Origin of the sequence: Campylobacter showae CSUNSWCD (assembly GCF_000313615.1) — a bacterium.
GTDB lineage: Bacteria > Campylobacterota > Campylobacteria > Campylobacterales > Campylobacteraceae > Campylobacter_A > Campylobacter_A showae_A.
In genome coordinates this window covers 1-57,671 of the sequence record NZ_AMZQ01000016.1, presented here as the reverse complement: position 1 = coordinate 57,671, position 57,671 = coordinate 1, and the positions used below count along the sequence as shown (strand labels likewise).

Genomic DNA, 57,671 nt, shown 5'->3' with positions numbered 1-57,671 from the left:
GCTGCTATAGTTGAAGTTACCGATACTAGGTCTGTTCCGGCTCCGCCGTCGATAGTTTGTTTGTTTGCGGTTGCCGTTAGCTCTACTGCGTCGTTTCCGCTACCTAGTTTTACGGTTGAGTTGGCTACGTTGCCGACTTTTAGATTTGCAAAATTTCCGGTAAATGCGCTTGCGTCTAGGTTTGCAAGTTTTGTTTGTGCGCTAAAATCAGCGGTTAAATTTTTAGCGTCGCCGTCGATGACTGCTTTTACTAGCTTATCATTCGCGCCGCTGTAGGTAAAGAATGCTTTTCTATCGGCTTTTGCGTGTAGAGTTAGATTTGTTGCGTTAGCTGCCGCTAGAGCTGCTGTTAATTGAGCATCGGTACTACCTTCTTTAAATTTATAGTTCATACTAAAATCAACGTTTTCTACATCGGTAGAGATATTAAACGTGGCAAAATCAACATCGGTTACGCTTATTTTCGTAGCTTTTGCTAGTGCTGTAGCGCTTGCTAGCTTTAGGCTAGATAGGGTTACGTCGGTAGCTTCTGCCAATGGATGCGATGCCGTAATGGTAAGTGTATTGGCTTTATCGTTTAGATTTATATTTACTTTCGTAGCTTTATCTGCGGTTATGTCTGCGTTACCTTTAGCTTTTATGACGACTTCTTGCGCTTTTGCTGCCGTTAGGTTTGCGCCTGCGCCTGCGTCGATAGATACCTTGCCCTCTAGTTTAGCCGCATTTACGGTTACTGAGTCAGCAGATGATTTTGCTACTACCTCTTTTGTAGCTTCGGCAGCCGTTAAAGTAACTACTCCGGTGGTATTTACAGCTACTACCTCTTTGGTGTCGGTAGTTAAAGTTATAGTATCGATAGTTTGAACGCTTAGGTTATCTAAGCCTTTGTTTATGGTTACTGTTGCTGGATTAAATTTGACTTCTGATTTTATGTTTAAATTTTCGATGTTGCTAATGCCGTTCATCGCCGTATCTAAGTCAGTCATTTTAACTTCATCTGCTCCGTTTTTTAGTACGGTTAGATTTAGCGTATCTTTACCGCCTCTAGCATCAAGGGTGTCTAGAGATGATAGAGTAGACGTCTTCGCGCCGCCGCCTGCGTAGTAGATACCGTTAAACGTATCGTCGCCGTCCGTGCCTAGGAAATTATCAAGACCGGTGGTGAAAGTCTTGCTTCCTGCTGCTGCTTCTGCGGCTAGTTGATCGATTTTAGCTTTTTGCTCTTCTAGGTTTGTGCTGTTTGTAGTAGCGATAATATCTTGGAACGGAGCATAGTTAAAGTTGCCCGATCCGTCGCTTTCTATGTCAGTGATTTTTTCAGCCATATATGCCGCGATTGCCGTTTTGTTTGCAAATACCGCCGCTGCCGTAGGGTCTGCCGCGATAGCCTCAGGCGATCTTGCTACTTGGAAAAGAGTAACTAGGGTTTCGCCTCTTGAGTGTCCTAGCTCTAGATGGCGCACCCAAGCGTTGATGCCGTCTGGATCTTGAGAGTAGTCTTTGCCTAGGATATTTTTGTAGATGTTTTCTATATATCCTAGATTTGAGTCTATTCTACCGTTAAAATACGCCGCGATAGCTGGGCTTTGTAGCATAGCGTCTGCCGTTTGAGCTTGATCTCTAAAAACGCCTGCCGAAACCCATGCGTTTAAACCTGCACCTTCGGGTGCTCTGTTAAATAATGCCACATATAGTTGGGCGACTTGTGCTTTTGTTACTGCCATAAAAGGCCTCCTTGTTGGGTAATTTGAGTTTGGTTGTAAACCGCCACGATTATAGCATTAAATTCCTGATTGACGATAAATCATGGAGAAAAAACGGTAATTTAAAGCGGTAAAACTAAGTGCAAAATGCCTTTTTCGCGCTGTTTTTGCACACGTTAAAATTTCATGTAAAATATTTTGTCAAATGACTTTTTAGTGTGTTTTTTGGATTAAATTTATATATTTCCCTCTTTATTTTTATATAAAACGATGATATAAAAGTAGTTTAAAATCGCGAATATGTTTTATAAATTTAAATTTCAAAATTAAGACTTAATTACTCTGGCACTTTTTAATATTTTTTTAAGTATAAAAGGATTACAATCACATTCTTGATGTTTTAGTTACTGGTTAAGGTAAATTTTGGGTAGAGCGGTTAGAGAAATAAAATCAGAAATGGTTTTGATAAAACAAAAGGGCAGCTTTTTTGCCGATCAAAGCGAAAAAGATCTTTATGTTGAAATTTTACATTCTTTAACCCAAAAATACGATATGGAAATTTTAGGCTACGTTTTGGAGCCTAATTCCGTATCGTTGTTTTTAAAATCACTAAATATCCCCAAAATTATGCAAGAATTAAACAGCACCTTTATGAGAAGTAGAAACAGGGCGCGAGGCTATATCCAAGAAAGCGACATCAAAAGATATGAGATTAGAGATGTTTTTATAAATGAATTTGAAGATGTCCTGGCGTTTTTGCAGCAAAACGGCGGATATACTTTCAAGAACATAGATAAAAATTTAAGTTTAGCGAAAAAGATAGAAATTCAAAATTTTAAAAAAAGGACTGAAATGAAAATAGTTGCTTTAAATTCAGAAGTACACAAGGGAGTGTCTTATCACCAGGATGCGTTGCCGAACTTTCCGTTTGCGGAGATAGTAGCGAGCGAGGCATTTTTCTGCGAGAAAGATTTACCGATAGTTTTCACGAACGACGTAGTGCCTAAACTGCTAGTACTACTAGGCAGAAATGAAAATCTAATAATAGATAAAAACTACAAAGGTTACGTACCTGCGATCTTGCAAAACTATCCTTTTACTCTTGCTAAGGTTGAGGATCAAAATATCCTTTGCATAGACGAGGATGCGCCTCAGCTAAAAGGTAAAGGCGAAAAATTATTCAAGAAAAACGAAGAGCCGAGCGAATTTTTGCAAAATACTATAAGCGCTATGCAAAACTACAATGCTCAGCTAGAAGCTACGCAAAAAGCGTTAGAAGAGATCAAAAAGGCTGGAATTTTAATAAACAAAGAGCTAACCGTTTCTGATAATGACAAAAAAATTACTTTAATCAAGGGCTTTTCTGTCGTTAGCAGAAAAAAACTAAACGAACTTGACGACGCTACTTTGGCCGATTTCGTTAGAAAAGGCTATGTGAGCCTTATAGACGCTCACATTAGAAGCTTAACGAATTTGGAAAATTTAGCAGGTAGAATTTTAGACAACGAAAGCAAAAAGCAAAATGAAAGTAAATGAACTAAAGGAGAGTATTAAAAAATCCAAACATGCTATGATATATGCTGGAATTTTCAGCATGTTCATAAACGTTTTGATGCTCACCTCTCCTCTATATATGTTACAACTTTACGGTAGGGTCGTAACATCAAGAAGCCTTGATACGTTATTTTTCCTTACATTGATAGTTATATTTTTATATCTATGTATGATGTTTTTCGAAATTTTACGTTCGAGGATTTTAGTGGTTTTTTCAAACCAGATAGACTTACGGCTGTCCGAAAGGGTGTATGACGCAATCTTTAAGCTCTCGGCTAGACAACCAGGCAGGGTATCTTCTCAGCCGATGAGAGATCTAAATACCATAAAACAATATCTCAGCACCAACGGCGTATTTGCATTTCTTGACGCGCCGTGGCTACCTTTTTATATACTGATACTGTTTTTCTTTCACCCGTATTTTGGATATTTTAGTATCGCGGCCGCGATCGTTTTGTTTGTTTTGGCTCTTTTAAACGAAGGCGCGACTAAAGACGGACTAAAAAGATCAAATGACGCTTTTGGCGCTGAAACCCGCTTCGTCGATCTAAATTTGAGAAATTCCGAAGTCATCCAAGCCATGGGCATGAACGGAAATTTAAAGAAAATTTGGCATAAAAAACATAATGAGTTTCTAGAAGCTCACTCTGAGTCTAGCGTAAAGGCGGGAATGTACGCAAATATCAGTAAGGTATTTCGCGTCGTTTCCCAGTCGCTAATGCTTGGTCTTGGCGCGTATTTGGTCGTCTTGCAAGAGGTAAATCCGGGCATGATGATCGCGGGCTCTATTATCATGGGTCGCGCGCTAGCTCCGCTTGATATATTAATCTCAAGCTGGAAAAGCTATAAAAACACCAAAGAGAGCTATGCTAGACTTTCGCAGTTTTTGGAGGATTTCCCTGCTGACAACGAAAAGCTTAAGCTGCCGGATCCAAAAGGCGATATTTTCCTAGAAACCATAAGCCTAGTACCGCCTCACGGCAAAACCCCTACTTTGATGGGCGTAAATTTTGAGCTTAAAAGCGGAGATATGTGCGCGATTATCGGTCCGAGCGCCGCTGGTAAAAGCTCGCTAGCTAGAGCGATGCTGGGGGTATGGCCGGTATTTCACGGCATAGTTCGCGTGGACGGAGCCGACATCACTCAGTATAATAGCGACCACTTGGGGCAGTTTGTGGGATATTTACCGCAAGACGTCGAGCTTTTTGAAGGAAATATCGCAGAAAACATCGCGAGATTCGGCGAACTGGATAGCGAGGCGATCGTACGGGCCGCAAAGCTAGCTAACGTTCATGATATGATATTAAATTTACCGGACGGCTATGAAACCAAAATAGGCATAGGCGGAGCCAGCCTAAGCGGCGGACAACGTCAAAGAGTGGCTCTTGCCAGAGCGCTTTATAAGGAGCCTAAAATAATCGTACTAGACGAGCCGAACGCTAGCTTGGACGAAGATGGCGAAAGAGCGCTATTTGCTGCGCTTGCGTCCATGAAGGGTAAGGCGACTATAGTGCTAATAACGCACAAGCTAAATATCTTAAATTTAGTTGATAAAATAGCCGTTTTAAATGCGGGAAGATTGATGTACTTTGGCGCAAGAGATGCGGTATTGGCTGAGCTGGGCAAGGCAAATGCGCAACAACCGCAGGTCGCAGAACAACAAAAAAGGCGTAGCATAAGCCTAGAAGATGCGGAGGGCTAAGATGATACTTAAAAGTGAAAAAGGCACCGTAAGTTTTGGGCTGTTTATTATATTTTTACTAGTTGGAGTTTTTGGAATTTGGCTCGGTATGGCGCCACTTAATAGCGCTGCCGTAGCCGTAGGTAAGATAAACGTCGTAAGTAACAAAAAGATCATCCAGCACTTAGAAGGCGGCGTCGTAGATAAAATTTTCGTTAAAGACGGAGACGTAGTCAAAGCAGGCGATCCGCTAGTGGAGATAAAAAATGCCGCTTTGCAAAGCGAGATGAGTATAGTGAGGGCCGATTTTTTAAGAACCAGCGTCATAGTCTCCAGACTAGAAGCCCAAAAGGACGATGCGACGGAGGTCAAATTTAGCGACGAAATAAAGCAAATCGAAGGTTATAAAGAGGCCATAGACGGGCAGTTAAGTATATTTAACGCGCAAAAAAAGCTTTTAGATGAGGAAAAATCCATCCTCAAGCAACGTATAAAACAGCTTGAAAATCAAATCAAGGGCGCAAATGCGATTGTGAGCGCCAAACAAGACCGCATAAAGTCTTTAAACGAAGAGATTAGGGAGTGGGAAAGGCTCTTTAAAGAGCAGTTGGCCGACAAAGTCAGGCTACGTGACTTAAATAGAGAAAAAACGGCGGTCGAGGGTGAAATAGCTGCGGGCAAGGCCGAGATAGCAAGACTAAACGTCCAAGTTACCGAAACGCAAGCCCAAATTATATTAAGAGACAGAACCTTTAAAGAGGATGTATTAAAAAAGCTTGAAGATGCTAAAACTCGTCTTGTGGATCTGCAACAGCGTTATAATGCTTTAAAGGATCAATCCGAGCGTACTATCGTAAAATCTCCTGTAGAAGGTAGCGTTGTAGAGTTGGCCTTTCACACTATAGGAGGCGTAATAAGGCCGGGCGAGAGAATAATGAGTATAGTGCCGGACGAGACCGACTATGTCGTAGAGGCTAGACTAAACGTAGTAGATATCGATACGGTGCATGTGGGACAGCTTGCCGATATTAGATTTAGCGCATTTCAGCACAAGCAAAGCTTTGTTATGGAAGGTAAGGTAACGTACGTATCGGCCGATAGCATTCAGGATAATGCAGGTCACTCGTTTTACGATATTAAAGCCGAGCTTACCGAAGACGGTATGAAAAATTTTAAGCGAAACGGCTTTTTTATAGTTCCGGGAATGCCGGTTGAGGTAATGATTAAAACCGGCGATAGAACGATGCTTGAGTATGTCTTAAAACCGTTTATAGATATGTTTAAAAGGGCATTTAATGAAGACTAAAATTTTACTTTCGGCCTTACTGGCCTCAAATTTAGCTTTTGCTCAAAGCGTTAGCCTCTCGCAGGCATACGAAATGGCGCTCGAAAATAATAATGAGCTTAAAATGACCATGTATAATAGTATAGCCTCTCAAGAGAGGCTAACTCAGGCTACGGCCATGTTTTTGCCGACCATTAACGCTGAGGCCGCATATGTCGGCGAAAAATACGACAGAATGGACAGGCGAAGAGTATCAAAAATAAACGAAAGCTATAAAAAAGTAGGCGTTAGTCTTAGCCAAAGCATATTTAGACCGGCAATCTGGTATCAAAGAAATCAAGAAGAGATCAGGGTGCGCGGCAACGAGCTGATGTATGAAAATACCAAACAAGAACTGGCAAAAAGGGTCGTAGAAGCGTATTTTAACTACACCTTCGCATCCGAGACGCTAGCTCTTGCTCAAAGCTACGAAGAAGCTAACCGCGCCAAATATAACCAAATGCAGAAATCTTTGGAATTTGGGTTAGTAAATAAAATGGATATGCTCGAATCTAAAGTTAGATTAGACGAGGCATTGCTGGGCGTAAACAAAGCTAAGCTAAATATCGAAGTAGCAAAGCTAGAGCTAGTAAAGCTAGTCGGGCAAGAGATCGAGGTGAAGGATAGCTTTTCAAACATCGATACCGAATTTTTCAAAAAAGTAAATTTGTCAAATTTTAGCGATGTAGCTAGAAATTTTAAATTTCAAGATAGCGTTTTAGCGGTTGAAATTTCGGAACAAGAATACAAAAAGAGAAAAAGCGAGCATCTCCCTACGCTTGATTTTAGTATCAGCTATGCAAATTTATACTACATAGACAACGACTATTCCGGTGACAGAAGAAGAAAGCTAGACACTATGCTTAGATTTACTCTCCCTTTATATACGGGCGGCGCTACTAGCTCAAGAGTAGAGGAGGGCAAGCTGTTGAGACTAGCTAGCATCGAACAACAAAAAGATATTCAAAAAGAGATAGAGATTAGCCAAAAAAGAGCGATAAATAACTATCTTAACTACATTGACGAGTGCGAGTTAATGAAGCGCTCCTTGGAAAATGCGGAGCTTTACGTAAAATCAATAGAAAGAGGCTACGAAGAGGGCTTGAAGGATGCGGTAAATTTATTTGACGCTCGCGCTAGAGTGTTTAAAACTAGAAACGAAGCGCTAACGGCATCTTATAATTTAGTTCTCTCGTACTTGGAACTTCAATGGCTAAATTCTAATATATCGGTTGATATGATGCGGGACTTGCAAAGAGCGTTTAAGTAAAATTTATTTTTTAAATTTTTACGTTTTAAGTGATTTTTTATGCTATAATTAGCAACAGTATTCTGTAAAGATACCCAAAAACTCAAGAAACACACTAAAAAGGAGTCCTTAATGGCAGTAACACAAGCACAGCTTTACGTAGCGTTATTTAATCGTGCCCCTGAAGGCGCGGGCTTTAACGCATGGGTAAGCGCAGGAGCAACTAAAACTCAAGCGCAGATAGCTAATGATATGCTAAAATCGGATGCGGCTATAGCGTATTACGGCGGTAGCATAGATCAAGATAGAGACTTTGTAGAGATGGTCTACAAGAACATCTTGGGCAAAGATTATTCTCAAGACCCTGACGGCATTAATGCCTGGGTAAAACACCTTCAACTTGGAAACTCAAGAGGCGATATGCTTGTAAAACTTTTTGACGTTGCTACTTCTGCAATAGCCAAAGCAGCAGATCCTGTAGCGGCAAAAGTATTTGAGAATAAGACCGAAATTTCTAAATATATGGCGGAGAAAATTTCAAATATTAGTCAAAACGGTACAGGCGATTACAACTATACGCCATTCCAAGAGATAATTAGAACTACAAATTCTACAAATTTGGCTGAGCAAAAAGTCAAGGTAGACGAGATGGCAAATGCTGATTTCCATACGCTTACTACTTCAGCGGATACTGTTAATGGTACGGCTAAAACTGATGTCATAAAAGCTGTCGCAAGCTCTGTATTTTCCGAAAATACTCTTAATCCTGAGGACAAAATTGACGGTGGCGCAGGAAACGACACTCTAAGCGTTACTATGAATACAAATTTTAATGGGTTTACTACTGGCGAGCTAAAAAATGTAGAAAATTTAAACCTAATAAACAATGGCGGAGCGCTTAAGGAGTTTAACGCTAACGGTGTTACTGGCCTTAAGAGTGCCAAACTTGACGGAAATAATGCAGTTAGAGTTATTAACTTGGCTAATATTATTGACTTTAGCGTAGCTGACCTTAAAAATGACTACATAACGCTAACATATCAGTCTGGTACCGTATCTGGCAACACTGATGAGCAAAATTTAACTCTTGATAACGTAGGCGCAAGTACTCCTATCGGTATGCTGTCAAATTCTATTTCCACTACATTTAGCGGCATAGAGACTTTAAATATCAAGACTCAAGGTAGAGCAAGTTATATTAAAAATGTAAATACTGAAAACGTTAAGGTTTCTGGTGACGCAAGTCTGGATGTCGCCGTTGCCGCAAACACTAGGAGCTTTGATGCTTCTGGCTTGAAGGCCAAATTGGTTGCCAACTTAGTTAATTCAAAATCAGTGCTAGAAAACATAAAAGGCGGTAGCGCTGACGACAGAATAAAAGCAGACATTGATGCAAGCACTATTGGTGTTTTACGCGTTGATGGCGGAAATGGCTATGATACTTTAGAATTCGATAACTTAACTGGAGGCCTTGATACCGCAAGAAAACTTGTTACGGCTTCTGTTGAGCATTTAATATTTAAAAATGCTACAGTTGCCAATACAGCTGTCCCTGCCGTCATTGACTTAGAAAGATCGCCTGACGTAACCAAACTAACTATAGGTTTAAAAGATACTCAGGCTTCAGATACAAAAGTAAATATTATAAATTCTAAGGTGGATACTTTAGACTATATAACAAATACTAAAAGCGGCAATCTTGTTACTATAGACTCTGTTGCCCTAAAAACTATCAATTATGTTAATGACAACCCGTATGATACGCAATTGGGAAGCATTAGTGCCGCAGAAGCCACAAGCCTTAATGTTAACTTAAAAGGCATTATGTCAGGAAACGCAAAAGTTACTGCCAATAAAGCTACGTATATAAATCTTAATATAGACTCTTTGGATGTCGTTTCTAAAGGCCTTAGCTTTGAGGCTGAAAAGGCAACTACTATGAAAATTGTAAGTGTTCAAAAAGATAGTGTATTTAAAGCTAACGATAATAACATGAAAGCGTTGCAAAATCTTGATATTGCTACGGCTGGTAGATTTGATTTCACAGGCGACCCCGAAAAACTTGAGTCTCTATCTACTATTAATCTAAAAGGAACGTCTGAAAAGTCATCAGCTACCGTAGTTGCTGGCACTGCTTTATCTATCCAGGATATAAACTTGACGGCAGATCATTTGCAGGCTACTATGGAAAAACAAGGATACCAATCTCTAAACGCTACTTTAAATACGCAAGGTACAATTAATGCGTTTTTAAACAACAACACTCAAGGCGAAGTAAAATTTGATATCGAGCATGCGGGATCTGTAAATATTGTTAACAATAGCGTTAATATTCAAAAATTTATATTAGTCGGCGGTGGAAATACTGAAACTTTCGTAAAAAATAGTTTTGTTATAAAGGGCGGCACTGCGCATCAAACGGTGCTTGGCAATATCTATGCAGATAAAATGAATGTAGATTTTGGTCAAACTCTTGGACTAACTGATTTGCAGGGGATTTTAGTTGCAAACGATATAACACTTAAAATTTCACAAATAACAGGAGCAAATGGCAATATACAAGTTGCAATGGCTGGGGCTAGAAATTTTAAAGCGGATATAGAAGGTTCCGTAAAAGGCGATAAACTTGACATCTCCTACAGCAACCACGCCACTCTTAATACCGTTGAAAACATTAAAGTTTCGGGTGATTTGGGTGCAGGCTATGATATTTATAGTCTAAATACTGCAAATACTACCAATACGGTAAGAACTATCGACTTAAGCGGACTTAAAAATGTTGAAAAAGGTACTATAACCTTAGATAACTCTAATACAAATTTGTTATCGCTAAAGGCCACTGGCGGGGACGATAAGGTTACGCTTATTGACAATATGCTTACCAACAACGTTGCAAACAATGTTGATATTGACCTTGGCGCAGGCGACGACGAGATTATCACAAAAGATCTAGTTGCCAACAAAACCGTTACTATAAACGGCGGTGCAGGAAATGATTTATTTGACGTTAGAGGCTCTAAGACTGATGTCGATGCTAGCAAATACGTAGTAATAGGCGATGTTTCTGGTGGCGATAAGATCAAATTTGACGATTTAGTACAAGCTTCAGGATTTGAGAGAGTACAAGACAACGTAGTAAAAGATGCTACGACGCTTAAAGAGGCGATTAATCTTGCAATAGCAAGCAACCAATCCGCTTCTCCAATTTTGAATAAAGTATTCTATTTTACATATGCTGGAGATACGTATGTCGTTCATAATGCAACATCAAATGCTGTAGGTACGCCAGACACTCTAACCGCTAACGATACGGTTGTTAAACTAGCTGGTGTACGATCAGATGACCTTATTCTTACTGCAGACTACACAGAAAACACATTGAATATCAACTAGTCTTGCTTTTTCCCCGATCATTAAATCGGGGAAAATCTTATATTTTTTCACTTTTTTTCTATTCAAAGTTATTTATTTTTAAATTCTATTTAAAATAGAATTTTATGATTTTAGCGATAAAAAGCATCCTAATTTTTTGACGTTATGCACTTTATTTTTTTATTGGTCGAGCGTAATTTTAGACTTCGGCTATTCGATACACAAATCTTCTTAAACAAATTTTATTTTTTTGTGCTATAATTAGCGACAGTATTCTGTAAAGATACCCAAAAACTCAAGAAACATACTAAAAAGGAGTCCTCAATGGCAGTAACACAAGCACAAGTTGCACAGCTTTACGTAGCGTTATTTAACCGTGCCCCAGAAGGCGCAGGCTTTAACGCATGGGTAAACGCGGGAGCAAATACCACGATAGCACGGATGGCTAACGATATGCTATCTTCCCCTGCAGCCGTAGCTTATTTTAACGGCAGCATAGATCACGATAGAGATTTCGTAGAAATGCTTTATAAAAATATCTTGGGCAAAGACTATTCTCAAGATCCAGACGGTATTAATGCCTGGGTAAAACACCTTCAATTAGGCAACTCAAGAGGCGACACCGTAGCCAAGCTATTTGAAGTAGCTACTTCTGCAATAGCAAAGGCGGCAGATCCGGTAGCGGCGAAAGTATTTGAAAATAAAACAGCCATTTCTCAGTATATGGCTGAAAAAATAGCCGACATTCCAGCCGATCAAAGCGGAGCGTACGACTACTCTTTATTCCAAGATATAATAGCGACTACAAACAATACCAACCTAGACGAACAAAAGGCAAAAATAGACGCCCTTATAGCTCCTACTATTCACAACCTTTCAGCAGGCGCTAACGATGTAAGCGGAACCGGCAAATCAGACGTATTTAACGGAGCCGTATCTGCTACTGTCGGACAAACTACCTTTAAAGCTACCGATAAACTAGACGGTAAAGGCGGAAACGATACTTTAAATTTAGACCTATACACTAACTTCTACGGAATGACTAACGGAACCGGAGAGGTTAAGAATATAGAGAATCTAAATTTAACCAACAAGACTAACGGCGATTTAAGATTTGATACTAAATATATCCACAACCTAGAAACCATCACCTTAAACGGCGAGAATAAGATAGACATTATCAACCCGGAGAATAAAGTAAAACTTCTTATTAACGATCTAAAACTAAGCGGAAATACTGACTCTGGAAGACTTAATCTAATATACAACACGGACGTATTAGCCGGAAGCAACGATAACCAGGAAATCGTTGTAAATAATGTAAACATGGATAAAGATGCTAGAATAAACATAACTACCGTTAACGGAGACCATATAGAAGCTCTAACCATTAACGCCGTAGGAGGAGCTAGCAAGTTAACTAAATTTACTTCAAACACGATTAGACAACCAGACCAAGTTGCAAGCATAAAGACTATGCACATAAAAGGAACGGCTGATCTAACGGTAGATACTACGGACGGACTATATAGCTTTGACGCTAGCGAATATAAAGGCAATAAACTAATCGCAAACGTAAAAGCCAACGGATACGTTCAAAGCATAAAAGGCAGCGGACAAGACGACGTATTTAACGTAACCGGAGCCAGCGGCAGAATCATACCTATCGACGGAGGAGCCGGCAAGGATACGGTAAACTTCATAGACGCTATATATGGAAACCAACACGTAGAAATGACCGGCGTTGAAGTACTAAATATCAACACTAGCGCTTCCGTACTAGACTTTACTAGAGCGCAAGAGATAACCGAGCTAGGTATCAACGGAAGTTATGCTAATGTAAATATACTTAACTCTAAGATAGCAAAAGTAAACGCAAAAGCCACCTACTCTACAAACGTAACTATAAACAATAGTACCGATATAAGAGATTTCGTTATAGAAAAAGGCAACAGCGGCAGCATAACCGCAAACGGAACAGAAAAGCTAAACGTAAAAGTAGCCAACGCTAGCGACGTACCCGCAAACCAAGGCACTACTATGGCAACCGTAGCCTCAAATACCGTAAAAGAGCTAGACTTTACTCTAGAGAACTCCACTAGTACGGGCAGTTATTTTTATAGCACCATAAACAATGCGTTTGCTCTTGAAACGCTAAACGTAGTAAATAAGACCGACAAAGATATTACGGCTGGCATTACGGCGGCAAACGCTTCAGGAAGCAATAATACTAACGCCTACAACCTAAAGACTCTAAACGTAGAGACAAAGGGAGATTATACTATAAGCGATAAGCTAAGCGGTATCAGTAAAATCAACCTAAAAGGCACAGGCGACGATACTAGCGTAACTCTTAGCACATTAGGCGACAAGACATACCTTCCGATCCCTCTTCAAGGCGTTCAGGATATTACTTTAAATGCTGAAGGATTGAAGGATTTAACAGTAGCCCAAGGCGATTATATCTACACCACTAGAGACGTAAATTTGACATATACTACAGACAAGAAAGACGGCAACGTGGTATATGGCAATATCGGTTCGAAAGATGGCCCGAACGCATATACAGTTAACAACGTAAATATAAACGCGAATGGACAAAAAACATTAAATGTAGCTGCTATAAATGCTGCAGGTGATGTAAATTTGACTACGCATTTTACGCAAAAAGGCTCTACGGCAGATTACGGCTATGTTATCGGTAGAAACGTAACCCTAAATCACACTTCAAAAGCCAACTTAACTGACGGCGAAGTGAAAATCAACGGCGTTGTAAAAGCGACCGGCAATCTAGACGTAACGGCTAGCGGATATAAGGTTTTACAGCTAGGCTCCGGCAGTAGCGACATAGCAGTCGGCGGTTCTGCTAATATCAAAACCGTAGCTACCGTTGCGCAAAGCACTACAAATATCAAAGGTATAGTCGGAGCGACTAAAGGGTTGGCTGTAAGCGCAAGTGCCGCTTCCGGCGTAACAGACGCAGTTTTAACATACGGAGATCTGTCTGCAAGCGCTAAAGACGTAAGCGTAAACGTATCAAATCAAAAATCCGTAACTATAGGCAATGTAAGCGCCACAGGGCTTTTAGACACCGTAAATAATAAGGATCACAGAGGCGACGTAAATATCACGACTACTACAAGCATACAAGATGCTTTGGTCAAAGTAGGCAATGTTAATTCGTCCGCTAAAGACGTAACTCTCAAGTTTAGCGGTCAAGAAACATTAGTGGTTGGCACCATATCTGCCGACGATCCATCTACTGGCGTTAAAAATTTCGGTAAAGTAAATGTCGACGTTAGAACTAACGACAATGATGCTACAGCAACATTTGGGTTTATAACCGGCACTAGCGTAAATTTGAACGTAAATAATCTAAAATCATTGACCGTAGGCGGTGTGGCGGCAACGGATGGCGACGTGATGATAAGTACCGGAACAAATACCTATCTAGAGACCGCATCATTTACGAGCGTAAGCGGTAAAAACGTAACCATGGACGTGGCTAACGTTACAGCGCCTATAATCGGCACTACAAGCGTAAGAGCTCATAGTAGCGTAACAATCAAGGGTTATGCGGGAGATGCCGTAAGTAAGTACAATATAGATATAATCAGCTGGGCGACCAATACGGATGACGTAAATTTCGTTGCAAATTTAACCAACGTCAAGGGAAGTATCACATCGACCAATTACAGCGAGCAAGTCAAAACTTTAACTATAAAAGGCGGTGTAACAAATCCTTCTAGCTTGAAGAGCGCCGGTCAAAATTCTGACTTGTCGATAGATACAGATGCCTTAATGGGACTAAAAACCATCGATCTAAGCGGCTATACAAATGCTAGCGGCAAGACCGAATTAACCGTGGGTTCTAACAATGTCTCACTGACTACTATCAAGGGCGCTACTACAGCCACTGAAATAGAGATAAATTCTGAATCCTTAAAGAGCGTAGAAACCGCTGCCGGAAACGACAAGGTAACTATTGGCACGGCTCAAGCAAACGATATCAATATAAGCCTAGGCGCCGGCGACGACTATATAGAATTTGCTAGCGGAGCGGAGCTAACTAGCGATAAAAAATTCGTTATAAGCGGCGGAGCGGGTAAAGATACGTTTAAGTTAGCTGAAGCAAAAACAGATGCCACTGCTAGCAAATACGTAACCATTTCCGATATCGGTAGAGGCGATAAGATAGACCTGGGCACCGCTACTGCTTTTGCAAAATATACTGCAACTGATTTGGATAGCGAAGCTAGCTTATTGGCGGCTGCAAATAAGGTATTAACTAGCGCCGCTGCTAACACTGCTAATAAAGTTTGGGCGTTCTCATACGGCAACGAAACTTATCTAGTACGTGATAACGACGGTTCAAGCACTGAATTAAGTGCCGACGATAATCTAGTTAAGCTTGCTGGATTGTCGCATTTTGACGTATTTGACGCAAACCTAAATGCAAACGAGCTAACCGTAACAAATGCCTAATTTCTAAAAAGCTGAAAATTCGGCGGTTTAATTCCGCCGAATTTCTATTAAACGTATACTGTTTTTAATTTAATAGTTTTAAATTTATACCGCTCTTTCATAAAACTTTTTTAAAATACTTAAACAAATTTTATTCCTTTTAATTTTTTTATGCTATAATTAGCAATAGTATTCTGTAAAGATACCCAAAAACTCAAGAAACACACTAAAAAGGAGTCCTTAATGGCAGTAACACAAGCACAAGTTGCACAGCTTTACGTAGCGTTATTTAATCGTGCGGCAGAAGGAGAAGGCCTTAGAAACTGGATGGCTGACGGCGCCAACAAAACTATGGCGCAAGTTGCCGATACTATGCTTCAAGCCCCTGCGGTAAAAACATATTTTAACGGTGCTATCGACAATGATAAAGACTTTGTAGAGATGATCTATAAAAACGTCTTAGGAAAAGATTACACCCAAGATCCAAACGGTATCGATTCATGGGTTCTTCACCTACAACTAGGTCACAGCAGAGGCGAAACTCTAGTTAAATTATTTGAAGTAGCGCAGTCTGATATAGCAAGAGCCGCAGACCCTGTAGCTGCTAAAGTATTTGACAACAAGATAGCTATATCGGAATACGTTTCTCAAAGAATAGGCAACGTAGATAAGGACGAAGAAGGCAATTACAATTATACGCTATTTAAACAAATCATTAGTGAAACAAACGCTTATAACCTAGCTCAGCAAAAAAGACTAGTCGATGATGCAGTGAAAGTAAATTTCACTACAAACGTGGATGATATTAACGGCAACAATAGCGACAATATTTTTGAAACCGTCGTAAGCGGCTTTATGGGCAAAAATACTTTCCAGCCAGCAGACAAACTTGACGGAAAAGGCGGCAACGATACGCTAAAAGTATCACTTGATACGAACTTTACAGGCCTAACTACCGGTAGTGTTAAAAATATCGAAAATCTTGAAATTACAAACACTTCAAATGCTGTTAGATATTTCAATATGAACAACATGGAAGATGTTCAAAACGTGGTTATGATAGGCGACTATGCTTCAAGACTAACAAATGAAGCAAAAATCGTAACCTTGTCTGCTAATGATATTAAAAGAGGCGAGATAGCGATAGTGTACAACCCAAGCACCGTTGCCGGCTCAAATGACTCTCAAGAGTTGGTATTAGAAAACGTAGGAAATAAAACTGACGATTTGGTTTCAAATCCTGCTTACAATTACTATAAAAATCACGTAGGCGTTAAATTTGACGGTATTGAAAATCTAAACATCACCACAAGAACCCAAGAGAGCTATATCAAAGATGTAAATAATAAAAACATAACCGTGAAAGGAAATGTAAATTTAGACATTAAAACCGGTACAGACGTGGAGAGCTTAGATGCTTCAGGCTTTACTGGAAATTTGACGGCCGAACTAAAAACTTCTACTCAGCTAAAGAGCGTAAAAGGCGGTAGCGGTAAGGATCTATTTAAATTTAACGGTATAGCTGGAGCGAATCCTGATCTAGTCATAGACGGTGGCGCTAACGATGATAGCATAGAGTTTGAGGATCTATCCGGAACTAGAAGATTAAACTCAAGTAACGTAGAAAACGTAACGTTCGTAAAAGGCAACAACGGTACTCTAGATCTAGCCAATGCCCAAGACGTGAAGTCTGTAACGGTCGTAGAGAATAATAACACCGTAAATGTTACAAATTCAGCGATTACTACTTTAAACATCGACACTGATTATGTAGAGAATACAAGGGTAAACGTAACTACGGCTACTTTAGATACCATAAATTTCACCGATCGCGACTTGAGTACTTACCGCGTGCCAAATTTTGCGACTACAAAGAAAATAGTCGCCAATAGCGCTACCAAGCTTACTATGAACATAGACAAATACTCAAATGTGAGCGACTTGGGCGGCGGCGAGCAGTCTTTGGAGGCTACGAGTTTAAAGACTTTAAATATGAACATAGAAAAATCAGCAGACGAGACCAAGTATAGCGTCGATAGCTTTAGACTAATCGATACAGCATCTCTCGAGACTATTAACTATGTAAATGAGGGTAAGGATTTTGAACTGCGAGTAAATAGTGCACTCCAAGCACTTGATAAACTAGCCACATTAAACGTAAAAACTGCTTCTAGCTTTAACATAAAAGATTTGAGCACAAGTAACGAGGCTCATTTGAGAAATATCTCCGAAATCAGTCTTCAAGGTATTATCAAATCTGACGATACAACTGACTCTGATGTTGTTTTGGGTAACTTGGGCCACAACAGCTCGCTTCACGGCATAAATTTGACCGCTAAACAGCTCGGCGTACTAAGCGTAGGTAACGTAATAACCAATACTCAAATAAACGCTAGATTTAACGTAAATTTAGAAGATATTAGAGACAATGCAACTATTGGCAATATAAAATCAGGTAATACTGTAATAATCGCTAAAACTTTAGCAAAAGACTTAAATGTGGGCAACATAGATGCCGATACTATAGCCACCCAAAGTACCGATAACCTAAGAATGGCTATATTTGATGTTAAGGGCGGCGTAAGCATTGGAAACATAGTTAATTTAAGTTCCCTTGACGGCGACTACAGAAATATTAAAAAGGCATTTACTTTAGGAAATATCACAAATTCAAAGGAAAAATCTGCAATATTGCTAAATTTCGAAAATATGAAAGATAGCGTAACTATCGGTAATACTGGTGGTATAAAGGCTAGCGAAATAAAAATCGTGGCAAAAAATGTAGAAAAAACTTTTAAAGTAGCAGATATTGATCTAATGGCAACCGCTACCAACGGTAAAGCTCATGAGGCCAATCTATCACTAGACGGTATCAAAGACATCGTAACTATAGGCAACATCTCAAATCTAAATTCGCTAAACGGCGACTTTAAAAATTTGGGTGATAAGATTAATATCGGCAACATCAGCGGTACTCAAATAGACTCTACTGCTACGCTTAAATTTACTAATGTAAAAGATTCCGTGACCGTAGGTACTTTTGGCAATGGCGACCAAAATGAAGGCACTACATATACAGTAACAGCCGATAAACTAGCAAAAGAGTTAAAAGTAGGTGCTATAACTATAAAAGAGTCCCCAAATTTCTATGACATTCATAAGAGTGCGGTAAATATTACCTCTGGCGTAACGGAAGGTAAGGTGACGATAGGCAATATCGATACCGGTGCCGATTCTAAAGTAACGATAGATCTAAGCAAGTCTCTACAGGCTAATGTCGTAGGAAGTATCAAAGGCGGCGAGATCGTCTATAAAGGCTCTGCTATAACGCCTAGCAATGCCGTAACTCTAGAAGTAGCTTCAACAGATAAGATAAACGTAGACTCAAAGATAGATGTAACCGGCTCTGTTGGACAAGACGAATTCGTGTTTAAATCAACTGTAAAAGCCGAAACATTTACGGTAACTGGAACTCTAGGCGACGGCGAAGATAAATATACTCTCGATCTAGTTGCTTCAAATAATCTAAAAACTGTAAATTTGAGCGGACTAAAGAGTGCCGAACACGGCGTTATCGATTTAACGACCGTATTGACCACAAATAAGCAATCGCTAAGCCTAGTGGCAACTGACGGCAAAGACGTGATCACTGTCGGTGCGATAACAGTTGCAGGCACTACGGAAAAACCTAACGTAGTCACTATCGACGGCGGTAGAGGCGTAGATACGTTTAAGTTAAATGCCGCAGTAACTGACGCAAATGCTAGCAAATATGTATCTCTAGTCAATATCGAAAAAGGCGACAAGATCGAGCTGGGTGCCACCGTAAGCCAGTGGGCTAAATATACAGCTACGGATCTAAATGCGGAAGCTACGCTAAAAGATGCTGTAAATAAGGTATTAACAGACGATGCCGCTACTGTGGCTAATAAAGTATGGGCATTTACTTATAAAAATGATACATACTTAGTAAAAGATACTGATGGTGGAAATTCGGCTCTTACGGCTAGCGATAATCTAGTAAAACTAGCAGGCTACAATATCGAAGATTTGAATCCATCATTGGATAGCGGCGTACTTACTATATAAGCTGATTTCTGTCCGATATAACCTGCGGTTAATTTTAACCGCAGGTTAATTTTAATAAAATTTTTATACTTTTTTCTACATTTGAATTTTTAAATTTATTTGCGCACTTTCTCTTTTCTAATATTTTTATGCTATAATTAGCAATAGTATTCTGTAAAGATACCCAAAAACTCAAGAAACACACTAAAAAGGAGTCCTTAATGGCAGTAACACAAGCACAAGTTGCACAGCTTTACGTAGCGTTATTTAACCGTGCCCCAGAAGGTGCAGGCTTTAACGCATGGGTGGCGGCAGGAGCCAATAAAACTCAAGCACAGCTAGCCCAGCTAATGCTGGAGTCCCCTGCGGCTTTAGCGTACTATGGTAATACGATAGATACCGATAAAGGCTACATTGAAACGATATATAAAAACATCTTAGGCAAAGATTACAGCCAAGATCCAAACGGTATCGATTCATGGGTTCTTCACCTACAACTAGGTCACAGTAGAGGCGAAACTCTAGTTAAATTATTTGAAGTAGCTACATCCGCATTAGCGAAAGCGGCAGATCCGGTGGCGGCTAAAATTTTCGAGAACAAGACTGCTTTGTCTGCTTATATGGCTGAAAAAATACCAAATATTCAAACAGATAGTCTAGGCAACTATGATTACGCTATATTCCAAGAGATTATCAGAACCACTACGGCTACAAACTTTGATGAGCAAAAAGCAAAAATAGATGCATTAGCAAGCGCTACCGTGCATACTTTGACAAATGGTGCAGAAACGTTGACTGGTAGCGCGGGTGTTGATATATATAGCGCCGTCGCTAGCTCATTTGCAGATAGAAACACTTTAAGCGTTGAAGATAAGATAGACGGCGGAGCCGGTAATGATATGCTAAACGTTAAAATCGACGATAGTTTTACCGGTTTTACAACGGGATATGTTAAAAACGTAGAAGCGTTAAATTTAGCAAATACTTCAAACACTCAAAGGGTGTTTAATGCGGACAAAGTAGAGGGTTTGCAATCTGTTTCTACTCACGGCACAAATGGCATTAGGGTAACAAATCTATCTAATATCGTTGACTTAACCGTAATAGACCAAAAAGACTCCACTGAGGTTGGTATCGCTTACAACACCGAATTAGTAAAAGGCAAGAACGACTCACAAAATTTGACCCTAAATAATGTAGGTAGAGCTACTCCTGATACAGAAAACGATAGCCATAAAAATTCTCTTAAAGTCAAATTTAATGGTATTGAAACATTAAATATAACAACTAGAGAAAAGGCTAGCTATATAAAAGATGTAGAAAACAAATTTATCACGGTAAAAGGCGAAGCGGATTTAACCATATCCACTAAAGACAAAGATATTCATACTAAAGATTTTGTAAATAGTCTTGACGCATCTGCTCTTACTGGAAATTTGACTGCAGATTTAACCGAGTCTGCTTACTACACTAGTATCAAAAGCGGCAACGGCAATGACACGATAAAGATAGGAAAACTTGAGTCTAACTCTGTTTCTATAGATATGGGCGCCGGCAACGATACTCTTCAGATAGAAAAAGTAAGTTCGCTAAAACAAATCCAACTAAAGGGTGTCGATAGTATCGAAATCTTTGATAAAAATGATTCTGTAAGCGCTCTAGACTTAACAGGACAAACTGACGTCAAGAGTCTAACGGCCGGTCAACTCGACGCAACGTTGGTTATTACGAGCTCTAGCATAAAAACTGTAAATTTAACAGACAAAGTGGATGCGAAAGCTACTAGCGTAGGAAACGGTCAAGGCGTGTTGCATATAAACGACAAATTTGTTGACACCATTAACTATGCGATAGATAATGCGACTACACCACAAGATATAATCGGCAAAGTAAGAGTTTCTGAGTCCAAAAACCTTACTGTAAATTTGGATAAATCGGTTAAAACTGTAAATGGTAACCTTACTGATAACGCAGCTAGCGTTATTGAGGCGCCAAAGGCTACTACAATCAACGTGAATGTAAATATGGTTGAAAATTCAGGCCTTTCTCTAAGAAATATTCATGAGTTGAAGACGATAAACTTAACTAACAATGATCCTAAGAAATTTACTTTTGATATCCATGAAGACGCAAGAGTGAAAACTCTAAACATAGCTACCTTGGGTGCTCTTGATGTCTTGGATAAAGGACTACAATACGTATCTGAGATAAATGTCAAAGGTTTAGCCAATATGCCTGTAGCAAGCTTGGTTGAGCTTCATAATCTTGGAGCGACTGATTCTGAAAACGGCGTAAAACTAAACGTAAATGATCTTGTTACCGTCTATCAAGGCTCAAGCCACGTAACTGCTTTAAAAGTCGGTGACGTAACTACGAAAAAATCGACAAATGCCGGTGCAAATTTCAACTTTAAAAATGTCACAAACGATATCGAAGTAAATAAATTTGACGTAGGTGGCGAGATAACTTTCGTTGCTAATAAAATCGGTAACGTTAAAATAGCAGATGAAATCAAATCTAAAAACAGCGGTGCCACCTTTGACATTAGCGATTCTAGATTTAATGTTGACATAGCCAACAATATAGATGTTAAGAACGATTTGAACTTTACAGCCAAAGGCGTAACGGGTCAAGTATTGATTTCTAATATAAAGGCTGAGAATGTAAATATCAACCTAAGCAACATCAAGGGTCAAAACGCACCAAGTGCCGTAAATATAGGAAATATGAATGCCGATCACGTTAAAAATGTAAATATTACGCTAAAAGACGTATTCAAAGATGTTGTTGTTGGAGCCCTAGATCTAAAAAGCGCTGCCGTTATAGATGGCAAGATAAAAGTAAAAGATAGCACAAGTATAAACATTGACGCCGGAAATACTAAGGGTATCGTTAATCTTGGTGCTACAGGTTCTGTAAGTGCCGATAGCGTAACGGTAGATCTAAGTAAAACCATAGGTGCAAATGTGTTTAATAGTATTGTGGCAGATACGGTAGTCTATAAAGGCTCTACCCAAACTCCGCTTTCAACAGATGTTAATATCACCATGAAGCAAGATATCAACTCGAAAGATTTCGTCGCAAACGTTACTACGTCTGCTCAGGCTGATAAGTTGGTTGTAACTGCTGCTACAAAATTCTCGCTTGTTAATGGTTCTGAAAGCGTCGAAGGTAAAGATCTAGAAACAGCTACTATCTCGGGCGATATGGGTACTGGCACCGACGAATATACGTTTAACGATACGAATGCTGAAAAATTAACAAAGATTGACTTTAGCGGTTTAAAAAATGTAGAAAAAGGTACTATCACAAACACGGCAAGTAAAGTTATTGAGATTATTAAAGCTACTGATGGAGATGACACGATTACTTTGGCGGGTGATCAAAAAGCTGCAAAAATTTCAATCGATGCAGGCGAAGGCAATAATACCATTAAGACAGGAACTTTCCTAGCCCCAGGTAGCGCAGGCGCAGATCCAAAAGGCCAAATTATAACCATTAAGAGCGGTTCGGGTAATGATACCTTCGATGTTAGTACTTCGGTTATAGGCGCAGGTTTTGATAGTGCCAACGAGTCTCACACTAGACTTGTGACAATAGATAAGATCAATGTAGGTGATAAGATCAAATTTGCTGGCGGTACGGCTCCTATAGAAAAAGTAGCTATAGATGCCAACGGAAATGCGCAAGATAACTTTGCTCTTGCGGCTAAACATGGTGGATTCTTTGGTGGGTCTCATAACCAAGCAGGCAAGATATATGCTTATTCATATCTAAACGATACATACTTGGTATACAACGCTGCTACAGGTGATGCTGACTTTGGCGCAGGCGACACTATCGTTAAGCTATCGGGCGTAAATATTGCCAACCTTGACACAACAGTTAATGCTGGCGAAGTTACTATTAACGCATTCTGATTTCTCCTTTCTTTTCGGCAGGTTTTACCTGCCGAACTTCTCTTCTTCTGTAAAGCCAGTTTATAAAATTTAAAGTTACATATTTTTCCATTTTGCGCCTAGCTCTTGATTTTGGTCTAAAACCGGAAATTAAAACCTGCGGGAAAAGTAATTAAAATCCGTGATTTAATAAGATACGAACTATTTAAGTTTTTGTATATAAAAAATAGAATAATAACAATGCTAGATTTTGGCGAAAGACGCCAGGAAGTATATTAATATCTAAAGCATAGAGTATAGTAGATTATTTATATCTCCGTTGCAAGGAGCTATGCCACAGCTTTTTAGTTTCATAGTATCGCAGACGAGTAGGGCGGGGTCGTTTGCTCTGATAAATCGGGGATCGCTTTGTACGGCGATATCGTGCCCGCTTAAGCGATGTAAAATTTGTAAAATTTCCTCAATACTATAAGCCTTACCAGAGCCAATGTTAAAAATTTCATCGTTAGCTTCGAGTTTTAGTAGTTGCTCGTATATTCTCACGACGTCGTTTATGTCGTTATATTCGCGCTTTGGCGTCAAATTTCCGAGTTTTATTGTATGAGCTTTATCTTTAAAATGCCGCACTATTTTTGGTATGAGGAAATTTTCGCTTTGTCCAGTACCTGTGTAGTTAAATGGGCGCGCTATGATAAAAGGAAGTCCGCTTTTAGCTATCTGCTCCTCCATGAAAATTTTACTTTCGGCATAGACGCTTTGCGGATTTAACGGAGAGTTTTCGCACATGGGCATATCTCCTCCGCCGTAGACGCTAGCCGAGCTTGCAAAGATCGCCTTTTCAAATTTAACGGAACCTAGAGCCTCTAGCAAATTTATGGTACCGATTTCGTTTGCATTTTTGATTTCGGTAGGGTCGGCCATAGCAAAAGACACCGCCGCGAGGTGGATGATGTAGTCGAATTTGACGCCAAAGGCGGCTTTTATGCTGTCTTTATCAAGCAGATCAAGGCGCGTATGATTAGGCGCGCTAGGTCTCAGGGCGCCGCCTGAGACCTCGTAGCCGAGCGCACAAAGGTATCGCTCCAGATAGCGACCCGTAAAGCCCTCAATCCCCGTGATAAAAACGCGCTTAGAACTCAAATCCCGCCTCGATGCGCCTTAGATCGGCTTTTATCATCATATCGCAAAGTCCCTTTAGATCAGTCTTTGCGCTCCAACCGAGCTTTTGCTTAGCTTTTGAGGCGTCGCCTATTAGCAGATCGACCTCCGCGGGTCTAAAAAATGCCGGATTTATCTTTACGATCACGTCGCCCTTATCGTTTAGCCCGACTTCGTTTATGCCTTCGCCCTCGAATTTTATTCCGATATCTAGCGCTTCAAAGCTAAGCTTTACAAAATCCCTGACAGTGGTCGTTACGCCGGTAGCGAGCACGAAGGTGTCCGGAGTTGGGGCTTGTAGCATCGCGTGCATGCCTTCGACGTATTCTTTGGCGTAGCCCCAGTCGCGCTTTGCGTCTAGGTTGCCTAGTTCTAAAGTTTTAGCCTTTTTCAGAGCGATTTTTGCGGCCGTATTCGTGATTTTTCTCGTGACGAACTCAAGTCCTCTTAGCGGACTTTCGTGGTTAAATAAAATGCCGCTTGAGGCGAAAATATCGTAGCTTTCTTGATAGTTTACTGTGATAAAGTGTGCATAAAGCTTTGCCACTCCGTAAGGTGAACGCGGATAAAACGGCGTCGTTTCGCTTTGCGGGACGGCTTGGACTTTGCCGAACATCTCTGATGTGCTAGCTTGGTAAAATTTGATACTTTTATCTACCGTTTTGATTGCCTCTAGTATATTTAGCGTGCCGATACCCGTAGCGTTTGCAGTGTGGAAAGGCTCTTTAAAACTAACGCCTACGAAACTTTGGGCGGCTAGGTTGTAGATTTCCTCGGGTCTTATTTTATTGACGACGCTTAGGATATTAAACGGGTCGGTTAGCTCAAACTCGACTAGATGAAAATTCGGCTCATTTAAAAGACCTAGCTCGTTTAATCTCCAAAAATTCGGGCTCACCGCTCGTCTGTAACCGCCATAGATCTCATATCCCAGATCGATCAGATATCTAGCCAGATACGCGCCGTCTTGGCCTCCGACGCCCGTGATTATAGCTTTTTTCATTATTCTTCTCCGTTTTTTAAATGTCGCATAAAATTATGATCAGTATTTATGGCTTTAAAGATTCTTAAATAAAGACCGGCGATGTTTTGCCAGCTGTTTTCTTCTAGCCACTTTATGCGCTTATCATAAATTTTACCATCTATTTCATTATTTTTTACTTTTTCGAGTTGTTCTAGGATATCCTCGTCGCTAAAACCGTCTGCCGCTATCGTGATATTTTGCATCTCGCTAAAGATTCTTGACGGCGTAACTATAACGTTTTTACAAAGACTTAGAGAGACTCTGGCTGCTGCACTACTACCCTCGTCGGTCTGTCCGTACGGCAATACGATCGCATCGCAACAACTTAGTTTTTCGTTTACAGTTTCTATCGGTAAAAAGCTCGTATGCCACTCTATTTTTTCGCTCAAATTTAGCTTTTCGCAAAGTTTGTGGCATCTTTGTAGCTCCGCCTCGCCGTCCGCGCTTGCGACCGGACTGATTATGACTAGTTTTGCGTCTATATTTTGACTGAATTTCGCAAAAGCTTCTAGTAGCACAGGTAGGTTTTTATGCGCAAATAGCAGTCCTAAAAATCCTACCATAAATTTGCCGTCCGCTTCTTTGCATTTGATTTGAGCGCTCGTTAAATTTTGCGTTCCGTGTGGTACTAGCGTGACGTTGTCGATAAGTCCAAGCAGCCTAAGCGTATTTAGATCGTCGATACTGTGGACGAAAACTCGGTCGAATTCGTAAAGCGTGTCGTGCCAGTTTTGTTGAGTTTGGTGCGGGTAGTTTAGGATTTGCTTCGTGCTGTGAAGCGTGATGAAACAAATTTTGCCCTGCGATTTTAGCGCGGCGACGTCTGATTTTAGCTTTTCATCTATCTCGAAAAAGGTAAAATGGTGTTGTAGCCAGATAATATTCGCATCCGTCTCAAGCCCCGATAGTAGTTTTTCGCGCTCTATTTCATAGACTTTTATATTGTCGTTTTCTTGGGTTAAATTTGACCCATCGGTGCGCTTTTGCTCGCTCCAAGTGTAAATTTGCAAATCTGCGCCCGCTCGCGCAAGCTCGTCCGTTAGGTATTTTGAGTATTCGGCTATACCGCAAACGGCGTTATATGTCGAAAAGTAGGCTATTTTTAGCTCGCTTGGCTCATTTTTAAAGGATTTTAGATGCGAGATGCTCGAGATAAAATTTAGCGCATTTTTCTTGCCGAACATCATTTCATCGACCTTCTGTTTTATTGGTTCTATGTTTGGCGCGCGGTTTTGTAAAATTTGCTCGGCTACTTTGAGGATCTTTTCGCTTAGATCCTTGACGCTAGGCTCCGCCCAAAATGAATAATTTAGATTAAAATGCGTAACGGCCGGCGCAAATTTGTATCCGATAAACTCGCAGCTGCCATCCAAAAACTCGCACTGGCCGCTATAGTCGGTGGAGATAACCGGCTTTTTATAGTGTACGCCTTCGATTGCCGGCATATTTAGCCCCTCGCCGCGCGTCGGTAGCACGACGATATCGCACTGCTCGTATAGATTTGCCACGTCAAGCGCGGTTAGATCTTCGTTTAGTATCACGCAGATTTTATCGCGGTACTTTTTATCGACTAAAAGCTCGATTTGCTCGGTTACGCTGTTGTGCGGATTAGGGAAGCTTTTTATCGTTAGGCTTAGCTCAAATTTAGCTTTTTTGCAAGCTTCGTTAAAGGCTCGCAGTAGCACATCGGCACCCTTTCTAGGTAGGCACGAGGAGATGTGAAAGAGCTTTATCTCGCGCTTTTGGTCGCTGTTTTCTTGCGAAACGCTTGGCGCAGGCGGCGTTTTTAGCGGTATATCGGCCACTTTTACGGGCGTATAGCAACCGTTGTCGATGAGAATTTTTTTGATGAAAAAGGTCGAAACTAAAATGCCTTTATACTTGGAGTTTAAAATTTCGATCGTCCTAGGCGGGATACGCGACTCCTCCCAGAAAAACACCGCGATCTCAAAGCCGTATCCCTCGCGCACGTCTTCGATTAGCGGGTAGTGGTGGTAGATCGCGACCTTGTCGTCGCTTCTGATTGCGGGTGCGTTTTTATCCGGCACTATGCTTCTTAGCGTTTCGTACTCGTCTTTGGTTATCGCGATGTCTTCGATTTTATCAAAATAGTTTGCGTGATAGCAGATAACAAAGACGTTTTTTACTTTGTTTAGTAGCCTAAATACGATGTTTCTATTTATTGCGGCCAGACTGTAGTGTCCGCTGATGTTGCCGATTACCGTTAGCTCGCTAAAGTTTTCTTTAAATTTGAGATTTTTCAGCTCCAAATTTTGCTCGTACTCTTTTGAGTGCTTTAGTTCAAAAACGTTCGGCTCGAAAACGCCCTCTTGCGAGACGTATATATCGTCTCTTATTTGGCCTTTGAGGCTAAAAATTTTTGCCCTAAGAGCCGGGAATTTATTTAAAAATATCTTGAGATTCTTTTTAAATTTAGGATTGTTATTTGCCGTCTTTTCGGTTAAATTTATACCGAATTTGAGCGCTTTTTTGAGATTATCTTTAGCTAAATTTTTACAAAATCTCAAAAACTTATATACCCAAATAAGCGGCTTTGCGACCCTTTTAAATTTGGCGACGAAAATTTTAAGATGCTCGATATCGTTTTTGATAACGGGAGTTTCGTTTTCTAGGACGTAGACTTTGTGGTTTAGCGCGAGATATTTGCCGAGTAAATTTTCTAGATCTTCGTGCAGGCGTGCGTTTTGGGCTCGTAAATTATCTAGCTCAAGCGAGCTTTTCCAAAGAGCCTCTTTCGTCTCCAAAGACTCCTTCCAGACGTCGTTTTTTAGCTCGAGCATCTGAGTTTTGTTTTTAAACGCCGCTACGTCGAATCTATCGGCTAACTCTTCAAAACTATAGCCGCTTTTAGCCGCGTTTAAAAATGCTTCGTGAGTTTTTTCGTCGCCGTTTTTAAGTCCCAAAACCGCGTAATCAAGCCCGACGCTGCTTAAAACGTCTCTTAACGTGACGTTTTGATTTTGCAAATCCTCGCTAAAGCTCAAATTTGAGTTCAGCCTCATCATAAACGTATCGCTAAAGCCTTCAAATTCGCACAGATACTCAAGTAGCATCGGCGGGATAGGCTTTACGTGCGTAACGTCTAAGTAGAAAGTTAGCGTAGCGACGCGTAAGTTTTCGGGATTTGGCGTTTCAAGTAGCAAGATACCGCCGTCTTTGAGAACTCGGCGCGCTTGTTTTATTAGTTCGCAAAGCTCGCTAAACTCTAAATGCTCTGCAAGCTGAAAGGCGCTAACGAGCGCAAGGCTTGAGTCTTCTAGCTCGCTTAAAAACTCTATCGCTCCTTGTTTTTTGGCCTCAAGCGCGTTTTTCTCGCACTCTTTTATCATCTCCTCGCTAACGTCGCAACCGCGCGCAATAAAGCCGTTTTGCTTTAAAATTTCAAGCCATTCGCCTCTACCGCAGCCTAGATCGACCGCCGCCGGCTTTTCGTTATTTTGCTTTAAAATTTGCAAAAACGGCTCATAAGCAAGCAGGCGTTTTTTGATCTCGCTCTTATCTCCCCTAAATTTATCCTCGAAACTTTTATAAAATTTATCCATTTATTCTCTTTACTTCTAAACTCGGTTCAAGATACGCAAGGCCGACGAAATCGGGCTTGCTAAAATTTACGACGTTAAAAATGATTGCGTTGTCGCGCCATTCGTAGTTGTTTTGCAGATGGTTGTCGTTATCGTGTAGCGCTAATGTGACTGAAAACGACCCGACGCCCAAATTTGCGTCAAATTCGAAACTAAAGTCGTACTCCTCGCCTTTTTTGAGATTTTTTAAAGCTTGCTTTAGATGGTAAGTGTTCGTGCCGTAGACGACCTGCGAGAAGCGATTTTTGATCTGATAGCCTAGCACTAGCGAGGGCAAATTTTCGTTTGCTTGTACCGTTACTTTTAGTTTGATTTTTTTGCCGACTTCTAAATTTTGTATCTTTTTGCCTGCGGCGTCTAAAATTTCCACGTTTTTTATGCAGGCTTTTTTGTTGCCCGATATAGTTGCGATTTTGCCGTTTTCTAGGGCTACTTGCGAGATTTGTACGTCTTGTTTTTTTGAGATTAGGGCGTTATAATAATCAAGTACGGCTTCAGGCTCTCCGTCTTTTAGAATTTGCCCTTTTTCTAGCAAGATTACTCGGTCGCAGATCGATTTTATCGCACCGCTATCGTGCGAAACGATGATGAGCGTAGTGCCTAGGCTTTTAAATTCTTTTATCTTGTCAAAGCTTTTGTGCTGAAAGTACACGTCGCCTACCGATAGCGCTTCGTCGATGATGAGTATATCTGGGCGGTTTGCCGTGACGACCGAAAAAGCAAGGCGCATCTGCATGCCGCTACTGTAAATTCGCACGGGATAATCAAAATACTCGCCTATCTCGGCAAAGTCTTCGATATAGGCTATTATTTCGTCGATCTGCTCTTTTGAGTAGCCCATGAGAGAGCAGGACTGGTAGGCGTTTTGCCTGCCTGTTAGATCGCCGTGAAAGCCCATGCCCAGCTCCAAAATAGACGAAATTTTAGCACTGCTCGTTACGCGGCCGCTTGAGGGCTTTAGTGTGTGCGATATGATTTTTAAAAGAGTGCTCTTGCCCGCTCCGTTTTGACCGATTAGCCCGACTACTTCGCCGGCTCCCACGTCAAAGCTTACGTCTTTTAGCACGGTTTTTACGTTTTTTTCTTCTTTATTTTTGCTAAACCACGAGGCAAATCGCTTAAAGTTACTCTCATAATCCAAGTAAGTTTTACAGATATTTTGAACCGATAAAATCATAAAACGTCCGCCATCTCTTCTTCGGCTCGTTTATAAACGAAAAATGCGGCTCCAAGGCTTGCCGCGCCGATAATAATCGGATAAATCAAAAGTGAAAAATCGGGCATCTTGTCGTAAATCAAAATATCGTGATAGCCGCTAACTACGCCAACAAGCGGATTTATGTAGATTAGCTCTTGCAAATTTGACGGTAAAATGCTCGTCATATAAACGATTGGCGTTAGCCAAAATAAAAACTGCAATACGATGGCGATGATCTGGCCTACGTCGCGCATAAAGACGTTTATGACGCCGAAAAACAGCCCAAATCCTACGGCTAGCATCACCGTGACTAAGGAAAAGATCGGCAAAAAGATCAAATTTGCGCCGGCAAAATGTCCCAAAAAAGCAAATACGACTGCTATTGCGGCGAATAAAATTAGATTGTTTATCACTGAGCTTAAAACTACGGTAGCCGGAAGAACGATTTTTGGAAAAGACATTTTTTTGATTATGTTGGCGTTGTCGGTAAAAATGCCGATGCAGCGCGAAAAAATCTCGCTAAAAAGCATCCAGCAAAGCATCCCGCTCATTAGGTAGATTGCGTATGCGTATTTGCTATCGATGCCGGGCAACTTGGCTGAGAGTACCGAGGAGAGTATGGTCGCGTAGATGAGCACTTGGGCTAGCGGATGCAGTATTGCCCACGCTACGCCCAGCTTGCTTTTTGCAAATTTGGTTATAAACTCGTTTTTGACCGAATTTACGATAAAAAACCTATACGTATAAATATTTGAAAACAATCTTTCGTCCGATTAGCTAAATTTGCGTGATTTTACCAAATAAAGGCTAAAAATAAAGAAAAATCGAAATTTAAATGCTTAGCCTAAATTCCTCTTTCACCTCTCCGATTTCGCTTGTTTCTATTAGTCCTCGCTTTTTTAGCTCTTTGACTAAATTTTCGGACGCTTTTTTGGTCACTTCCATATCTGCATTTATGCCGCCTGCAGCCGAAAACATCCAGTATTTGTGCATCTCGGCCCATTCGAGCAGCTTGTTTACTTTTTCCATTTTAGTATCGCTGGGTGCGACCGAAATTTTGGCTAGTTCTAGTTCTTGATGATATACGGCGATTTGCAAGACGTTTTCTATATATTTTTTTAGATTTTGTCCGCTAATGTAATTTTTTAGCTTATCTATTTTGTCGATAATTTTTACTAGCGGATCAAATAGGCTTTCGTCCACTTTGCCTTCATCTTTGATCTTCATTATCTTATCGATCTTGGGAACTAGTTCTAGGAACGTTTTTTCTATTCTTTGTTTTACTTTATTTTGAGTTTGTACTTTTTTGACGATAAATTTGTAGGCTTTGAGCAGGTCTTTGTTTGCCGTTTTTTCGCTGTTTTTTTCTATGTGCGGTAGCTTTTTGATCTTTTTATCTTTACTAAGCTCTTCTGCAGTTTCCAAAAACGGTCGCTCAATGCTTCCTTGTATTCTAGCGCCGCCTTCCGTGCAGTTATATGTCGTGATTTGCTCGTTTTTAGCCTGCTCTATATCTTTTTCAAACTGATTTTTAAATTTGTCCCATATATAGGTCGTTCTTACTTCGCCTTCTCCGCCGTAAGCTTCTACGTATAGGTATTCATCAGCCTGAGCAAATGCATGCCCGCTGGCGTGAGATTTGCCGTCTGGGGCAAAGGCTAAATCTTGACCTATTAAAATAATATTTTTATGCCCGAGAGCGTAAGCTAACTGATAAGCCTGGTTTGCCGTAGAGTGGCCGATGCCGAGATAGCCGTATTTTGGCATATTAAACGCCATTTCGCTTTGTTGCGGCCTCATCGTAAGAGTTAGGCGGCGCGGTAAGATATTATCTACCGTTTGTTTATGCGTTAGCGACGCTACTATAAAATAAATATCTTCGTCTATTTTTTTGTTTTTGTTTTTAAAAAAGCTGGACGTAGCCTCTACGCGCTCGATTGAGGTTACGTAGTCCGGTTTTATACCGTGCTTTAATAAAATAGGATACGACGCGTCAAGGCTGATAACGGTAAAATACGGCGCGAATTTTTTAAGAGTTTCTAGTTGTTTATCTAGACTCGGGCCTGTAGATACGATGATGGCGGTATCCATGAGTCCGTGTCTTTTTTTGATCAGATCCGTATAGCAATAGTTTGTAACCATCTCCGGAATATGCTCTATGTGGTGTTTTATGCCTATTAGAGTATCGTCTATGCTATTGCCGTGAGCGACGACCATTTGAGATATAGCCTTGGTGAAGTCTTTATTTATCCTTACGATATCTTCATGGAAATTTTCATAAAACGGCGTGTGGATGTGTAGGTTATAAGTTTTTGCGTATGAAGAGAAAAGTTGGCTAGAAACCGCAAAATAAAACTGCGAGTATGTCGCAAATTCTGAGAAAAATAAAACTAGCCTTTCGCTAATCAGTTCATCCGATAAGTCGATTAAATTTAATGCTATATAAATAATCTCTATCTCGGGCTCTACGACTATGACTTTTTGATGCGTTTCGTTTTTTAGCAAGGCTTTATAAAAAATACCGTTGCCAAGACCGTAAAAGTACATGATAGGATATCTTTTATACTCTTTTTCGGTCGACTCTAGGATGCGTAGAATATCTTTAGCCGGGCTTTCGTAGACGTATTTTAGGGTTTTATTGTCGATGATATTTATATCTATCGGATCTTTTCCTATAAAAACGTCGTATTTTTCGGTCTCTTTCATGCCCCAAAGGCGCGCGGCTAAAATTTCGTCCTGTTGAAAAAGCGCTTGAAGATTTTTTTTGAAAATAGGATTTGCAATATTTGTGACGGTTTCATCGATATTTTTATCGCCTTTGTCGCTTGTTTGATTTTCGCGAGCGCCCTTTTTTTGCAAGCTATTTAGTTTTAGGTACTCGTCCTCTTTTTTCTTAGCCATTATATATCCTCCTTTGTGATTCTCTCGCTAAATTTTATATCTCTTTTTGCTTTTTTACCTAGTAGCTCAGGTAAAAATTTAGGGTGCAGGCCATATCCCGGGCGCACGCTTTTTACGTTTTTTTCGCTAAAAATTTCGCCCTCTTTGATATCCGCGCAGGCGTAAAGCGAGCGCGAAAAGCGGCGATTTTGCACGGCTTTGTCGTCTAGCTCGTAGTTTACTTTGCCAAGCAGTGCTTCGGCGTCTCGCACGGCTTTTACCATTTCGCTAAATTCCAGCTCGTCCAGGCTAAAAGCCTCATCGACGCTGCGAACGCTTTTGTCTAGGATAAAGTGCTTTTCTACGACGCGAGCGCCAAGACTCACGGCGACAACGGGCGCTACGATACCTAGCGTGTGGTCTGAAAAGCCGACCTCGACGCCAAATTTGCGCTTCATATCCGCAATCGTGAGCAGATTCATCCCATCAAGCGGAGCAGGGTAGCTAGACGTGCATTTTAAAAGCGCGATCTGCTCGTTTCCCGCATCTTTGCAAATTTGCACGACGTCGGCGATTTCTTGCTCGGTTGCGATGCCGGTGGAGATGATGATCGGTTTGCCCTTGAGCGCGACGTACCGCACGAAATCATAATCCGTGACCTCAAAGCTCGCTATCTTATAAGCGGGCGGGTTAAATTTCTCTAAAAAATCGGCATCGTCCCTGCAAAACGGGCTTGAAAAGCAGACTAGCCCTTCGTCCTTTGCTGCGGCAAAAAGCTGCTCGTGCCACTCTCGCGGTGTCAGGGCTTGCTTGTAGAGCTCGTATAAATTTGCCCCGTCCCACAGTCCGCCTTTTATCATAAAGTCCTCGCCGCGCGAATCTAGCGTGAGGCTATAAGGAGTGTATGTTTGCAGCTTTATAGCATCCGCGCCCGCTCGCTTGGCGGCTTTTATCGTGTCAAGCGCCGTTTGTAGGCTGCCGGAGTGATTTGCCGAGAGTTCGGCGATGATAAATACCTTTTTGTCCGTGTCAAAATTTGCTATTTTCATAAATTTTCCTAACTTTTAACCATTATATCAAGTTTGCGCAAAGATAACGACATATAGCTCATTTGCTCGTCGCGCCCGTAAATTTCAAAGCCGAATTTGCGGTATAGCGCGATCGCTTTTTCGTTTTCGTTGTAGGCGCACGATTTTAGCTCGGCGACTTTAAGCGTTTTGGCGGCGTATTCTACGATGGTTTGCATTAGGATTTTGCCTTTGCCTTTTAGCTGGGGATTTGTGTAAATGCCAAATTCGCAAGAGTCCGCTTCTATATCCACGAAATCTATCACGCCGATGTAGCAGCTATCTTCTTTTACTAAAAAATACCTTTTCGTTTCGTCGTTTTTCAAATTTGAGATAAAGTTTCTGTGCTCTTGCTCGCTCACGCTTTTGTTTTTCATGTATTTTGCGACTCGCTCGTCGTTTCGCCAACGCAAAATCATCAAAATTTGCTCGTCCGTTAGATCGGTGAAATTTATAAGCTCAATCATATCTCGTCCGCCTCGTAGATCTCGCGCCCGTTTGCCGCTAGCCACTGCGCCATTTCGTTTTGATTATCTGCGACGCGCACGGCTTTAAATTTAGCACCCAAAACCAGCGCTTCATTTACGAGCGAGCTAGCCGAAATCACTAAAATTTCGCTCTCGTTCATCAGTCGCGCGACCTCGTTTGAGTTTATAAATAGGCTAAAATTTGGCTCGCTATCCGCCAAATTTTGCAAATTTGCCAAATTTGCGTTTGCGCTCGTCGTGATAGCCGCTACTTTTTTGTTTTTAACGAGCAAATTTGAGGCGATTTTGGCGGTCAAATTTAGCGAGTCAGTGCCGCCTAGCGCGATGAGGTAATTAAATTTTTTCTTGCGTTTGATTTTTGCTTCGTTATAAAACTCGCTCCTAACTAGCGGCGAAAATATCAGCTCGCAGTTTGCGGGCGCTAGATTTGCGTATTTTTGGGGCTGGGCGTAGATATTTACGTTTAGCAAGTAGTCGCAAAAGTGCTCTTTGTAGTTGTCGTCAAAGCTTAAAATTTGGACGTTTGTTTGCTCTTTGATTAGCTTTTCGTCCGCCGCGTTAATGCCGTAATGATCGATCACTAAAAGCTCAAATTTATGCTCTTTTATCAAATTTACTAGTTCATTTATATCCGCGCTTTTTAGCGTAAAAACGGGGTAGGGTATCTCGCCTGCTAGGCTGCCCGGCAGGTCGATACAAGCAAAGCTAATGTCTTTAAAATTTTGCGCCAAGATAAGATCGCGTCTAACGTGTCCGTGCCCGATTTTTGAGCCGCTATCGGCGCGTATGAGGGTTTTTAGGTTTGAGATTTTGTCAAAATTCATCGAGTTTTTCCGCCAAATTTAAAATTCTAAGCGTCAAACACACGGCGGCGATGAGGTAAACGGCGCCCGCCGCGGCGAAAAATATAATCTGAAGCTCGTTTAAACCGCGGTAGCTAACCGCCAGATAAAAAATGTGCAAGATCCCCGCAACCGCAAAGATCTGCATGAGCGTTCTAGCTACCGATATTTTGGCTTTTATGTAATCTTTTTGCATTTTTCCTCAGCGGTAATTTATCCGGTAAAGCTTTTGCGCAAACTCGAAATCCTCGGGCGTATCGATGTCGCAGACCAAATTTCGCGGCAGTAAAAACGCCCTTGAATGCGGCGCAAAGATCGGTTTTTTATCCAGCCACGCCTCGCGCCTACCGAAATAAAACGCGCCCGCATCGTGATAAGCTCGCTCTAAATCCTGCGAGCGAGTTAGCGCAAACTGCGGGTAAAACATACTCACTGCGCCGTCCTCGCCAAGCCTGATCGCGCGCTGGATCGGGAAGTCAAACTCGGTCGCGGAAAATAAAAACTCGCATTCCGCTTCCTCAAATTTGCCGTAAGCCTCGCGTAAAATTTCGCCCGTGATGAGCGGTGCCGTCGCGTATAGGCAGCAAACGTGAGCGTATCCGCCGCCTAGCCTTCTCGCCGCGTCCGCTACGGCGTCGCTACTGGTGGCGTAGTCGTCGCTCAGCGCGGCGTCTCTCACAAACGGAACTTGCGCGCCAAATTTAACTGCGACGTCCGCGATCTCGGCGTCATCGGTGCTAACGATCACTCGCTCAAAAACGCCCGAATTTAGCGCCGCTTCGATGCTGTAGGCTATCAGCGGTTTGCCTAAAAAATCCTTAACGTTTTTGCGCGGTATGCGCTTGCTGCCGCCGCGAGCCGGGATGACGCAAAGGGCGCGGTTTTGGTTGTCTCTCATCAAATTTACCGCCTAAACCCTGCAGCCTTGCGGCGTATCAAAGCTCTTTAAAACCTCAAAAAGCGCGTCCGCGACGAAATTTGCGTCCTCTAGGCTCATACACTGATGGCACGGGATGCTAAGCTCGGCCGCGTAAAAATCCTCGGCGCTAGGAACCCAGATATCGCCGTAGCGCTCGCGGTAAAAGCTAAATTTATAAGTCGGCTTGTAGTGCACCTGCACGCCAATACCGCGCTCGTGAAGGGCGGCAAAGATGTCCTCTTTGGCGCACCAAAACTGTCGAAAGAGCAAAATCGGATAGAGGTGGCGCGAGCTAACGACGTCGTTAGGTAGCCTCACGGTGCTAAAATACGGATTTTTCTCAAATTTTTCGTCGTAAAATTTGGCGATTTTCTCGCGCTCCGCAATGGTTTCGTCTAGCCTTTTTAGCTGATTTAGCCCTAGTGCGCAGGCGACGTCTGGCAGGCGGTAGTTGTAGCCAAGTACGGTCTGGTCACTATCCCAGAGGCGTTTTTTAGCTATGCCGTGCGAGCGGTAGAGGCGTGCTAAGCGCGCGATCTCGTCGTCGTTAGTCGCTAACGCGCCGCCCTCAAAGGTCGTTAGCGGCTTAACGGGGTGAAAGCTAAAAATGCTAACGTCCGCTTTTGCGCCGACTTTGACGCCGCCTTGCGAGCTGCCAAGCGCGTGCGACGCGTCGTCGAGCACCTTTATGCCGCGCTGTTTGGCTAGTTTTAGGATGGCGTCTAAATTTACGGGATTGCCGCCGAAATCAACTGCGGTTATGACTTTGGTTTTAGGCGTGATGAGGCTTGTAAGCGCGTTTTCGTCGATATTTCCATCAAATTTAACGGGTGCAAATTTAACCTCCGCTCCCGCCATTAGCGCTGCATTTGCCGTCGCCGCAAACGTGATGGGCGTAGTTATCACCTCGTCTCCCTCTCGCACGCCTTGCGCTAGATATGCGACGTGAAGTGCGCTCGTCGCCGAGTTCATCGCTACGACGTGCTTTACGCCGACGTATTTTGCGATCGCCTGCTCAAATTCGCCGACCTTGTCGCCGCCCGTTAGGATATCGTCTTTTAGTGCACTCACGACGGCGGCGATGTCGGAGTCGGTGATTTGTTGTCTGCTGTAGGGTATCATTTTTGTCCTTTTTTGGCTTGTCTTTATTACGGCTCGTCTTTTTTGCTTATACTTCGTTAAAATCTCGCTCGCCTGCGGTCATTACCTATATGGTAACTCCCTTGTCTCACTCGATTTTGCCTCGTCTAAGCAAAAAATACTTTGCCTTACTTTTCTAAAGTTTCATATTTTGGTTTAAGTTTGTCCGCTAAAATTTCTAAATTTCGCCAAATTTATTTACTCGCTTCGATCATCTCCAAGAGTCCGTCTTTATCTAGCCAAATTTTATTTTTATCCGAGCTGTACTCGAAATTTTCCTCCACGAGATGCCCTTTTTCGCCTAGCGCGTTTATGCTAAAGTCGTCGTCTTTGCTCGTAAATTTGATCGACGGGCTGATTACGTAGTGGTCGTCAAACTCGTAGGTTAGGTGCGCGTCGTCCTTGCCGACCATGACCTCGTGCATCTTTTCGCCCGGACGGATGCCGATTATCTTTACGCCAAGATGTGGCGCCATGGAGCGAGCAAGCTCGATCATCGTCATCGAAGGGATTTTTGGGATGAAAATTTCGCCGCCCTTCATGCGCTCAAAGTTTTTAAGTACGAAATTTACGCCTTGTTCTAACGTGATCCAAAACCGCGTCATATCGGCATGCGTGATAGGTAGCTCTTTTACGCCTTCTGCGATCAACCTTTTAAACAACGGCACGACCGAGCCGCGCGAGCCCACGACGTTGCCGTATCTAACGACGCTAAAACGAGTTTTTTTGCTGCCCGCGATGTTGTTTGCCGCGACGAATAATTTATCGCTAGCAAGCTTGGTCGCGCCGTATAAATTTACCGGGTTGCACGCCTTATCAGTCGAGAGCGCGATGACCTTGCTCACGCCGCACTCTAGCGCCGCGTCGATGACGTTTTGGGCGCCATTGATGTTGGTTTTGATGCACTCCATCGGGTTGTATTCCGCGATAGGAACGTGCTTCATAGCTGCTGCATGGATGACGTAGTCGATGCCGTTCATCGCGGTCATCAGGCGCTTTTCGTCGCGTACGTCGCCGATGAAAAATCGCATGGCGGGGTCTTTAAAAACCTGTGCCATCTCGTATTGTTTTAGCTCGTCGCGAGAGTAGATGACTAGCCTTTTAGGTTTAAATTTGGAGAGTAAAATTTCGGTGTATTTTTTGCCGAATGACCCGGTGCCGCCGGTGATGAGAATGGATTTTCCGTTAAACATTTATTTTTGCCTTTCGCGGCTCGTTTTCGCCGTACGTCGTAAATTTTAAATTTATCTCGCCTAGCTAAAACGATTCGCCGTTTATTTAAATTTTATTCAGCCGGAGCAAAAACCGTGCCTTAAATTTGATTCAAAATCTAGCTCGTTAAATTTAATTGGAGCGTAGTATTTTGAGATGATTTTTGGGGTTGCGCAGATAAAATTTAGCGTAGGCTGGACAAGTGGTCCGCCGAGCTAAATTTTAGCCAGCTCCGCTTCTTGCAAAGCAGTGAGCGAAGCGCAACTGAAAAAGCACTCAAAAGACAAGCTTTTATTTCAAAATCCTAGGCAGGGTTATGCCTTCTTGCGCCTGATACTTGCCCTTTTTATCGGCATACGTCACTTCGCACGGCTCGTCGCCCTCGATAAACAGCACCTGCGCGATGCCTTCGTTCGCGTAAATTTTAGCCGGCAGCGGCGTCGTGTTTGAAATTTCTATCGTGATGTGCCCCTTAAATCCCGGCTCAAAAGGCGTGACGTTTACGATGATACCGCAGCGAGCATAGGTGCTTTTGCCCAGGCAGATGGCTAGCACGTTATCTGGCATATTAAAATACTCGATCGTGCGCGCTAGAGCGAATGAATTTGGCGGGACGATGCACACGTCGCCTTTAAAGTCCACTACGTTTTTTTCGTCGAAATTCTTTGGATCGACCACGGTGCCGCCGATGTTCGTAAAGATTTTAAACTCATCGCCCACGCGGATATCGTAGCCGTAACTGGACACTCCGTAGCTAACCACGCCGCGTCCGACCTGCTCCTCGGCAAACGGCACTATCATCGCCTTTTCGTGCGACATTTTGCGTATCCAGGCGTCAGATTTTAGCCCCATTTTTTACCTTTATTTTAAATTTAAGCGATTATAACATAATTTAAATTTACGTAAAATTTGAGTGCCGTTTTGCGCTAAAATTTATCAAATTTGAATACGTTATCAGCAAATCTTCTTATTTTTTATAATTAATCTTTAAATTAAAGCTCAGTATAATAATGCATTTTAAATTCTCTTAAATGAAAGGAAAATAATGCATTCAAACACGTCGCGTAAATTTGCAAATTTACGCAGTAACAAGGGCTCAAATTTGCCTCTTTCGGCGCTTACCTGCTTGCTGTTAGCCGCAAGCGGAGCTTATGCTTACACCGAGGCCGGCGTTTCCGGAAACACTTCTAGCTGGGAGAGCGCGGAGTATAAAAAAGACTGGGGACTAGTCTCCATGAACGCCTCCACGGCTTACGCGCTAGGCTTTAACGGTAGCGGAATAAAGATCGGCGTCATGGACTCTGGCGTACTTTTGAGCCACCCGGAGTTTCAAGACGGTAGGATTCATACAGTAAAAACGATCGGTAACTATAGCAAAAACGGCATGAGATACCCCGATGCCGCACTAGGAAACGGCCCGATAGATAAAAATCAGCCAGTAAAAGATGGCAAGCGAAATTTTAATAAAAACGACAACGGCGTGTTTAAAAAAGGCGAAGCTTTTAACGGCGACGGTAGTTGGGTAAGGGGTGTAAACGACGCTCACGGCACCCACGTGGGCGGTACGATGGCGGCTAGTAGAGACGGTAGCGGTATGCACGGCGTGGCGTTTGGCGCACAACTATACTCCGCAAATACCGGCGGCAACGATAATATGACGTATGGACCAAACCAAGACTACAACTATTTTTTAAAAGGCTACACTGCCTTGGCCGACGCGGGCGCGAAAGTGATAAACAACAGCTGGGGTTCTAATAGGCGCGTAAATTCGTCTTTTGCGGGTGCGCTGGGATATAAGCCTACTTATGACTGGAGGGCTGTGCCTGAATACGACGTGGAGTTTTACGACGTGACGGTAGCCAATCAAACTACCGCAGCAAAAGACCATATAAATTTAAAAGATATGAACGAGGCCAAAAAGGCTTATTATCAGTTCGTAACTAGCGGTGAAAAAAGCTTTTTAGATGCAGCTTACGAAGTAGCGGTAAAAAGAGGGGTTATCCAGGTATTTACGGCTGGAAATAGAAGCCTAATGGCCGAATCTTTCACTCGCGCGGCATTGCCTTATTTTAGACCGGACGCCGAGGACTACTGGATCAACGTCACGGGTCAAACCGGCGCGGATGGCTATCCTAACGACTCTAGCGCGTATATAAGAGGCTATAAAGCATCCTCGGATATCCAGGAATTTAACCTTGCCGGACACTCGAAGTGGTGGACGATCGCCGCGCCGTCCTCGGGGATTTATTCCGCGTACGTCGAGCTTACCGACAATGCAACATACGGCAAGGCTATATATAAATCATCGGGCGGTACTTCTATGGCCGCTCCTCACGTTAGCGGAGCCTTGGGAGTCATAATGCAGCGCTATCCGTATATGAGCATGCCTCAGATTAGAGAAACGATGCTGACTACGGCTAGACAAAGGACGCTAAGGGCCGGTCACGGTGCAGGCGGCATGCTAGAGCGTTGGGGTAGCGACGGCGAGGGCGTACCTAGTAACGTCTGGGGCTGGGGTATACTTGACCTTGGTAAAGCGATGTTTGGTCCTGGGCAGTTCTTAGGAAACTTCGACATTACGATGAATCAAAACGATATCTGGACAAATAACATCTCAGACGTCGCTATCAAATTTAGAAAAACCGAGGATGATAGCGATGCTGCGGCTTGGGCGGCTAGAAAAGCGGCTCTCAACGCTAAGTCAAATTTGAGCGCGGAAGAAAAAGCCGAGATGACCTTTGAAACCGCAAGAGAGCAGGCTAGAGCTGCAAGAGTGGCGGAGGGCTATGAAGGCTCGCTAACTAAAAGAGGAGACGGCGCTTTGACTCTTGCTGGAGATAATAGCTTTACTGGAGCGGTAAATATATACGGCGGTAAAATCTCGGCTCTAAATCAATCAATCTCTTCTTCAAGAAGCATAAACGTCCATAACGGCGGCGAATTTGAAGTTTTAAACGCTCTTACTTACCAAACTCCAAGCGCGGGCGGTTTCGTGAGCACGACCAAGGCAAGCGACGCTACGCAAGTTAATGCCGTTATAAACGCGGGCGGCGCATTTGTGGTTAACGACGGCGCTCATAATCTAAATTTAACCTTTAAAGAGGGCTCTTTATTAAAGGCTGCATTGCTATCAAACGCCGAGCTTGCAAATTTGGCGGCAAATCCGACTCTAAAGAAAACCATAAACGCAAGCGGAAACTTCGCGGGCGTAAATTTAGCTAAGGTCGAGGATAGCTATGCGTTCTTTAAAACCGCTAAAGAAACTGTTAGCGGCTCAAATTTGGCTCTTTCTTTGCAAAAAGGCAAAAGCATGGAGGAGGTAGCCTCTACTAGCGCCGAGAAGTCGTTTGCTAGATTGGTCGAGGCAAATCCTAGTAGCGCTATTTATTCGTCTATGCTCGGAGCGGATCGTAACACGGCGGCGGCATACTTTGGCGCTTTTTCAAACGATCTAGACTTTAAAGCGCAAAATAACTCCGCTATAGACTCGTTTATGCTCGCAAATTCGGTTAAAAACAAAAACGGAGCTAAAAGAGCCGATATCGACACGGGAGTCGAGCTTTGGTTGCTTAGCAGCGCAAGCAGGGTGACTTCTGATAATAGCGCCGGCGGCAGACTAGGCACGAATGCATTTACGAATTTAGTAGGCGTCGATTTTCTAGTGGGAGATAGCTCAAAAGCGGGCGTATTCGTAGGGCTTGGCAAAACAAACCACAAGCTAGGTGATAGCAAAGCGGTAAAAAGCAAAGACGCGCATGCCGGTATATACGGCGACATAGGACTTGATCCTATCAAAATCAGCCTAGGCGCTATCTACTCAAAATTTGATCAAGAAAAAAGAGTCGTTAACTCATACGCTCCTTTGGCCTATGAGTATAAAGACGCCGATGCGTCAGCTATCAGCGCATTTGCCCAGATCGCCTATACGGGACTAAGCTATGAAAACGGCTTTAGTTTAGAGCCTTATGCGGGGCTAACCTATATCCATTCTAAAAACGACGACGTAGCAAATTCTTTAGTGCAGGTTAAAAACGAGGATAGAGACTTGCAAGTAGCAAGCGTAGGCATAAAACCTAGTATAGCATTTACCATGGACGGCGTAGGCTTAATCGCAAAAGCCGATATAGCATACAACCGCTTCCTCGGCGACAAAACTCCGAGCGCTCATATGAACGTTACAGGCCTTGGCGCAACTAAACTAGAGGGTGAAAAGCTAAAAGATCTAGCCACTACCGAGCTTGGTATCGAGGCTGCATTTACCAGAAATTTTAGAGTCGGCCTTAGCTATGTTGGAGCATACGACAGCAACGTAAAATCAAACGGCGTAAACGCCAAATTTAGTTGGGCGTTTTAATCTTTTGGATTAAAAGCTTAAATTTGCCTAGAGCGAGCTAAATTTACCTAGCTCGCTACGGGTTTAAATTTGACTTTGTAAATTTGCCGCATTTTGGAGATAGAAATTCGTCTCGAAAATGCGGCTTAGAAAATTAAGCGGATAGATACGACTTGCGCCGCTACTTGTAAGATCTCTTAACGTCTACTTCGATATTTTAGTAATTGCGCCTTAAAAAACTACAAATGCAGTTTGGTAAAGCAAGAGAAATCGTGATTAGCGTTCCCGTTAACAGGCAAGAAACCGACCGCGGAACGGCCGGATGGGTAATGTTAGTAGCCTTTTTCATTTAGCTCTCTATAGCTATCACAACCCAACTGAAGTCCTAGATCGCAGGCTTTGCCGTAGTACTCTTTTGCAGTAGAAAAATTCTGTCTTACGCCTTGACCATATTTGTATAAAATTCCTAAACTGTTGCAGCCCAAAGCCTCTCCCCCATCACAAGCTTTTTGAAACAACTGGGCTGCTTTTTGATAATCTTGCCTTACCCCTTTGCCTTCTGCATATAAAGCTCCTAAACCGCCGCAACTCAAAGCATTTTCCTCGTCACAAGCCTTCTGCCATAACTGGACTGCCTTTTGATAATCCTCTTTTACGCCCTGGCCGTTTGCATATAAAAATCCTAAATCATTGCAACCCTCGGCAATTCCCCCATCACAAGCTTTTTGATAAAACTGAGCTGCCTTTTGGTAGTCCTGTCCTACTCCTTTACCATCTCTATACAACTCTCCTAAGCCGTTACAACCCAAAGCCTCTCCGCCGTCGCAAGCCTTCTGCCATAGCTGGGCTGCCTTTTGATAATCTTGCCTTACCCCTTTGCCTTCTGCATATAAAGCTCCTAAACCGCCGCAACCCAAAGCATTTTCCTCATCACAAGCCTTCTGCCATAACTGGGCTGCTTTTTGGTAGTCGCCCTGATTATAAGCTTCTGCTCCTAGCTTCGTAAGATTTTCGGAAAATCCAACGGAAAATAAAACGACGAGTAAAACAAAAACTCTTTTCATCTCTACTCCTTTATATATAAAATATTTAAATTGTATTTTGTCTTTTTTGGGCTTAGATTGTTATTAATTATGGCTCAAGATAAGTTAAGTGGATTTTAGTTGAAATGCTACAAACAAGAACGCGGTTTTATTGTAACTTATTGCTCCTTGTTTGGCATTAAATTTCATAGCATGAAGTATGATCGCTAAGGTTAAATTTGAAAAACTCGGTTTATTATTTTGTGCAGTTATAAATAATACCTAAATCTTTTTCTTATACTTTAAATATGATTTATCTAAAAAATTTAATAAATAATAAGCTTTACGGGGGTACAATTTCATTTAACAAAATACCTTCAAAAGGAGCAAAAATGAAAATCAAGTCTTTGGCGCTTATGCTTTTGGGCGTTAGCGCTTATGCGCATTTTGGTATGGTCGTGCCGTCAAATTCGACCGTAGATGACGAGAAAGAGGCAAATTTGCAGATTACTTACAAATTTACCCATCCTTTTGAGGGCGATATGATGAACCTGGTCCTTCCAAACGAGGCGGGCGTTTTCGTAAACGGTAAAAAAGAGGCGATAAAAGATCTAAAAGAGCTTAAAGAGGATAAATTTAGCTACTTTACGGCTAGCTACGACGTAAAAGAGCCCGGCATTTATCAGTTTTATATGGATCCAAAGCCCTATTTCGAGCCTGCAGAGGATAAATTTATAAGGCATATAACAAAAACCGTCGTCGACGCCTACGGCTACGGCGAAGGCTGGGATAAACCGGCTGGACTAAAAGCCGAGATAGTGCCGCTAACGCGTCCGTATGGGCTTTATAAGGGAAATTTGTTCTCAGGTGTGGTTTATTATAAAGGAAAACCCGCTAAAAACGTAACCGTTGAGGTAGAGTACTATAACGCTAAAGGGTTAAAAGCTCCGTCCGATGCGCACGTAACGCAGGTCGTAAACACTAACGAGCAGGGCGAATTTAGCTTTGCGATGCCGCTTGAGGGCTGGTGGGGATTTGCCGCGCTGATAGACGACGATCAAAAGATAAAACACGAGGGCAAAGAGTATCCAGTGGAGCTTGGAGCCGTTATCTGGGTGCAAACTAAAGAGTATAAATAAATGCACATCAGCGAAGGCGTTTTAAAACCCGAAATCATCGTGCCTTGCTCGGCCGTTTGCGTCGTTTTGGTCTCAAGCTTGATTTACAAGCTAAAAACGAGCGAGATACCCAAGGTAGCGGCCGTCAGCGCGATGTTTTTTATGGCGTCCTTTATCCACGTGCCCATCGGCGTCACGTCGATACATCTCGTGCTAAGCGGCCTTGCGGGGGCGTTTTTGGGCGCAAATGCCGTTTTGGCTATTTTTATCGCGCTGTTTTTTCAGGCCTTGCTTTTTGGTTACGGCGGACTGAGTGCGCTTGGCGTAAATTTGCTCATTATCGCTTCTCCGGCGCTTCTTAGCCCATATCTTTTAAAGCTATCTTTTAAGCGATATAGATCGTTTTTCTGGTTTTTGATAGGGTTTTTGCCTATACTTTGCTCTTCGGTTTTGCTCTCCTTGACGCTTGTTTTAAATGGCAAAGAGTTTGCGCCCGTGGCCGCGCTTGTTTTTACTTCAAATTTAGCCCTTATGGCGCTTGAGGGGATTATCTCGCTTTTTGCGCTTTCTTTTATTTATAGAGTTAAAAAGGATCTTTTGATTTGCTAAAAATATTTTTGATTATGCTTTTTGCAAGCATCCTAAACGCGCACTCCCTAAAAGGCTTTGCAAAGCAAGATGGCGAATTTATCGAGATAAAAAGCTATTTTTATGGAAATTCTCCTTGTAAAAACTGCCCAGTATCTTTTATAAAAGACGGCGCCCAGATAGGAGGCGCGCAAACAGATGAAAACGGCTTTGCTAGAGCTAAAATCCCTGCTGATGAATTTGAGATCCTGATCGACGGCGGACTAGCGCACGAAAAAAGGATCAAATTTACTGCAAACAAAGACGAGCTAAAAAGCGCCGAAAGTAACGCATCAAGCGATGCCTCAAATGTTAAATTTGACGAAAGCGAGGAGGATTTTGGGGCTTATGCGCTTAAATTTATCCTTGCGTTTTTGGGAATCGGGCTGTTTTTCGGCGGAATTTATCTGGTAAAAAGAGGCAAATGAACCTATCCGTTTTGCTCGTTTGCTTTACTTTTTTTAGCTTCAAAGTCTCGCTTTCAAGCGCTACGGATGCCGTTTTCATCGCGCCCGTGCTTTTTTTGGCGATTTTAAATTTTAAAAATCTTTTTGAAATTTTAAAATCCGTTTTAAAACTAAATATTTTTATAATCTTAGTCGTCTTAAGCCTCGTTCTTTACGGAGAGTACGCGCTTGCAAAGCTGATATTTATAAGGTCGAATTTGATCATACTTTTTGGGCGGCTGGCTTTTTATAGGAGCGATTATTTTAGTATCGCGCTTGCCGTTTCGTCGCTAAATTTGGGCGACAAGCTGACGGCGATTTTTTATTTTAGCGCCAAATTTACGGCCGATCTTAAAACGATATTTGCGAGGCTAAAAAAGACTCTAAAAGTTCGGGGATTTGAGCCTAAAGCCTCGCTTTTTACCTACAAAATTTACGCAAATTTAGTCGCTATGCTTTTTTTAGAGGCGTTTTATAAGGCGAGCGTTCTTGAAAAAACCTTTGTTTGCAGGGGATTTGACGGCAAGCTTTTCGGGGATAAAAGCCTCAAAATAGGCGCGAAGGACGCCGCGATAATCGCCTTAACGGCGTGTTGTTATATTTTTAGTTTAGGAGTCACGATATGAGCTGCACGATAAGCCTAAAAAACGTCTGCGCTAAAATAGGCGAAAGAACGCTATTTGAAAATCTAAATTTAAACGCGACGCACAAGGATAAAATCGCCCTCATAGGCCCAAACGGCTGCGGTAAAAGCACCTTGCTTGAGATAATGGCGGGGCTTAAATCGCCCTCTTTGGGCTATATCGAGCTTTTTCATCATAAAATTTCAAATTTAGACGAGTACAAGCCGTTTCGCCACGACGTGGGCTATCTTTTTCAAGAAAGCAACGATTGCTTCATCTGCCCTAGCGTACTTGATGACGTGATGTTTTCGCTACTTAGCCGCGGTGAGGACGAGGACGGTTCTAGCGCAAAAACAGAGGAAATTTTACGCGAGCTTGAAATTTGGCATCTAAAAGACGAGATCGTTTTTAATCTCTCGGGAGGCGAGAAAAAGCTCGTCGCGCTAGCTGGGATACTGGTGGCTAAGCCTAAAATTTTACTACTTGACGAGCCTACGACCGCGCTTGATGCGCAGATGCAAGCAAGGATAGCCGCTATCTTAAAATCCCTCGACGTCACACAGATAATCGTATCTCACGACAAGGAATTTATAAGCGATGTAGCAAGCGCGATGTACCGTCTAACCAAAAACGGACTAGAGCCGATATAAAATATTTTTATTTATACTTTTTTAAAAAAGCTCCGAAAATAGCAAAATTTATCAATGTATAATGATATATTTCATAAAATTACTAAATTTTATTACAAAGGAGAATTTTATGAAAAAATTACTACTTATTTCTGTTGCGGCCGCGGTTGCCTTTGGTGGCGAAAATTTGCTCGTGGGTGCCGGCGGCGGATACAAAAAACCGGTCACTGAAGTGATAGAAAATCTCAAAAAAGACGGCGTGCAGATCGAAGGCGCGTTTGCAAATTTAGGCCAAATCACTATCCAAGCAAAAGAGGGCAAGATGGCGGCGATAGTTGGCGACGAGGCATTTTTAATGAAAACGGATCTGGACATAAAAGGCTATGAGCGCATCGGCAAGGGCGCTTTGGTGCTAGTTACGCCAAAAGGCAAGCAGATAAAAGACGTATCTGAGCTAAAAAATCTCGCTAAAATCGCGATGCCGGACTCTAAAAAAGCGATCTATGGCGTTAGGACGACGGAGTTTTTGAAAAACTCGGGACTAGAGGCCGATCTAGCGCCTAAGATGCTACCGGTCGCGGGCGTACCGCAAGTGGTCGCCTACGTCACGAATGGCGAAGTGGACGCGGGTTTTATCAACTCGACCGAAGCGGTGGCTAGAGAGGGCGAGTTTGGCAGCGTGATTTACATCGACGAGGCGCTTTATAGCCCCGTTTTTATCTCGGCGGCAAAGCTTGCTGCGTGCGAAGGTAACGAGGCGTGCGCTAAATTTATAGACGAGATAAAAACCCCTCGCTCGAAGGAAATTTTCGCTAAATACGGGCTAAAGTAATTTAAATCGCCGGCTTTTGACTCGGCCGAATTACCTTCAAATTTGACGTAAAATTTGCGTCAAATTTGATTTAAACGCTAAAATTTGCTCGCTAAATTTAACTCAAACGAAAAGCAAAATTTAACGAAAAAAGGAAAAATTTGCACGAACTCGCCTGGCTTATTCACCCGCTGCTTTTAAGCGCCAAAACGCTAGCCGTAACCTTTGTGCTGCTTCTATTTTTGGGGCTTGGCGCGGCTTATTTTTTGGCGTTTTACCGCGGCAAATTTAAGGCTGTCTTAGAAGCGGTCGTGATGTTTCCGCTCATTTTTCCGCCAATCGCTACGGGATTTTTGCTGCTTTATATCTTGGGGCGAAACGGCGTGATCGGCAAGGCGTTAAATTTACAGATCGTTTTTAGCTTTTCAGCACTTGTTATCGCTTCGTTTTTAGCGGGCTTGCCGCTGTTTGTAAAGCCTGTCCAAAGTGCGCTTGAAAGCCTTCCCAAAAGCCTAATCGAAGCGGGTCAAAGCCTAGGCAAAAATCGCTTTGAGATCGCCGTTTTTATCCTTATTCCAAACGTCTTTAAAAGCGTCATTTCGGCGCTCGTTTTGGCTCTGGCTCGCGGCCTTGGCGAGGTCGGTATCACGCTGATGCTAGGCGGAAATATCGTAGGCAAAACCGACACCGTTTCGCTAGCGATTTATAACGCGGTTTACGACGGCGAAAACGGCCACGCGCTCATTTTGAGCGTGATTTTGGTCGTGCTTAGCTTGGTGCTTTTTGGATTTATAAATTTTCTCGAGCGAGCTAAAAAATAGACTAGCGTCGTAAATTTGCCATTTTAAACGTTTAAAGCGGCGAATGCCTAAATTTACCCCGATCGTAAAAATAAAATACGGCTTTACGAGTATAAATTCATTATTTTTTTGCTACAATAAGAAGTTTTGAACTTTAACTATTTAGGAGAAATTTCTATGAAAAAAGAAGACATAAAAGAGCTGATCGAGTTTTTTAACGAGATGGACATGAACCGCATAAAGATAAAAAGCGGGGATTTTGAGGTCGAGCTTGAAAAATTCGCCGACTGCTGCGAGCTGCCAAAGCCCGTCGTCCAAGCTCCAGCTCCGACTCCGACTCCAGTAAATGTTGTGGTAAGCTCAGAGGTCAAAGCTCCTGCTAATTCTCCAAAAGACAGCATAAAATCGCCTATGGTCGGTACTTTCTACGCTGCTCCAAGCCCAGGCGCTGCACCATTTGTAAAAGCAGGCCAAAGAGTGAGAAAAGGCGATGTAGTGGGCATTATCGAAGCTATGAAGATCATGAACGAGATCGAGGCTGAATTTGACTGCCAGATCACTGAGATGCTAGTCTCTGACGGTCAGCCGGTCGAGTTTGGATTGCCGTTATTTGGCGTGGAGAAAATTTGATGGAAATAAAAAGAATTTTAATCGCAAATCGCGGCGAAATCGCGCTGCGAGCCTTGCGAACGATAAAGGAAATGGGCAAAGAAGCCGTCGTGGTCTATTCCACGGCCGATAAAGACGCGCTCTACGTCAAATACGCCGACGTTGCGATCTGTATCGGCAAGGAGCGCTCAAGCGACAGCTACCTAAATATCGCCGCTATCATCAGCGCGGCCGAAATCAGCGAAGCCGACGCGATATTTCCGGGCTACGGATTTTTAAGCGAAAATCAAAATTTCGTCGAAATTTGCTCGCATCACAAGCTAAAATTTATCGGACCTAGCGTAGCCGCGATGGCTTTGATGAGTGATAAAAGTAAGGCAAAACAGGTCATGCAAAGAGCTGGTGTGCCAGTCATCCCTGGCTCAGACGGCGCAGTGGCTGACACAAAAGCAGCAAAAGAGCTAGCTAAAAAGATCGGCTATCCTGTCATACTAAAAGCTGCTGCAGGTGGCGGCGGACGTGGTATGCGCGTGGTTGAAAAAGAGGCTGATTTAGAAAAAGCATTTTGGTCGGCTGAGAGCGAGGCGATGAGTGCATTTGGTGATGGCACAATGTATATGGAAAAATATATCTTAAACCCACGCCACATCGAGGTTCAAATCATCGGCGACAGTCATGGCAACGTGCTTCATATAGGTGAAAGAGACTGCTCTATGCAGCGCCGCCATCAAAAGCTTATCGAAGAGAGCCCAGCTATCTTGCTTGATGAAAAAACAAGAGAGAGGCTGCACGAAACTGCCATAAAAGCAGCAAAAGCGATCGGCTACGAGGGAGCTGGTACGTTTGAGTTTTTGGTTGATAAAAATTTAGACTTTTACTTCATCGAGATGAACACAAGGCTTCAAGTCGAGCACACAGTGAGCGAAATGGTAAGCGGTCTTGACATCATCGAGCTAATGATAAAAGTGGCTGAGGGCGAAAAGCTGCCGTCACAAAAGAGCATCGAGCTAAAAGGTCATGCGATCGAATGCAGGATTACAGCCGAGGATCCAAACACCTTTACTCCGTGCCCCGGCAAGATCACAAAGTACGTCTGCCCAGGCGGCCGAAACGTGCGCATGGATAGCCACATCTATCAGGACTACTCGATCCCGCCGTACTACGACAGCATGATCGGCAAGCTCATCGTCTGGGATACCGATAGAAACAGAGCCATCCACAAGATGAAGGTCACGCTCGAGCAGCTCATCATCGGCGGCATCAAGACCACGCGCGATTTTCACATCGCGATGATGGAAAACCAAGACTTCATCGACAACAACTACGATACCAACTACCTCTCTCGCCGATAAATTTGCGGCGAGGGTTGCCTTGTTTTGCAGCTTTAAGCGGCTGCAAGCAAGGCTATCTAACTTTAAATTTATCACTATGGCGATAAAATTTTACTCAAAGCTTTTTGACGAGTGATTTGATTAGTAGCCGCGGCATTTGTCTTTTGCGTTATTTTAAAACTTGTCCGTAAGTTTTGTTTGCCGTGCTTGCGGTAGTATCTTTTAAATTTGCGCATTTAAACCGCAAATCTTGCGTCTTTGCTTGCGATATTCAAATTTACATAAATGGTCGATTTTTGAAATGTATTTTGGATTTTAGGCGAGTAATGCGGATAAGTTTTTTCGTGGTTGAAAATAACGTAAATTTAAAATCGAATTCGTCGGATATATATTTTAAAATTCGCTACGCTACGATGCTATGCGGGCTTGGGTTACCAAGTGTAAATTTCGCTCCCAAAAAGCCCTTGCACTTTGCTTGTTGCTCGACGCAAACAGCGCCGGCTTTCTATTTTGGTCTATAAAAATTAGCAACTTTTTGTCTAAACCAAGGCGCATTTTTAAATTTAGCCTCGCTTTTTGGCTCTCTCTGCACTTTGTCACGCTTTTTTGCTCATGGTCATTTGCGCGCCTGCCTAAAGAGCTTTCTGTATGCAGCGCACACAAGGTGCGACGAAGCTCGGAGCTAGATGATTTTATCAGCATTAGGCGACGGTTTTCTCTCTTTGGCTATTTTTATCGCACCGCGTAATGGTTTGGTATTGGCTGCGGGTCGGCTCAGCAGAGTATCCGAGCATAAGATCCACGCAGCCGTTTGCGGTAAAATATCTCCTCATCAAACGGATCAGGCAATGTGTGCGGTGGCGTCAGATATAGCTTTTAAGGTCGCGTTAGTTATCAAAATTTAGCTCTAATTTTTGGATTTGAAGCCGAATTTTGGACGATAAAATTCGGCTTAATTTCTGGTGATTTTACTTAAGAGACAAAAACGAGTTTGGAATCAAATTTTATCGACTATTTATATAAAAATGCGAGTAAATTTGCCACACATCCGGTATCGGTAAAAATTTAAATTTTACCGCATATCACGAGTAGCAACCAAATCAAGATAAAATATCAAATTTTACGCGCTCGTTTTCCTCCGCAAGGTCGGTAAAAACGGCGATTAGATCGTCCGCGTAGCCCCCTAGCGCACTAAGAGCGGCGCGGTTTTTTAGATTTATCTGCGTTGCTTCGTTTATCTCACCCAGAGCGTCGTAAAGCGCGTCGAGGTTTTTCACATCCGGATCAAGGCCGAATTTTCGCGCTAGATACTCAAAGGCCGCCGTTTCCTCGCGCATTTTTGCGCCGTTTAGAGTTATGGTTTTCACTGCTGTCTCCGCTCATAAAGTAGATAAAAGTTCTCATAATGATCGGGCGTGTAGTAGATCAGCCCGTCGCTAGAAAACACTATACGCTCGGCTCCGCGTCGCCCTCCGCGGTATCCGATATCGCACTCAAACCACTTGCGCCCGTCGGCATTGGGCAGCTTTTTTTCTCTATTTGAAAAGCGGTCGCCGCCGATGCTTTTTTTATCCGTGACTTGCCATAGATTGCCGCTTTTAGCGTCCCATCCGAGCGCGATCGCATCTTTTTTGGTGATAAAGTTTCGCGGCAACTCGCCGAATCTATAAATATACGCCGCAACCTCGTCTTTTGAGGTGTAGATGCCGTCTTTTACGATGTTTGCGGTCGGTACGGCGGCTACGTTTTTGTTTGCGCCGTTTCCTCTAAATTCGCTTTGCGGCTGATTTTGTTTCGGGGCGGCCGAGTTATCCGGGATGATAAATTTAAACAGCGCCGCGAGCAGCAAAACGGCCAGCGGTAAGATGATGTTTCTAATGAGTTGTTTGTTCAAAAAATGCCTTTTGGAATAAATTTGAAGCGCTTGCTTCGGGGTTAAATTTGCCGTCAAATTTGTGCGGACAAAATCCAAATTTAATAACTTAGCGCCGTAAAGACTAGAGTAAATTTGCGTCAAATTTGACTAGACAAAAGCCGAATCTAACCGCATAGATCGCAGTCAAATTCGGCTAAATTTACGGCAAAAAGCTAAATTTGCCGTCCGAGTTCGTCAAATTTAAAGCGTATTAAACACCCTATCGCCCGCGTCGCCAAGACCCGGTACGATGTAGTTTTTCTCATTTAGTCGCTCGTCGATCGCAGCCGTATAGACCTCGACGTCCGGGTAAACTTCGCTAAAGCGCTTTAGCCCTTCTGGAGCGGCGATGATGGAGATAAATTTGATCTGCTTTATGCCGTTTTCGCGTAAAAATTTAACCGCGTCGATAGCCGTACCGCCGGTAGCAAACATCGGGTCGATGATGATGGCTAGGCGATTTTTAGCGTCGCGAGGCAGTTTAGCGTAGAAAAACTCCGCCTCCGCGGTCTTTTCGTTTCGCTGAAAGCCCAAAAAGCCCACGCTAGCGTCTGGAATAATCGTAAATACGCTATCAAGCATGCCCAGCGCCGCTCGCAAAATCGGGCAAATCATCACCTTTGTCGCGAGCTTTTTGGCTTGGGCCTGGGCGACCGGGGTCTGCACGCTCACGTCGCGCAGCGCCAGATCCCTAGTCGCCTCAAATATCATCAGGTGGCTGATCTCGTCCACGAGCATCCTAAACTGAAACGGCTCGGTGTTTTTATCCCTTAAAATCGCTAGTTTGTGCTCGATGAGCGGGTGAGAGATGAGCCTGACGTTTTTCATTTACAGACCCTTTGCTAGCTTTTCTGCGTAGGCTTTTACATCAAAATCCTTCACCCTAGCTACGCCGTCGTCGACCGCAGCCTGCGCTACCGCAGGAGCTACCGCTGTTAGGACGCGTTTGTCAAACGGTTTTGGTATGATGTAGTCTTTGCCGAATTTTAGCTCTTTTACGCCAAACGCCTCGCAAACCTCCGCAGGCACGGGCTCTTTAGCCAAATTTGCAAGCGCGCGCGCCGCAGCCATTTTCATATTTTCGGTGATTTTTTTAGCCCTGACGTCTAGCGCTCCGCGAAATATAAACGGAAAGCCAAGAACGTTATTTACTTGGTTTGGATAGTCGCTGCGGCCGGTACCCATCATCACGTCGTTTCGCACGCTAGCGACGTCTTCTGGGAAGATCTCCGGAGTCGGGTTAGCAAGCGCGAAAATAATCGGCTCGTCGTTCATCGACGCAACCATTTCTTTAGTTACGACGCCTGGTTTTGATAGGCCTAGGAACATATCCGCGCCCTTCATCGCGTCCGCTAGCGTTCTATCTGCGGTTTCTAGGGCAAATTCTAGCTTTTCCGGAGTTAGATCGGTGCGACCTTTGTGGATCACGCCTTTGCTATCTACCATCACGATGTGTTTTGCGCCCAGAGCCTTGTACATCTTCGCGCATGCGATGCCCGCCGCGCCCGCGCCGCTAACTACGATTTTGATTTTAGAGATGTCTTTGCCCGAAATTTCCATCGCGTTTATTATGCCCGCGCTTGTTATCATCGCCGTGCCGTGCTGATCGTCGTGCATGACCGGGATATCGACTGCTTCTTGTAGCTTGCGCTCGATCTCAAAGCACTTTGGAGCGCGGATATCTTCTAAATTTATACCGCCGAAAGTTGGAGAGAGCGCTTTGCAAATTTCTACGATCTTATCGGGATCATGCTCGTCTAGCTCGATGTCAAAGGCATCTACGTTTGCAAATTTTTTAAACAAAACCGCTTTGCCTTCCATTACCGGCTTGCCCGCTACCGCGCCGATATCGCCTAGGCCTAGCACGGCCGTGCCGTCGGTGATGACGGCTACTAAATTTGCTTTGTTGGTGTATTTGTAGGCTAGTTCGTTGTCGGCCTCGATCTGCTTGCACGGTACCGCGACGCCCGGCGTATACGCCATAGATAGGTCTCTAGCCGTCGCGCATGGAGTTTTTACTTTTATCTCTATCTTGCCGCCCTCGTGATACGCGAGCGCCTCTTCGTTAGTTACGTGTGTCATTTGTTCTCCTTTAAAATATTTTTTATTCGTTTTTTCGTCTCGTCCGCGCCCAAAACCTCGAGCACCTCAAATATCCCCGGGCTTACGCTATTTCCAGTTAGCGCAACGCGAAGCGCCTGAGCTAAGTCTTTTAGCTTTAAGCCGTTTGCTTCTAAAAATTTACCCGTCATCTCCTCGTAGCCCTTGGCGTCTAAATTTTCGCCTAAAATTTCGGCAAATTTAGCCAAATTTTCCTTGCTTTCGGGCGTGATAAATTTAGCGTAGGCTTTCTCGTCGTATGCGCTTGGAGCGTTTATGATCGTCCTTGCGCTTTGGCTCATTTCAACTAGCGTTTTTGAACGTTCGCGCAATGAATTTAACAGCACCTCGCCCTTTGGCATCGCTTTAAAATCTATCTCAAATTCAAGCATCTCGCTTGCTAGCCTCTCGTACGGCAGCGTCTTGATATAGTGGGCGTTTAGCCACTCTAGCTTGCTTGCGTTATAGGTGCTTGAGCTCTTGTTTATATCGTGCGGATCGAAGTACTTTAGCATATCGTCCATACCGAAAATTTCGTCGTTTCCGTGGCTCCAGCCTAGGCGCACGAGGAAATTTAAAAGAGCCTCAGGCAGATAACCCATGCGCTTATACTCCATCACGTCGGTCGCGCCGTGGCGTTTGCTCAGTTTGCTACCGTCCTCGCCGTTTATCATCGCGACGTGATAAAATTTCGGCGCCTTAAAACCAAGCGCATCGTAAAGTACGATTTGCTTCGGAGTATTTGATAAATGATCGTCGCCGCGGATGACGTCGGTTACGCCCATTAGCGCGTCATCTATCACGACCGTGAAGTTATAGGTAGGCGTGCCGTCAGAGCGCGCGATGATAAAATCATCTAGGATATCCTCGACTCTAAATTTAACCTCGCCTTTGATGCCGTCGTCGATCACGATCTCGCCGCTTAGAGGCGCTTTGATACGGATAACGGGCTCGACTCCCGCAGGCGGAGTGCCTGTAAATTCGCGGTAGCGATTGTCGTATTTGGGCCTCTCTTTTCTCGCTTCTTGCTCGGCGCGCAGAGCATCTAGCTCGTCCTTGCTCATGTAGCATTTGTAGGCTTTGCCCTCGGCTAACAGCTTTTGTACATACTCTTTATACACGTCAAATCTACGCGACTGATACGTCACCTCGCCGTCGTGATCCAGTCCGCACCAGGCAAAGGCCTCTTTTATCGCTTGCGTGGCCTCTTCGGAGTTGCGTTTTAGGTCGGTATCTTCGATGCGCAGCAGAAATTTGCCGCCGTTTGCTCTAGCGTATAAGTAGTTATAAAGCGCCGTCCTAAGCCCGCCGATGTGCAAATATCCGGTCGGAGAGGGGGCAAATCTAGTTACTATTTGTGAATTTTGCATTAAATTTTTACCTTTATAGCTTGCGCTTAAATTTAAAATGTTATAATGCTCAAATTATATTTACTTTAGACTTAAACAAAGGTTTTATATGTTAAAAAAGATCTCATTCGCCGCGTTTTTTCTCAGTTTTTGTATGGCTAACGCGAGCCAGATCTCAAACGGCATAGCCGTCATCATCGAAAACGAACCCATCACCGTAAACGAAGTGCGCAAAGCCGCCGCGCAGCTGCAAACAAACGAAGCAAACGCGCTAAATTTACTGATCCGCGATAGGCTCGAAACCGCGCAGATCAAAAACCTAAAAATCGAAGCCAGCGACTATGAGCTAAATCAAAGGTTGCAAAAGATCGCAAGCGAGAGTGGTATGAGCGCCTCAGATCTACGCTCGGCCGTGCTATCAAAGGGCGGCGACTACTCGCAGTTTAAAGACGACGTCGCAAAAAGCATAAAACAAGAAAAGCTATATCAAAGCATTTTTGCTGAGGCTAAAATCAACATCTCGGAAAACGCCGCAAGGGCGTATTTCGAGCAAAATCGCGACCTTTTTGCGCACTTTACCGACGTGAGCGTGACTAGATATGTGGCGCCCTCGATGCAGCTTTTAGAGGCTGCTAGACACAGCTCTCCGATGAACGCCAACCACAGCGTGCACATGGATGTCCTGAATCTAAAAAGCGAGCAGATCCCGCCTCAACTACGAACGATATTTCAGCAGACCCCGGACGGCACTTTTACTCAGATTTTCCAGACTCCCGAGGGGTTTGAGATGTTTTACGTAGCGTCTAAAAAGGGGCAAACGATGCCTGAATTTGACGAGGTCAGAGACGAGGCGATGAACGCGCTTTATAAACTCGAGCAAGACCGCGTCATAGGCGAATACTTCAACAAGCTCCGCGCCAAAGCCAATGTCAAATATCTACGCTAAACTCAAATTTGAACGCAAATTTAAGCCGATTTGATTCGGCTTAAATTCTTTTATTTTCGGTCAAATTTGACCGATTTTTCTTTAAATTTAGCTACTTGTCCGCCAAACCCGCACCTTCGCGGCGTAAATTTATCTCCAAACGATATCAAGTTTAATCTCACGAAGTCA

General features: G+C 43.0%; 41 protein-coding genes (1 of these 41 running past the window's edge). 20 read left to right on the top strand and 21 right to left on the bottom strand.

The features are described from left to right. On the bottom strand, positions 1–1,724 hold the 5' portion of the coding sequence (locus CSUNSWCD_RS10035) for a SapB (protein ID WP_009496914.1). Its footprint begins 1,033 nt before the window's first position; only the first 1,724 of its 2,757 coding nucleotides appear in the window; it begins with the start codon at positions 1,722–1,724; the stop codon falls past the left edge of the window. Between the two features lie 402 nt (positions 1,725–2,126). On the opposite strand from CSUNSWCD_RS10035, the gene CSUNSWCD_RS10030 reads away from it, so the two are divergent. The 8 genes from CSUNSWCD_RS10030 to CSUNSWCD_RS09995 all read left to right on the top strand — a co-directional run bounded on the left by CSUNSWCD_RS10030 (position 2,127) and on the right by CSUNSWCD_RS09995 (position 23,335). Further along, complete coding sequence (locus CSUNSWCD_RS10030; protein ID WP_009496912.1) at positions 2,127–3,239, top strand: SapC family protein; 1,113 nt, start codon at positions 2,127–2,129, stop codon at positions 3,237–3,239. Next, the gene (locus CSUNSWCD_RS10025) at positions 3,226–4,959 is read left to right on the top strand and encodes a type I secretion system permease/ATPase (RefSeq protein ID WP_034964839.1); all 1,734 of its coding nucleotides are present in this window, start codon (positions 3,226–3,228) and stop codon (positions 4,957–4,959) included. The genes CSUNSWCD_RS10030 and CSUNSWCD_RS10025 overlap by 14 nt, the downstream gene beginning before the upstream one ends. 1 nt (position 4,960) lies before the next feature. Further along, entirely contained in the window at positions 4,961–6,244 is a 1,284-nt protein-coding gene (locus CSUNSWCD_RS10020; RefSeq protein WP_009496908.1) for an HlyD family type I secretion periplasmic adaptor subunit, read from the top strand. Then, on the top strand, positions 6,234–7,532 hold the full coding sequence (locus CSUNSWCD_RS10015) for a TolC family protein (RefSeq protein ID WP_009496906.1): 1,299 nt from the start codon (positions 6,234–6,236) through the stop codon (positions 7,530–7,532). Before CSUNSWCD_RS10020 ends, CSUNSWCD_RS10015 begins: the two co-directional genes overlap by 11 nt. Positions 7,533–7,643: 111 nt before the next feature. Beyond that, positions 7,644–10,904, top strand: a complete 3,261-nt coding sequence (locus CSUNSWCD_RS10010; protein WP_009496904.1) for a DUF4214 domain-containing protein — start codon at positions 7,644–7,646, stop codon at positions 10,902–10,904. Positions 10,905–11,207: 303 nt separating this feature from the next. Continuing rightward, a complete protein-coding gene (locus CSUNSWCD_RS10005; RefSeq protein WP_009496902.1) occupies positions 11,208–15,368 on the top strand; it encodes a DUF4214 domain-containing protein in 4,161 nt (1,386 codons plus the stop codon). 222 nt (positions 15,369–15,590) lie between these two features. Then, positions 15,591–19,436 carry a DUF4214 domain-containing protein gene (locus tag CSUNSWCD_RS10000; protein ID WP_034964836.1) on the top strand — a complete coding sequence of 1,282 codons (3,846 nt, stop codon included), beginning with the start codon at positions 15,591–15,593 and terminating at the stop codon, positions 19,434–19,436. Between the two features lie 200 nt (positions 19,437–19,636). Continuing rightward, positions 19,637–23,335: a flagellar hook-length control protein FliK gene (locus CSUNSWCD_RS09995; RefSeq protein WP_009496898.1), complete on the top strand. Its 3,699-nt coding sequence runs from the start codon at positions 19,637–19,639 to the stop codon at positions 23,333–23,335. Between the two features lie 261 nt (positions 23,336–23,596). Here CSUNSWCD_RS09995 and CSUNSWCD_RS09990 read toward each other — a convergent pair whose 3' ends face one another. From CSUNSWCD_RS09990 to dcd, 14 genes are all read right to left on the bottom strand, one after another. Then, the gene (locus tag CSUNSWCD_RS09990; protein ID WP_009496896.1) at positions 23,597–24,454 is read right to left on the bottom strand and encodes an NAD-dependent epimerase/dehydratase family protein; all 858 of its coding nucleotides are present in this window, start codon (positions 24,452–24,454) and stop codon (positions 23,597–23,599) included. Continuing rightward, the gene (gene gmd / locus CSUNSWCD_RS09985; RefSeq protein WP_009496894.1) at positions 24,444–25,475 is read right to left on the bottom strand and encodes a GDP-mannose 4,6-dehydratase; all 1,032 of its coding nucleotides are present in this window, start codon (positions 25,473–25,475) and stop codon (positions 24,444–24,446) included. Before gmd ends, CSUNSWCD_RS09990 begins: the two co-directional genes overlap by 11 nt. Further along, positions 25,475–29,059 (bottom strand): glycosyltransferase, encoded by a 3,585-nt coding sequence (locus CSUNSWCD_RS09980; protein WP_009496892.1) that lies wholly within the window; start codon positions 29,057–29,059, stop codon positions 25,475–25,477. Before CSUNSWCD_RS09980 ends, gmd begins: the two co-directional genes overlap by 1 nt. Continuing rightward, a complete protein-coding gene (locus CSUNSWCD_RS09975; protein ID WP_009496890.1) occupies positions 29,052–30,275 on the bottom strand; it encodes an ABC transporter ATP-binding protein in 1,224 nt (407 codons plus the stop codon). Before CSUNSWCD_RS09975 ends, CSUNSWCD_RS09980 begins: the two co-directional genes overlap by 8 nt. After that, complete coding sequence (locus CSUNSWCD_RS09970; protein WP_009496888.1) at positions 30,272–31,057, bottom strand: ABC transporter permease; 786 nt, start codon at positions 31,055–31,057, stop codon at positions 30,272–30,274. The genes CSUNSWCD_RS09975 and CSUNSWCD_RS09970 overlap by 4 nt, the downstream gene beginning before the upstream one ends. A 70-nt stretch (positions 31,058–31,127) precedes the next feature. Further along, on the bottom strand, positions 31,128–33,197 hold the full coding sequence (locus CSUNSWCD_RS09965; RefSeq protein WP_009496886.1) for a motility associated factor glycosyltransferase family protein: 2,070 nt from the start codon (positions 33,195–33,197) through the stop codon (positions 31,128–31,130). Then, complete coding sequence (gene pseI / locus CSUNSWCD_RS09960) at positions 33,197–34,225, bottom strand: pseudaminic acid synthase (protein ID WP_009496884.1); 1,029 nt, start codon at positions 34,223–34,225, stop codon at positions 33,197–33,199. Before pseI ends, CSUNSWCD_RS09965 begins: the two co-directional genes overlap by 1 nt. An 8-nt stretch (positions 34,226–34,233) precedes the next feature. Further along, entirely contained in the window at positions 34,234–34,710 is a 477-nt protein-coding gene (pseH, locus tag CSUNSWCD_RS09955) for a UDP-4-amino-4,6-dideoxy-N-acetyl-beta-L-altrosamine N-acetyltransferase (protein ID WP_009496882.1), read from the bottom strand. Further along, on the bottom strand, positions 34,707–35,555 hold the full coding sequence (gene pseG / locus CSUNSWCD_RS09950; RefSeq protein ID WP_009496880.1) for a UDP-2,4-diacetamido-2,4,6-trideoxy-beta-L-altropyranose hydrolase: 849 nt from the start codon (positions 35,553–35,555) through the stop codon (positions 34,707–34,709). Before pseG ends, pseH begins: the two co-directional genes overlap by 4 nt. Next, on the bottom strand, positions 35,545–35,769 hold the full coding sequence (locus tag CSUNSWCD_RS09945) for a hypothetical protein (RefSeq protein ID WP_009496878.1): 225 nt from the start codon (positions 35,767–35,769) through the stop codon (positions 35,545–35,547). Before CSUNSWCD_RS09945 ends, pseG begins: the two co-directional genes overlap by 11 nt. 6 nt (positions 35,770–35,775) lie before the next feature. Beyond that, positions 35,776–36,471, bottom strand: coding sequence for a pseudaminic acid cytidylyltransferase (pseF, locus tag CSUNSWCD_RS09940; RefSeq protein WP_009496876.1), 696 nt, complete (start codon positions 36,469–36,471; stop codon positions 35,776–35,778). Positions 36,472–36,483: 12 nt separating this feature from the next. Further along, on the bottom strand, positions 36,484–37,614 hold the full coding sequence (gene pseC, locus CSUNSWCD_RS09935; protein ID WP_009496874.1) for a UDP-4-amino-4,6-dideoxy-N-acetyl-beta-L-altrosamine transaminase: 1,131 nt from the start codon (positions 37,612–37,614) through the stop codon (positions 36,484–36,486). 212 nt (positions 37,615–37,826) lie between these two features. Continuing rightward, entirely contained in the window at positions 37,827–38,825 is a 999-nt protein-coding gene (gene pseB, locus CSUNSWCD_RS09930; protein WP_009496872.1) for a UDP-N-acetylglucosamine 4,6-dehydratase (inverting), read from the bottom strand. Positions 38,826–39,135: 310 nt separating this feature from the next. Next, positions 39,136–39,696 carry a dCTP deaminase gene (gene dcd / locus CSUNSWCD_RS09925; protein WP_002948812.1) on the bottom strand — a complete coding sequence of 187 codons (561 nt, stop codon included), beginning with the start codon at positions 39,694–39,696 and terminating at the stop codon, positions 39,136–39,138. Positions 39,697–39,889: 193 nt separating this feature from the next. Between dcd and CSUNSWCD_RS09920 the strand changes: the two genes are divergently transcribed. After that, on the top strand, positions 39,890–43,198 hold the full coding sequence (locus tag CSUNSWCD_RS09920) for a S8 family serine peptidase (protein WP_009496867.1): 3,309 nt from the start codon (positions 39,890–39,892) through the stop codon (positions 43,196–43,198). 311 nt (positions 43,199–43,509) lie between these two features. Here the strand turns inward: CSUNSWCD_RS09920 and CSUNSWCD_RS09915 are convergent, their stop codons facing one another. Then, positions 43,510–44,241 (bottom strand): tetratricopeptide repeat protein, encoded by a 732-nt coding sequence (locus CSUNSWCD_RS09915; RefSeq protein ID WP_009496865.1) that lies wholly within the window; start codon positions 44,239–44,241, stop codon positions 43,510–43,512. Between the two features lie 350 nt (positions 44,242–44,591). On the opposite strand from CSUNSWCD_RS09915, the gene CSUNSWCD_RS09910 reads away from it, so the two are divergent. From CSUNSWCD_RS09910 to CSUNSWCD_RS09860, 10 genes are all read left to right on the top strand, one after another. Then, positions 44,592–45,338: a DUF4198 domain-containing protein gene (locus tag CSUNSWCD_RS09910; protein ID WP_009496863.1), complete on the top strand. Its 747-nt coding sequence runs from the start codon at positions 44,592–44,594 to the stop codon at positions 45,336–45,338. After that, positions 45,339–45,926 (top strand): cobalt transporter CbiM, encoded by a 588-nt coding sequence (cbiM, locus tag CSUNSWCD_RS09905; RefSeq protein ID WP_009496861.1) that lies wholly within the window; start codon positions 45,339–45,341, stop codon positions 45,924–45,926. Further along, complete coding sequence (locus CSUNSWCD_RS09900) at positions 45,920–46,372, top strand: hypothetical protein (protein WP_009496859.1); 453 nt, start codon at positions 45,920–45,922, stop codon at positions 46,370–46,372. Before cbiM ends, CSUNSWCD_RS09900 begins: the two co-directional genes overlap by 7 nt. Beyond that, positions 46,369–47,016: an energy-coupling factor transporter transmembrane component T family protein gene (locus tag CSUNSWCD_RS09895; protein ID WP_009496857.1), complete on the top strand. Its 648-nt coding sequence runs from the start codon at positions 46,369–46,371 to the stop codon at positions 47,014–47,016. The genes CSUNSWCD_RS09900 and CSUNSWCD_RS09895 overlap by 4 nt, the downstream gene beginning before the upstream one ends. Beyond that, positions 47,013–47,663 (top strand): energy-coupling factor ABC transporter ATP-binding protein, encoded by a 651-nt coding sequence (locus CSUNSWCD_RS09890; protein ID WP_009496855.1) that lies wholly within the window; start codon positions 47,013–47,015, stop codon positions 47,661–47,663. Before CSUNSWCD_RS09895 ends, CSUNSWCD_RS09890 begins: the two co-directional genes overlap by 4 nt. Before the next feature lie 109 nt (positions 47,664–47,772). Continuing rightward, positions 47,773–48,474 (top strand): molybdate ABC transporter substrate-binding protein, encoded by a 702-nt coding sequence (gene modA, locus CSUNSWCD_RS09885; RefSeq protein WP_009496853.1) that lies wholly within the window; start codon positions 47,773–47,775, stop codon positions 48,472–48,474. A 140-nt stretch (positions 48,475–48,614) separates the two neighbouring features. Continuing rightward, positions 48,615–49,274 (top strand): molybdate ABC transporter permease subunit, encoded by a 660-nt coding sequence (locus CSUNSWCD_RS09880; protein WP_009496851.1) that lies wholly within the window; start codon positions 48,615–48,617, stop codon positions 49,272–49,274. 156 nt (positions 49,275–49,430) lie between these two features. Next, on the top strand, positions 49,431–49,883 hold the full coding sequence (gene accB, locus CSUNSWCD_RS09875) for an acetyl-CoA carboxylase biotin carboxyl carrier protein (RefSeq protein WP_009496849.1): 453 nt from the start codon (positions 49,431–49,433) through the stop codon (positions 49,881–49,883). Continuing rightward, positions 49,883–51,214, top strand: coding sequence for an acetyl-CoA carboxylase biotin carboxylase subunit (locus CSUNSWCD_RS09870; protein WP_009496847.1), 1,332 nt, complete (start codon positions 49,883–49,885; stop codon positions 51,212–51,214). Before accB ends, CSUNSWCD_RS09870 begins: the two co-directional genes overlap by 1 nt. Before the next feature lie 665 nt (positions 51,215–51,879). Further along, positions 51,880–52,098: a hypothetical protein gene (locus CSUNSWCD_RS09860; RefSeq protein ID WP_034964829.1), complete on the top strand. Its 219-nt coding sequence runs from the start codon at positions 51,880–51,882 to the stop codon at positions 52,096–52,098. Between the two features lie 195 nt (positions 52,099–52,293). Here the strand turns inward: CSUNSWCD_RS09860 and CSUNSWCD_RS09855 are convergent, their stop codons facing one another. From CSUNSWCD_RS09855 to gltX, 5 genes are all read right to left on the bottom strand, one after another. Next, on the bottom strand, positions 52,294–52,560 hold the full coding sequence (locus CSUNSWCD_RS09855) for a barstar family protein (RefSeq protein ID WP_009496839.1): 267 nt from the start codon (positions 52,558–52,560) through the stop codon (positions 52,294–52,296). After that, positions 52,557–53,087 (bottom strand): ribonuclease domain-containing protein, encoded by a 531-nt coding sequence (locus CSUNSWCD_RS09850; RefSeq protein ID WP_034964827.1) that lies wholly within the window; start codon positions 53,085–53,087, stop codon positions 52,557–52,559. The genes CSUNSWCD_RS09855 and CSUNSWCD_RS09850 overlap by 4 nt, the downstream gene beginning before the upstream one ends. A 222-nt stretch (positions 53,088–53,309) precedes the next feature. Next, on the bottom strand, positions 53,310–53,936 hold the full coding sequence (gene upp / locus CSUNSWCD_RS09845) for a uracil phosphoribosyltransferase (protein ID WP_002948924.1): 627 nt from the start codon (positions 53,934–53,936) through the stop codon (positions 53,310–53,312). Then, positions 53,937–55,190, bottom strand: coding sequence for a malic enzyme-like NAD(P)-binding protein (locus CSUNSWCD_RS09840; protein WP_009496835.1), 1,254 nt, complete (start codon positions 55,188–55,190; stop codon positions 53,937–53,939). Continuing rightward, positions 55,187–56,578 (bottom strand): glutamate--tRNA ligase, encoded by a 1,392-nt coding sequence (gltX, locus tag CSUNSWCD_RS09835; protein ID WP_009496833.1) that lies wholly within the window; start codon positions 56,576–56,578, stop codon positions 55,187–55,189. Before gltX ends, CSUNSWCD_RS09840 begins: the two co-directional genes overlap by 4 nt. Before the next feature lie 88 nt (positions 56,579–56,666). On the opposite strand from gltX, the gene CSUNSWCD_RS09830 reads away from it, so the two are divergent. Beyond that, complete coding sequence (locus tag CSUNSWCD_RS09830; protein ID WP_009496831.1) at positions 56,667–57,503, top strand: peptidylprolyl isomerase; 837 nt, start codon at positions 56,667–56,669, stop codon at positions 57,501–57,503. Positions 57,504–57,671 lie beyond the last annotated feature (168 nt).

Excerpts from the sequence above, each read along its gene's own strand:
- CSUNSWCD_RS10025 (WP_034964839.1), top strand. The coding sequence starts at position 3,226 with ATGAAAGTAAATGAACTAAAGGAGAGTATTAAAAAATCCAAACATGCT.
- CSUNSWCD_RS10020 (WP_009496908.1), top strand. The coding sequence starts at position 4,961 with ATGATACTTAAAAGTGAAAAAGGCACCGTAAGTTTTGGGCTGTTTATT.
- CSUNSWCD_RS10015 (WP_009496906.1), top strand. The coding sequence starts at position 6,234 with ATGAAGACTAAAATTTTACTTTCGGCCTTACTGGCCTCAAATTTAGCT.
- CSUNSWCD_RS10010 (WP_009496904.1), top strand. The coding sequence starts at position 7,644 with ATGGCAGTAACACAAGCACAGCTTTACGTAGCGTTATTTAATCGTGCC.
- CSUNSWCD_RS10005 (WP_009496902.1), top strand. The coding sequence starts at position 11,208 with ATGGCAGTAACACAAGCACAAGTTGCACAGCTTTACGTAGCGTTATTT.
- CSUNSWCD_RS10000 (WP_034964836.1), top strand. The coding sequence starts at position 15,591 with ATGGCAGTAACACAAGCACAAGTTGCACAGCTTTACGTAGCGTTATTT.
- CSUNSWCD_RS09995 (WP_009496898.1), top strand. The coding sequence starts at position 19,637 with ATGGCAGTAACACAAGCACAAGTTGCACAGCTTTACGTAGCGTTATTT.
- gmd (WP_009496894.1), bottom strand. The coding sequence starts at position 25,475 with ATGAAAAAAGCTATAATCACGGGCGTCGGAGGCCAAGACGGCGCGTAT.
- CSUNSWCD_RS09980 (WP_009496892.1), bottom strand. The coding sequence starts at position 29,059 with ATGGATAAATTTTATAAAAGTTTCGAGGATAAATTTAGGGGAGATAAG.
- CSUNSWCD_RS09975 (WP_009496890.1), bottom strand. The coding sequence starts at position 30,275 with ATGATTTTATCGGTTCAAAATATCTGTAAAACTTACTTGGATTATGAG.
- CSUNSWCD_RS09965 (WP_009496886.1), bottom strand. The coding sequence starts at position 33,197 with ATGGCTAAGAAAAAAGAGGACGAGTACCTAAAACTAAATAGCTTGCAA.
- pseI (WP_009496884.1), bottom strand. The coding sequence starts at position 34,225 with ATGAAAATAGCAAATTTTGACACGGACAAAAAGGTATTTATCATCGCC.
- pseH (WP_009496882.1), bottom strand. The coding sequence starts at position 34,710 with ATGATTGAGCTTATAAATTTCACCGATCTAACGGACGAGCAAATTTTG.
- pseG (WP_009496880.1), bottom strand. The coding sequence starts at position 35,555 with ATGAATTTTGACAAAATCTCAAACCTAAAAACCCTCATACGCGCCGAT.
- CSUNSWCD_RS09945 (WP_009496878.1), bottom strand. The coding sequence starts at position 35,769 with ATGCAAAAAGATTACATAAAAGCCAAAATATCGGTAGCTAGAACGCTC.
- pseF (WP_009496876.1), bottom strand. The coding sequence starts at position 36,471 with ATGAGAGACAACCAAAACCGCGCCCTTTGCGTCATCCCGGCTCGCGGC.
- pseC (WP_009496874.1), bottom strand. The coding sequence starts at position 37,614 with ATGATACCCTACAGCAGACAACAAATCACCGACTCCGACATCGCCGCC.
- pseB (WP_009496872.1), bottom strand. The coding sequence starts at position 38,825 with ATGTTTAACGGAAAATCCATTCTCATCACCGGCGGCACCGGGTCATTC.
- dcd (WP_002948812.1), bottom strand. The coding sequence starts at position 39,696 with ATGGGGCTAAAATCTGACGCCTGGATACGCAAAATGTCGCACGAAAAG.
- CSUNSWCD_RS09920 (WP_009496867.1), top strand. The coding sequence starts at position 39,890 with ATGCATTCAAACACGTCGCGTAAATTTGCAAATTTACGCAGTAACAAG.
- CSUNSWCD_RS09915 (WP_009496865.1), bottom strand. The coding sequence starts at position 44,241 with ATGAAAAGAGTTTTTGTTTTACTCGTCGTTTTATTTTCCGTTGGATTT.
- CSUNSWCD_RS09910 (WP_009496863.1), top strand. The coding sequence starts at position 44,592 with ATGAAAATCAAGTCTTTGGCGCTTATGCTTTTGGGCGTTAGCGCTTAT.
- cbiM (WP_009496861.1), top strand. The coding sequence starts at position 45,339 with ATGCACATCAGCGAAGGCGTTTTAAAACCCGAAATCATCGTGCCTTGC.
- CSUNSWCD_RS09895 (WP_009496857.1), top strand. The coding sequence starts at position 46,369 with ATGAACCTATCCGTTTTGCTCGTTTGCTTTACTTTTTTTAGCTTCAAA.
- CSUNSWCD_RS09890 (WP_009496855.1), top strand. The coding sequence starts at position 47,013 with ATGAGCTGCACGATAAGCCTAAAAAACGTCTGCGCTAAAATAGGCGAA.
- modA (WP_009496853.1), top strand. The coding sequence starts at position 47,773 with ATGAAAAAATTACTACTTATTTCTGTTGCGGCCGCGGTTGCCTTTGGT.
- accB (WP_009496849.1), top strand. The coding sequence starts at position 49,431 with ATGAAAAAAGAAGACATAAAAGAGCTGATCGAGTTTTTTAACGAGATG.
- CSUNSWCD_RS09870 (WP_009496847.1), top strand. The coding sequence starts at position 49,883 with ATGGAAATAAAAAGAATTTTAATCGCAAATCGCGGCGAAATCGCGCTG.
- CSUNSWCD_RS09860 (WP_034964829.1), top strand. The coding sequence starts at position 51,880 with ATGATTTTATCAGCATTAGGCGACGGTTTTCTCTCTTTGGCTATTTTT.
- upp (WP_002948924.1), bottom strand. The coding sequence starts at position 53,936 with ATGAAAAACGTCAGGCTCATCTCTCACCCGCTCATCGAGCACAAACTA.
- CSUNSWCD_RS09840 (WP_009496835.1), bottom strand. The coding sequence starts at position 55,190 with ATGACACACGTAACTAACGAAGAGGCGCTCGCGTATCACGAGGGCGGC.
- gltX (WP_009496833.1), bottom strand. The coding sequence starts at position 56,578 with ATGCAAAATTCACAAATAGTAACTAGATTTGCCCCCTCTCCGACCGGA.
- CSUNSWCD_RS09830 (WP_009496831.1), top strand. The coding sequence starts at position 56,667 with ATGTTAAAAAAGATCTCATTCGCCGCGTTTTTTCTCAGTTTTTGTATG.